Source organism: Achromobacter denitrificans NBRC 15125 (assembly GCF_001571365.1).
Taxonomy (GTDB): Bacteria; Pseudomonadota; Gammaproteobacteria; order Burkholderiales; family Burkholderiaceae_B; genus Achromobacter; species Achromobacter denitrificans.
In genome coordinates this window covers 1-55,680 of sequence record NZ_BCTQ01000030.1, presented here as the reverse complement: position 1 = coordinate 55,680, position 55,680 = coordinate 1, and the positions used below count along the sequence as shown (strand labels likewise).

At 67.6% G+C, this 55,680-nt stretch carries 54 protein-coding genes (1 of these 54 only partly in view); 25 read left to right on the top strand and 29 right to left on the bottom strand.

The window, feature by feature from the left end:
- The 9 genes from ADE01S_RS22410 to ADE01S_RS22370 all read left to right on the top strand — a co-directional run.
- Nucleotides 1-189, top strand: the final stretch of a protein-coding gene (locus ADE01S_RS22410; protein ID WP_255220870.1) for an SDR family NAD(P)-dependent oxidoreductase. It extends 684 nt beyond the left edge of the window; only the last 189 of its 873 coding nucleotides appear in the window; its start codon lies beyond the left edge, outside the window; the stop codon is at nucleotides 187-189.
- A 42-nt stretch (nucleotides 190-231) separates the two neighbouring features.
- The gene (locus tag ADE01S_RS22405; protein WP_062683952.1) at nucleotides 232-1,398 is read left to right on the top strand and encodes an acyl-CoA dehydrogenase family protein; all 1,167 of its coding nucleotides are present in this window, start codon (nucleotides 232-234) and stop codon (nucleotides 1,396-1,398) included.
- Nucleotides 1,398-1,922: a MaoC family dehydratase gene (locus ADE01S_RS22400; protein WP_062683982.1), complete on the top strand. Its 525-nt coding sequence runs from the start codon at nucleotides 1,398-1,400 to the stop codon at nucleotides 1,920-1,922. The genes ADE01S_RS22405 and ADE01S_RS22400 overlap by 1 nt, the downstream gene beginning before the upstream one ends.
- Entirely contained in the window at nucleotides 1,923-2,699 is a 777-nt protein-coding gene (locus ADE01S_RS22395; RefSeq protein ID WP_062683951.1) for a citryl-CoA lyase, read from the top strand. It abuts the gene before it with no gap.
- 159 nt (nucleotides 2,700-2,858) lie between these two features.
- The gene (locus ADE01S_RS22390; RefSeq protein ID WP_062683950.1) at nucleotides 2,859-3,599 is read left to right on the top strand and encodes an IclR family transcriptional regulator; all 741 of its coding nucleotides are present in this window, start codon (nucleotides 2,859-2,861) and stop codon (nucleotides 3,597-3,599) included.
- Between the two features lie 30 nt (nucleotides 3,600-3,629).
- Entirely contained in the window at nucleotides 3,630-4,538 is a 909-nt protein-coding gene (locus tag ADE01S_RS22385; RefSeq protein ID WP_062683949.1) for a LysR family transcriptional regulator, read from the top strand.
- Between the two features lie 92 nt (nucleotides 4,539-4,630).
- Complete coding sequence (locus ADE01S_RS22380; protein ID WP_062683981.1) at nucleotides 4,631-5,644, top strand: cyclase family protein; 1,014 nt, start codon at nucleotides 4,631-4,633, stop codon at nucleotides 5,642-5,644.
- A gap of 253 nt (nucleotides 5,645-5,897) precedes the next feature.
- Nucleotides 5,898-7,121, top strand: coding sequence for a hypothetical protein (locus tag ADE01S_RS22375; RefSeq protein WP_062683948.1), 1,224 nt, complete (start codon nucleotides 5,898-5,900; stop codon nucleotides 7,119-7,121).
- A 125-nt stretch (nucleotides 7,122-7,246) separates the two neighbouring features.
- A complete protein-coding gene (locus ADE01S_RS22370) occupies nucleotides 7,247-8,035 on the top strand; it encodes a PhzF family phenazine biosynthesis protein (RefSeq protein WP_062683947.1) in 789 nt (262 codons plus the stop codon).
- 139 nt (nucleotides 8,036-8,174) lie between these two features.
- On the opposite strand, the gene ADE01S_RS22365 is transcribed toward ADE01S_RS22370, so the two are convergent.
- Nucleotides 8,175-9,386 (bottom strand): aminotransferase class V-fold PLP-dependent enzyme, encoded by a 1,212-nt coding sequence (locus ADE01S_RS22365; RefSeq protein WP_062683946.1) that lies wholly within the window; start codon nucleotides 9,384-9,386, stop codon nucleotides 8,175-8,177.
- Nucleotides 9,383-10,363 carry a tripartite tricarboxylate transporter substrate-binding protein gene (locus tag ADE01S_RS22360; protein ID WP_062683945.1) on the bottom strand — a complete coding sequence of 327 codons (981 nt, stop codon included), beginning with the start codon at nucleotides 10,361-10,363 and terminating at the stop codon, nucleotides 9,383-9,385. Before ADE01S_RS22360 ends, ADE01S_RS22365 begins: the two co-directional genes overlap by 4 nt.
- Before the next feature lie 159 nt (nucleotides 10,364-10,522).
- Between ADE01S_RS22360 and ADE01S_RS22355 the strand changes: the two genes are divergently transcribed.
- A complete protein-coding gene (locus ADE01S_RS22355) occupies nucleotides 10,523-11,455 on the top strand; it encodes a LysR substrate-binding domain-containing protein (RefSeq protein ID WP_062683944.1) in 933 nt (310 codons plus the stop codon).
- Here ADE01S_RS22355 and ADE01S_RS22350 read toward each other — a convergent pair.
- Nucleotides 11,443-13,782, bottom strand: coding sequence for a TonB-dependent siderophore receptor (locus tag ADE01S_RS22350; protein ID WP_242663421.1), 2,340 nt, complete (start codon nucleotides 13,780-13,782; stop codon nucleotides 11,443-11,445). The two genes, ADE01S_RS22355 and ADE01S_RS22350, sit on opposite strands and share 13 nt — an antisense overlap.
- Before the next feature lie 181 nt (nucleotides 13,783-13,963).
- Nucleotides 13,964-14,956: a FecR family protein gene (locus ADE01S_RS22345; protein WP_062683942.1), complete on the bottom strand. Its 993-nt coding sequence runs from the start codon at nucleotides 14,954-14,956 to the stop codon at nucleotides 13,964-13,966.
- A 138-nt stretch (nucleotides 14,957-15,094) separates the two neighbouring features.
- Here ADE01S_RS22345 and ADE01S_RS22340 point away from each other — a divergent pair, with 138 nt between their 5' ends.
- Entirely contained in the window at nucleotides 15,095-15,610 is a 516-nt protein-coding gene (locus ADE01S_RS22340) for a sigma-70 family RNA polymerase sigma factor (RefSeq protein ID WP_062683941.1), read from the top strand.
- A gap of 15 nt (nucleotides 15,611-15,625) precedes the next feature.
- Here the strand turns inward: ADE01S_RS22340 and ADE01S_RS22335 are convergent, their stop codons facing one another.
- From ADE01S_RS22335 to ADE01S_RS22320, 4 genes are all read right to left on the bottom strand, one after another.
- Entirely contained in the window at nucleotides 15,626-16,381 is a 756-nt protein-coding gene (locus tag ADE01S_RS22335) for a sulfite exporter TauE/SafE family protein (RefSeq protein WP_062683940.1), read from the bottom strand.
- Nucleotides 16,382-16,402: 21 nt separating this feature from the next.
- Entirely contained in the window at nucleotides 16,403-17,383 is a 981-nt protein-coding gene (locus ADE01S_RS22330; RefSeq protein WP_062683939.1) for a Bug family tripartite tricarboxylate transporter substrate binding protein, read from the bottom strand.
- 107 nt (nucleotides 17,384-17,490) lie between these two features.
- Entirely contained in the window at nucleotides 17,491-18,210 is a 720-nt protein-coding gene (locus ADE01S_RS22325; protein WP_062683938.1) for a fumarylacetoacetate hydrolase family protein, read from the bottom strand.
- Nucleotides 18,211-18,343: 133 nt separating this feature from the next.
- A complete protein-coding gene (locus tag ADE01S_RS22320; RefSeq protein WP_062683937.1) occupies nucleotides 18,344-19,291 on the bottom strand; it encodes an AraC family transcriptional regulator in 948 nt (315 codons plus the stop codon).
- Between the two features lie 191 nt (nucleotides 19,292-19,482).
- On the opposite strand from ADE01S_RS22320, the gene ADE01S_RS22315 reads away from it, so the two are divergent.
- From ADE01S_RS22315 to ADE01S_RS22275, 9 genes are all read left to right on the top strand, one after another.
- Nucleotides 19,483-20,859, top strand: a complete 1,377-nt coding sequence (locus ADE01S_RS22315) for an acyclic terpene utilization AtuA family protein (RefSeq protein WP_062683936.1) — start codon at nucleotides 19,483-19,485, stop codon at nucleotides 20,857-20,859.
- Nucleotides 20,860-20,870: 11 nt separating this feature from the next.
- Nucleotides 20,871-21,188, top strand: coding sequence for an AtuA-related protein (locus ADE01S_RS22310; RefSeq protein ID WP_062683935.1), 318 nt, complete (start codon nucleotides 20,871-20,873; stop codon nucleotides 21,186-21,188).
- 35 nt (nucleotides 21,189-21,223) lie between these two features.
- Nucleotides 21,224-22,828: a carboxyl transferase domain-containing protein gene (locus tag ADE01S_RS22305; protein ID WP_062683934.1), complete on the top strand. Its 1,605-nt coding sequence runs from the start codon at nucleotides 21,224-21,226 to the stop codon at nucleotides 22,826-22,828.
- Nucleotides 22,829-22,830: 2 nt separating this feature from the next.
- Nucleotides 22,831-24,846, top strand: a complete 2,016-nt coding sequence (locus tag ADE01S_RS22300; protein WP_062683933.1) for an acetyl/propionyl/methylcrotonyl-CoA carboxylase subunit alpha — start codon at nucleotides 22,831-22,833, stop codon at nucleotides 24,844-24,846.
- 13 nt (nucleotides 24,847-24,859) lie between these two features.
- Entirely contained in the window at nucleotides 24,860-26,080 is a 1,221-nt protein-coding gene (locus tag ADE01S_RS22295; RefSeq protein ID WP_062683932.1) for a CaiB/BaiF CoA transferase family protein, read from the top strand.
- A gap of 38 nt (nucleotides 26,081-26,118) precedes the next feature.
- A complete protein-coding gene (locus ADE01S_RS22290) occupies nucleotides 26,119-26,613 on the top strand; it encodes an FAS1-like dehydratase domain-containing protein (protein WP_087881408.1) in 495 nt (164 codons plus the stop codon).
- A gap of 58 nt (nucleotides 26,614-26,671) precedes the next feature.
- Entirely contained in the window at nucleotides 26,672-27,637 is a 966-nt protein-coding gene (locus ADE01S_RS22285) for a Bug family tripartite tricarboxylate transporter substrate binding protein (RefSeq protein WP_062683931.1), read from the top strand.
- An 83-nt stretch (nucleotides 27,638-27,720) separates the two neighbouring features.
- Nucleotides 27,721-28,509 (top strand): enoyl-CoA hydratase/isomerase family protein, encoded by a 789-nt coding sequence (locus ADE01S_RS22280; RefSeq protein WP_062683930.1) that lies wholly within the window; start codon nucleotides 27,721-27,723, stop codon nucleotides 28,507-28,509.
- A gap of 2 nt (nucleotides 28,510-28,511) precedes the next feature.
- On the top strand, nucleotides 28,512-29,312 hold the full coding sequence (locus ADE01S_RS22275; protein ID WP_062683929.1) for an enoyl-CoA hydratase-related protein: 801 nt from the start codon (nucleotides 28,512-28,514) through the stop codon (nucleotides 29,310-29,312).
- Here ADE01S_RS22275 and ADE01S_RS22270 read toward each other — a convergent pair.
- From ADE01S_RS22270 to ADE01S_RS22220, 11 genes are all read right to left on the bottom strand, one after another.
- Nucleotides 29,309-30,097 (bottom strand): IclR family transcriptional regulator, encoded by a 789-nt coding sequence (locus ADE01S_RS22270; RefSeq protein ID WP_062683928.1) that lies wholly within the window; start codon nucleotides 30,095-30,097, stop codon nucleotides 29,309-29,311. The genes ADE01S_RS22275 and ADE01S_RS22270 overlap by 4 nt on opposite strands.
- A 2-nt stretch (nucleotides 30,098-30,099) precedes the next feature.
- Entirely contained in the window at nucleotides 30,100-30,906 is an 807-nt protein-coding gene (locus tag ADE01S_RS22265; protein ID WP_062683927.1) for an IclR family transcriptional regulator, read from the bottom strand.
- Nucleotides 30,907-31,043: 137 nt separating this feature from the next.
- Nucleotides 31,044-31,334, bottom strand: a complete 291-nt coding sequence (locus tag ADE01S_RS22260; RefSeq protein WP_062683926.1) for a Dabb family protein — start codon at nucleotides 31,332-31,334, stop codon at nucleotides 31,044-31,046.
- 37 nt (nucleotides 31,335-31,371) lie between these two features.
- The gene (locus ADE01S_RS22255; protein ID WP_062683925.1) at nucleotides 31,372-32,133 is read right to left on the bottom strand and encodes an SDR family NAD(P)-dependent oxidoreductase; all 762 of its coding nucleotides are present in this window, start codon (nucleotides 32,131-32,133) and stop codon (nucleotides 31,372-31,374) included.
- A 51-nt stretch (nucleotides 32,134-32,184) separates the two neighbouring features.
- Nucleotides 32,185-32,907 (bottom strand): ABC transporter ATP-binding protein, encoded by a 723-nt coding sequence (locus tag ADE01S_RS22250; protein ID WP_062683924.1) that lies wholly within the window; start codon nucleotides 32,905-32,907, stop codon nucleotides 32,185-32,187.
- A complete protein-coding gene (locus ADE01S_RS22245) occupies nucleotides 32,897-33,631 on the bottom strand; it encodes an ABC transporter ATP-binding protein (protein ID WP_062683923.1) in 735 nt (244 codons plus the stop codon). The genes ADE01S_RS22250 and ADE01S_RS22245 overlap by 11 nt, the downstream gene beginning before the upstream one ends.
- A gap of 7 nt (nucleotides 33,632-33,638) precedes the next feature.
- Nucleotides 33,639-34,583, bottom strand: a complete 945-nt coding sequence (locus tag ADE01S_RS22240; RefSeq protein ID WP_062683922.1) for a branched-chain amino acid ABC transporter permease — start codon at nucleotides 34,581-34,583, stop codon at nucleotides 33,639-33,641.
- Entirely contained in the window at nucleotides 34,576-35,439 is an 864-nt protein-coding gene (locus ADE01S_RS22235) for a branched-chain amino acid ABC transporter permease (RefSeq protein ID WP_062683979.1), read from the bottom strand. The genes ADE01S_RS22240 and ADE01S_RS22235 overlap by 8 nt, the downstream gene beginning before the upstream one ends.
- Nucleotides 35,440-35,489: 50 nt before the next feature.
- A complete protein-coding gene (locus tag ADE01S_RS22230) occupies nucleotides 35,490-36,698 on the bottom strand; it encodes an ABC transporter substrate-binding protein (RefSeq protein ID WP_062683921.1) in 1,209 nt (402 codons plus the stop codon).
- 74 nt (nucleotides 36,699-36,772) lie between these two features.
- Nucleotides 36,773-37,663, bottom strand: a complete 891-nt coding sequence (locus ADE01S_RS22225) for an NAD(P)-dependent oxidoreductase (RefSeq protein ID WP_062683920.1) — start codon at nucleotides 37,661-37,663, stop codon at nucleotides 36,773-36,775.
- Nucleotides 37,664-37,677: 14 nt separating this feature from the next.
- Complete coding sequence (locus tag ADE01S_RS22220; RefSeq protein WP_062683919.1) at nucleotides 37,678-38,493, bottom strand: enoyl-CoA hydratase/isomerase family protein; 816 nt, start codon at nucleotides 38,491-38,493, stop codon at nucleotides 37,678-37,680.
- Between the two features lie 174 nt (nucleotides 38,494-38,667).
- On the opposite strand from ADE01S_RS22220, the gene ADE01S_RS22215 reads away from it, so the two are divergent.
- The 3 genes from ADE01S_RS22215 (at nucleotide 38,668) to ADE01S_RS22205 (ending at nucleotide 41,045) form a co-directional block, all read left to right on the top strand.
- Nucleotides 38,668-39,576, top strand: coding sequence for a LysR family transcriptional regulator (locus tag ADE01S_RS22215; protein ID WP_062683918.1), 909 nt, complete (start codon nucleotides 38,668-38,670; stop codon nucleotides 39,574-39,576).
- A 113-nt stretch (nucleotides 39,577-39,689) separates the two neighbouring features.
- Nucleotides 39,690-40,394, top strand: coding sequence for a CoA transferase subunit A (locus tag ADE01S_RS22210; protein ID WP_062683917.1), 705 nt, complete (start codon nucleotides 39,690-39,692; stop codon nucleotides 40,392-40,394).
- 12 nt (nucleotides 40,395-40,406) lie between these two features.
- Nucleotides 40,407-41,045 carry a CoA transferase subunit B gene (locus tag ADE01S_RS22205; protein ID WP_062683916.1) on the top strand — a complete coding sequence of 213 codons (639 nt, stop codon included), beginning with the start codon at nucleotides 40,407-40,409 and terminating at the stop codon, nucleotides 41,043-41,045.
- A 58-nt stretch (nucleotides 41,046-41,103) separates the two neighbouring features.
- On the opposite strand, the gene ADE01S_RS22200 is transcribed toward ADE01S_RS22205, so the two are convergent.
- From ADE01S_RS22200 to ADE01S_RS22160, 9 genes are all read right to left on the bottom strand, one after another.
- Complete coding sequence (locus ADE01S_RS22200; protein WP_062683915.1) at nucleotides 41,104-41,370, bottom strand: hypothetical protein; 267 nt, start codon at nucleotides 41,368-41,370, stop codon at nucleotides 41,104-41,106.
- 108 nt (nucleotides 41,371-41,478) lie between these two features.
- Nucleotides 41,479-43,608 (bottom strand): LamG-like jellyroll fold domain-containing protein, encoded by a 2,130-nt coding sequence (locus ADE01S_RS22195; protein WP_062683978.1) that lies wholly within the window; start codon nucleotides 43,606-43,608, stop codon nucleotides 41,479-41,481.
- A gap of 90 nt (nucleotides 43,609-43,698) precedes the next feature.
- The gene (locus ADE01S_RS22190; protein WP_062683914.1) at nucleotides 43,699-45,216 is read right to left on the bottom strand and encodes a thymidine phosphorylase family protein; all 1,518 of its coding nucleotides are present in this window, start codon (nucleotides 45,214-45,216) and stop codon (nucleotides 43,699-43,701) included.
- Nucleotides 45,213-46,571 carry an MBL fold metallo-hydrolase RNA specificity domain-containing protein gene (locus tag ADE01S_RS22185; protein WP_062683977.1) on the bottom strand — a complete coding sequence of 453 codons (1,359 nt, stop codon included), beginning with the start codon at nucleotides 46,569-46,571 and terminating at the stop codon, nucleotides 45,213-45,215. Before ADE01S_RS22185 ends, ADE01S_RS22190 begins: the two co-directional genes overlap by 4 nt.
- A gap of 14 nt (nucleotides 46,572-46,585) precedes the next feature.
- Nucleotides 46,586-48,952: a phosphoketolase family protein gene (locus tag ADE01S_RS22180; RefSeq protein ID WP_062683913.1), complete on the bottom strand. Its 2,367-nt coding sequence runs from the start codon at nucleotides 48,950-48,952 to the stop codon at nucleotides 46,586-46,588.
- Between the two features lie 25 nt (nucleotides 48,953-48,977).
- A complete protein-coding gene (locus ADE01S_RS22175) occupies nucleotides 48,978-49,859 on the bottom strand; it encodes a ribose-phosphate pyrophosphokinase (RefSeq protein WP_062683912.1) in 882 nt (293 codons plus the stop codon).
- Nucleotides 49,860-50,024: 165 nt separating this feature from the next.
- A complete protein-coding gene (locus ADE01S_RS22170) occupies nucleotides 50,025-50,801 on the bottom strand; it encodes an SDR family oxidoreductase (protein WP_062683911.1) in 777 nt (258 codons plus the stop codon).
- Nucleotides 50,802-50,818: 17 nt separating this feature from the next.
- On the bottom strand, nucleotides 50,819-51,733 hold the full coding sequence (locus ADE01S_RS22165) for a beta-keto acid cleavage family enzyme (RefSeq protein ID WP_062683910.1): 915 nt from the start codon (nucleotides 51,731-51,733) through the stop codon (nucleotides 50,819-50,821).
- Between the two features lie 38 nt (nucleotides 51,734-51,771).
- Nucleotides 51,772-52,980 carry an ABC transporter substrate-binding protein gene (locus ADE01S_RS22160; protein ID WP_062683976.1) on the bottom strand — a complete coding sequence of 403 codons (1,209 nt, stop codon included), beginning with the start codon at nucleotides 52,978-52,980 and terminating at the stop codon, nucleotides 51,772-51,774.
- A gap of 153 nt (nucleotides 52,981-53,133) precedes the next feature.
- On the opposite strand from ADE01S_RS22160, the gene ADE01S_RS22155 reads away from it, so the two are divergent.
- Both ADE01S_RS22155 and ADE01S_RS22150 read left to right on the top strand, forming a co-directional pair.
- Nucleotides 53,134-53,901, top strand: a complete 768-nt coding sequence (locus tag ADE01S_RS22155; RefSeq protein ID WP_075873339.1) for a Crp/Fnr family transcriptional regulator — start codon at nucleotides 53,134-53,136, stop codon at nucleotides 53,899-53,901.
- Nucleotides 53,902-54,020: 119 nt separating this feature from the next.
- Complete coding sequence (locus ADE01S_RS22150) at nucleotides 54,021-55,082, top strand: BamA/TamA family outer membrane protein (RefSeq protein ID WP_242663423.1); 1,062 nt, start codon at nucleotides 54,021-54,023, stop codon at nucleotides 55,080-55,082.
- Nucleotides 55,083-55,245: 163 nt separating this feature from the next.
- On the opposite strand, the gene ADE01S_RS22145 is transcribed toward ADE01S_RS22150, so the two are convergent.
- Nucleotides 55,246-55,680 (bottom strand): MFS transporter (locus tag ADE01S_RS22145; RefSeq protein ID WP_156494259.1); only part of this gene is annotated, 435 nt, incomplete at its 5' end.

Sequence of the window (55,680 nt, the reverse complement as noted above, 5' to 3'; positions counted from 1 at the left end):
GAGACGGAACTGATGCAGTCCCTGCCTTCCTACCCCATGCTGCGCGACGCGGCGCTGGCCAGGAATCCGGTCGGGTTCCTGGGGCAGCCGGACGACATCGCTTCGTCGGTCGCGTTCATCGCTTCGGAACATGCACGCTATATCACCGGCGTCACCCTGTACGTGACGGGCGGTCGCTACTCGTCGTGAAAACCACAACCTTGATCATGAAATGGCCGCATAGAGGACAACATGGATTTTGATTTCGATTCGAACCAGCTGGCATTGCGCGACAGTATCAAGCGCTACATGAAGGCCGAGATCGGCCCGCGCATCGCCGCCTGCGAGGCCGACCGGCGCATCCCGCTGGACGTGCTGCAAGGGCTGGCCCAGTTCGGTTATATCGGCGGGCTGTTGCCCGAGGACGATGGCGGGTTCGACCTGGACTTCGTCACCTGGGCGATGATGATAGAGGAGGCGGGATACTGCTGGGGCTCGTTGCGCACCATCCTCAACATCACCAACATCTTCCTGCGCCTGGTCAACGCCTACGGAACGCCGGCGCAGAAAGCGGCCTTCCTGCAGCCGGTGCTGGCATCGACCCGCAACGTCTGCGTCGCGATCAGCGAGCCCAATCACGGCTCGAACGTGGCGGGCATCGAGTTCAAGGCCGAGGACCGCGGCGACCACTACCTGCTGACCGGCAACAAGCTGTGGATAACGAACGGCGTGAACGCCGACTACGCCATCGTGCTGGCGCGCACGTTCAGCCCGGCCTGCGAAGGCAAGCTGTCGCTGTTCCTGGTGGACCGCGAGCAATCGCCGTACGAAGCCCGTCTGGTGGACAAGATGGTCCTGAAGGCATCCGGCACCGCCGAACTCGGCTTCGACGGCGTGCGCGTGCCCAAGGAGAACCTGCTCGGAACCGAGGGCGGGGCCTTGAAAACCATGTTGACCGGCCTGAACTACGGACGCCTGAACATCGCGATGGGCGCGGTGGGCGCGGCGCAGGCGGCGCTGGACCTGTCCATTGAATATGCCAAGACGCGCCGCCAGTTCGGCCGCCCCATCGGCGAGTTCCAGCTCATCCAGAAACACATCGTGGACATGATGGTCCGGACGGAAGCGGCGCGCGCCTTGGGCTACAAGGCCGCCGTGGCCGTTCAGAAGGGGTTGCCCGCGCGGGTCGAATGCTCGATCGCGAAACTGTACGGCGCCGAAGCCGCCCATGAAGTCGCCAAGATCGCGCTGAGCGTGCATGGCGGGCTGGGCTACTCGACGGAGTATCCGCTGGAGCGCATTTTCCGCGACACCAGCGGCGGCACGATCCCCGAGGGCACGGCGGAGGTCCAGACGCTTATCGTCGGCCGCGAAGTGCTGGGGCTGTCCGCCATCAACGCCGCGGGGGCCGCGCAATGATGTCCGCGCATACCGATACGCCGACGCCCGCCGCGCTGGAAGCTCTGCGGTACTACTGGGACGACCTGCCGCCGGGCCTGTCGGTCGACACGGCGGCGCGCACCATCACGGAAGCCGACGTGGCGGCGTTCGCGGGGCTGAGCGGGGACTACAACCGCCTGCACACGGATGCGGTTTACGCGGCCGGGACCAAGTTCGGCCAGCGCATCGCGCACGGCATGCTGGTCGGTTCGATCATGTCCGGATTGAACACGCGCACGGTGCTGAACCAGTGCCTGGAGCCTTCGATCCTGGGCTTGCTGGAAATGTCGTACCGCTTCGCCAAACCGGCGTTCGTGGGCGACACGATCAAGGTCCGCGTCACCGTCACGGATCGGCGCGCGACCAGCGACCCCGCCCGGGGTGTCGTGGAATTCGACCGCGAAGGCATCAATCAGGACGGCGTGACGGTCTGCATCTGCAAGGTCAAGATGCTGGTCGCCCGCCGCGCGCAACAGTCCGTCGACAACATAGTGGAGGCATGAATGATAAAGACCGAGATCGGATACACCACACCGGAAACCATCACGGTGCGCGGCAAGAACCTGGCGACGGAACTGCTGGGCAAAGTCGATTTCATCGACATGATGCTGCTGACCATTTTCAATCGCGTGCCCAGCGCCGCCGAGAAAGCCATGGTCAACCATATCCTGGTCACCGCGTGCGACCACGGCCTGACGCCCAGCGCCATGAGCGCCCGCCTGACCTTCCTGGGCGCGCCGGAGGCCATGCAGGCGGCGGTGGCGGCGGGCTTGCTGGGCGCCGGCAGCGTCTTCCTGGGCACCACGCAGAACTGTGCGGAGATGCTGGCCGCGGGCGCGCAGGGCTTGTCCGAAGCGCCGGACGATGCCGAGTGCGACGCGGCCGCGCGCGCCATGATCGGCGCCAGCCGCGAAAAGAAACAGCCCATCTACGGGATCGGCCATCCCATACACGTCAACGGCGATCCGCGGGTGCCGACGCTGCGCGAGCTGGCGCAGGAACTCGGCTACTACGGCAAGCACTGGCGGCTCATGAACGCGGTGCCGCGCGTGTTCCTGCAGGACCGCAACCGGAACCTGCCCATGAACGTGGTGGGCGCGATCGGCGCGATCATCTGCGACATGGGGCTGGATCCGATGATCGCGCGCGGCCTCATGCTGGTCGGGCGCGCGGGCGGCCTGGTGGCGCATTTGTACGAAGAGCGCGAGCACCCCATCGGCCAGGAAATCTGGGACCTGGTGCTGGCTCAGGACGAGCGCAATGTTGCCCCTGCTCGTTGACATCGGCTACACTTCCGACGCCGAATAAAGGGATGCGTGGCGGCTGCCCGCCACGCGGAATCACGGCGTCTCATCGCTCCAGTTCAAAGAAAACACCGCCTCTTAACTTGCCGCGCTCGCGCCGCGGGCCGATGGCAACTCCAGGTAATCGAGCGTTATATGCCGACCTTCGTTAGCGCCGCCGCCCGCGCCATGGCGGTATTTGAAGTCTTTGCCCGAGAAAAAAGAGAGCTCTCCAATTCCGATCTGGCCCGGCTGCTGGATCTCGCCGACAGCAGTTGCCTGGACCTGCTGTATACGCTGCACAAGCTGGGTTACCTCTTGCGCACCCAATCGCGGCGCTATTACCCGACCGGGAAGCTGGCCCTCGCGGTCCAGCAGATAAGCACGGTCGATCCCATCATCCACGCCACCCGCGAAGTGCTGGAACAGCTGGCCGAGCAGACCGGCGAAACCGCCTACATCGGACGCATCGACGGCGCCGCCGTCAAGGTCGTCGCCGTGCGCGACGGCAAGTATCCGCTGCGGTACATCCTGGCCCTGGGAGAACGCATCGCGCTGCATGCGTCCGCCATGGGCAAGGCGCTGCTCGGCGGCCTGCCCGAAGAGGCCGCGCGCAAGCTCCTTACCGCCAAGCCGTTGCGCAAAGTGACGTCCGCCACCGTCGTCGAACCCGATGCGCTGCTGGCCGAGATCGGCGCGAGCCGCGAGCGCGGCTGGTATCACACGCATGGCGAAGGCGGCGACGGCGCGGATGCGCTCGCGGTGTCGGGCTGGCTCGGGGAAGAGTGCATCGCCATCGCCATTTCCGGCCCGTCGGATCGCTTCGAAAGCAAGCGCGAAGAATACGTGGCCGTCCTGCGCGACGTCGCCGAGAAGGTTTTCGCACCCGACGCTTGACGCCAGCCGTCACGGCCGCCTGGCTTTCCGATGGACACTTTCAACTACATGCGCGCCTTCCGGCGCATCGTGGAACTGGGCAGCCTCGCCAAGGCGGCGGAGGACCTGGACCTGTCGTCCGCCGGCCTGAGCAAACAGCTTCGCGCGCTGGAAGCCCACCTGGGCGCGGTGCTGATCCAGCGCACCACCCGCAAGATGAGCCTGACCGACACGGGCGCGGCCTACTATGCCGAGTGCTGCCGGTTGCTCGACGAACTGGATGCCCTGGAGAAGTTCGTCAAGCAGCAGTCCCGGCGCGTATCGGGCCGGCTGCGCGTGAACGCGCCGGTGTCCTTCGCCTTGAGCGTGCTGTCGCCGCTGCTGGCGCGTTTCCTGCGCCAGTATCCCGACCTGAAGCTGGACCTGGCCATGGAAGACCGCCTGGTCGACGCCGTGGGCCAGGGCTTCGACGTGTCCATCCGGCTGCGGGCGCAGCTGGACGACTCCACGCTGATCGCGCGCCGGCTGGCATCGCTGACGCAGGTGCTGTGCGCCGCGCCGTCCTACCTGGAGCGGCGCGGCCGCCCGGACGGCGTGGAGGCGCTGCGCGAACACGACATCCTGAGCTATACCCTGGCCGACGGGCCCGGCGCGCTGCCGGACGACGAGGCCGGCCAGGCGACGGATCCGCTGGCCGGCCCCGCGCACATCCAGGCCAACAACAGCCTGATGCTGCGCGACCTGCTGGAAGCGGGGCTGGGGATCGGCGCGCTGCCGTCCTTCCTGGCCGCGCCCGCCATCGCCGACGGCAGGCTCGCGCGCGTGCTGCCGGAACTGCCCTGCGCGCCGCGCCACGTCTACGCCGTCTACCCGACCAGCCGCCACCTGCAACCCAAGGTCAAGGCGTTCGTGGACTTCCTGGCCGCGCATCTGCCCGCCGCCATGCGCGGCGATTGTTGACCGCCAGCGAATAATGTCCTGCCGGCGAGCGCCTTACTCACGCGCCGCGCCGTACGTAAGCTGGCGTCCGTTGAAACCAGATGGACGCCATCATGACCATTCGCTACACCCGCAAACTGCTCGGCCTCGCGCTGGGCGCCGCCCTCAGTCTCAATGCGTTCGCGCATGGCGCGCCGTCGCGCGCGCCCGCGTCCGGCCAGGAAGTGGGCGTCAGCCCCTGGGGGCCCGACGACGAAATCGGCCGCCTCAATCTCATCACGCCCGAATCGCGCGCGGCCGTCATGTCGCGCGTGGCCGGGGACAAGGTCTACGACCTGGCCACCGAATACTACGTGGGCATGCCGAGCTGGCAGGACGCGGGCGATCCCCACTACCAGTTCTGGATGACGCACACGCCGCGCGGCACCGAAGTCGACGACCCCATGGGCGTGGGCAAGGACATGAACGCGATGCGCAGCTACACCGGCACGGCGTTCTCCATGTACAGCCACACCGGCACCCACATCGACGCGCTCAATCATTTCGGCATCCACGGCAGGATCTGGAACGGCTTTCGCGCCGACGAGCATCTGGGCGACCGCGGCTGGAAGCGCACCGGCATCGAGAAATTCCCGCCGCTGGTGGCCCGCGGCGTGCTGATCGACGTGGCCGCGCTCAAGGGCGTGGACATGCTGCCGGACCAGTACCGCATCACCCGCCAGGACCTGAAGGCCGCGCTGGCGCGCCAGAAGACCGAACTGCGCCAGGGCGACATCGTGCTGATCCGCACCGGCCGCATGAAGCTGTACAACGATCCCGCCGCCTACATTGCCAAGCCGCCGGGCATGGGCCTGGACGCGGCGCGCTACCTGGTCGAGGAAGGCGGCGCCATGATCCTGGGCGCCGACAACCTCAGCTTCGAGACCTTCCCGTCCGAGGTGTCCGACGACTATGTGCCGCTGCATACCTACCTGCTGGCGCAGCAGGGCGTGCCCATCATCGAACTGGCGGCGCTGGACGAGCTGTCGCGCGACAAGGTCTATGAATTCGCCTTTATCGGCGGGCCGCTGAAGATCCGCGGCGGCGACGCGGCGCCCCTGCGACCGGTGGCGATGCCGTTGCGTTGAAAGGGGGGCGGCGGTCCTCGAACCGGGAGGATCGATCGGGGAGTGTCATCGGCCGCGGGGGCCGCTTTGCGATCCGTCCCCGAGCCAGTACCATGCCTGTTCGACGATCCGATTCCGCTTCGTCCCAAGGACCGCCCCATGACGCTGCCGCGCCCGTGCTTTGCCTGGTCTGCCTTGACGCTCGCGCCGGCCCTGCCGGAACGCGCAAGCGACCCGTCTTCCCTGGGGCGGGCCGCCGCGCAAGGACAATGACTTGAAGAAGACCCGGGATTATTGGTTCGGCATCGCTATTTCCTGCCTGTTGGCGGGCCTGCTGGCCTTCCTGGGCGGCTGGGCCGTGATCACCCCCGATATGGGGTGGGGCGCGGCGGCCTTGCTGGCCTACGGGGTGATGTTCGGCGGACCGCTGGCGATCGTGCTGGCGCTGACCTGGCTGGTGTATATGGTGCGCGACCGCGGCCGGCTGCCCGGACGCGCCCATGCCCTGATGTTCATTCCGCCATTGCTGGCCGCGATGATCGTTCCGGTGCACGAGTCCATCCTGACGGCCCGGCGGGACCGCTTCCGCGAGTCGCATCCCGCCATCGCCGAGACCCATGTGAACCTGAGCGGCCGCACGATCTGGCTGGACACCCGCAAGGCGTCGGGGGCTTCGGGCGTTTTCCCCACCATGGAGCCGGCGTCGGCCGAGGATCGTCGTTACGCCCAGTTCCGCCGCTATCCGGGTCCAGGTTCCGAGACCGACGACAGGTTTCCCTATGCCGGCGCGCGCCTGAAGGAAGGCGTCGAGCGCTATGTCTATCTCGACGAGGGGGGAGCGCCGGGGGCGTCCCTGCCGTTGCGCCGCCAGCCTTATCCCGATCTGGGGAAGCTGCCGTCCGCGTATGCGTTTGGCGCGGCGGGGCTGCTGGTGCATCAGTATTTCCATTACGCCGACCATGTCGAGGTGGCGCCCAGCATCGCGCGCTTCTCGCTCATGACCGAGCAGAGCATGGAGTCGGCCCGCATTCCGGGGCTTGCGATCTTCGGGATGAATAACTACACGTCCGAGACGATAGCCAGGGTGGAGATCAACGGCCAGACCTACGACATGGGTGGATATGCCGCGCAAAGCCTGGTGGGTCGTCCTTGCGATTTCAACCACGGCGGCAGTCCGGTGTTGCTCTCGCTGGACCAGCCGGCGCGCGTGCGCTGGCAGACCGTGGAGAACCCCGGCGCCTGGCATGAGGCAACGGTGTCCGTGCCGGCGTTCAGCCCGGCCAGCAAGGCCGATCCCGCCAAGGCGCTGACGCGCGTGCGCCTGTATTTCCTGCCCGACGGCTCGGTGGCCGCGGAGCGCTTCCGGGAAATCCGATCCCGCGGCGATAAGCTCGCGATCCGCAGCACGGGGCTGCCGCCTTCGGCCCAGCCCTACGCGTCCTGCGGCGGCGCGTATGCCGGCTACAACTCGCGGACCGTGGAGCTGCTGGCAAACTGAGCGGGCGCCGGGCAAGCGGGCGCCGTGCAAGCGGGCGCCGGGCGAGCGGACGCCGCGCCGGGCGCGGATGGCACAATGCCGTCATGCGCCTCGCGCGTACCCCCCGTTTCCTTCCGGATCCCGCCATGTCCCAATTCGATCTCTATCAGGTAGACGCCTTCACTTCCGCGCCGTTCGGCGGCAATCCGGCGGCAGTCATTCCTCTGGAGGCCTGGCTACCCGACGAAACGCTGCAACGCATCGCCGAGGAAAACAACCTCTCCGAAACCGCCTATTTCGTGCGCCGGGGCGACGTCCACGAATTGCGCTGGTTCACGCCCGCGGTCGAAGTCGATCTCTGCGGGCATGCGACGCTGGCGTCGGCCTACGTGCTGTTCGAGCAATTGGGCGTGAAGGACGAAGTGCTACGGTTCGCCACGCGCAGCGGCGAATTGCAGGTTCGCCGGGCCGGCGACAGCCTGGCGATGGACTTCCCGGCGAAGCAGCCCGAGGCCATGGAGATCCCGCCCGGCCTGCTGGCGGCGTTGGGCCTGGCGCGCGCCCAGGCGCTGTACCGCACGGATGACTATCTGGTGGTGATCGAGGACGAGGCGCTCATCGACGGCCTGACGCCGGACTTCGCGGCGCTGGCGGCGTTCGACGCCCGCGGCATCGCCGTGACCGCGCCCTCGGCGAAGTTCGATTTCGTGTCGCGCTGGTTCGGGCCGAGGGTCGGCGTGAACGAAGACCCGGTGACGGGTTCCGCGCATACCTCGCTGGCGCCGTATTGGGCGCAGCGGCTGGGCAAGCGCGCGCTCACCGCGCAGCAGGGTGGGGCGCGCAAGGGGCAGTTGCAATGTGAAGTGCTCGACAACGGCCGGGTGGTCATCAGCGGGCAGGCGGCGCTGTACCTGCGGGGGGTGATTTATCTTTGACGCGGGGAATCTCGGTTCCGCCCGAACGCCGCATTGGCCAACGGCCTTGGGCGTTCCCAAGGCGAGGAAAGCGCATGGGCAGGGGAGCTTAGCGGACCTGCCACGAACCGCGGCGGGCAGGCCCCGAGGCGCCGCAGCCTCAGCCCAGGCTGGCGCCGTTCCGGCGCATCCACCCTTCGGTCGCTTCCAGCGCCGCGGCCACGTCGGTCGGGTCGTTGTAGAGATGGAAGGAAAAGCGCACGGTGTTGCGCCGTAGCGCCGCCTGCACGTTGCAGGCCTTCAGGTGCGCCTGCAGAGCGGCCGCGGCGGGCGGCCCGCTGCGCGCCTGCACGCACACGATGTTGGAGCGGCGCCCGGTTCGCGGCTGGTGCACCGGCGCGCCCATGGCCTCCAGGCCCGTGGCCAGCGTGCCGGCCAGTTGCGTGACATGGCTGTCGATGGCCGCCGTGCCGATGCCATTCAGTACGTCCAGGCTGTCCTTCACCAGGGTCGCGCCCAGGAAGTTGTAGTTGCCCAGGTCGAAGCGGCGCGCGCCTTGCTGGAACACGATGGGGCCGGTGTCGTAGTCGGCTTCATGCGTGGCGGGGATGTCTACGCCGAAACGCGCCAGGCTTTGCGGCCGCAGGGTCTGCGCCAGCGATTTCCTGACGTACAGAAAGCCCATGCCGTACACCGAGCACAGCCCTTTCTGGGTGCTCATCGCCATTGCGTCCACGGGCGTGCGCGCCAGGTCGATATGCGTGATGCCGACGGTCTGCGCGCCGTCGACCACCAGCTGCACGCCGTGGGCGCGGCAGAGTTCGCCCAGGCCGTCCAGGTCGATCCGCGAGCCGGGGATGAAGGAGGTGCCCGAAACGGTCAGCACGCGCGCCCGGTGCGGGCCTTGCAGCACTTCGCGCACGGCATCGATCGACAGTTCGCCGTGCTGCGCGGCGATCTCGCGCACCGACACGCCGCGGGCCTCCAGGTTGCGCCAGGCATAGAGGTTGTTGGGGTGTTCGATGCCCGGGCAGACCAGGACTTCGTCGCCGGCCCGCCAGTCGATCGCGCTGGCGATGATGTTCAGGCCGTCCGAGACGTTCTTGGTGATGGCGATCTCATCGGGCTGGCAATTGAGCAGGCGGGCGATGCCTGCGCGCGCCGCTTCCACCACGGCGAAGTAGGCGGCCTTGTCGGCCCGGCCCAATACGCGTTGCTGCAGGTGGTCGCTGGCCGCTTGCGGCGCGCTCGCCAGCATCAGGCCGCGGCTGGCGACGTCGATGTAGGCCTGGGTGCTGGCGCCGGGGAAGAGGGCGCGGGCGGCGGCCAGGGCGTCGGCGGCATCGCCGCCGGGTTGGAGGAGGGTGTTCATTGCAATTGCATTCCGTTTTCTTTGACCACATTGGCCCAGGTTTCGCGGTCTTCCGCGATGAAGCCCTGGAGTTGTTCGGGCGTCATGGCGACCTGCGTGATGCCCAGCTCGGCCAGGCGGCGCTTGACCTCCGGATGGGCCAGGGTCGCGGCCAGGGCCGCATGCCATTTGTTGCTGACGTCGGCGGGCAGGCCCGCGGGGGCCAGCACGGCGAACCAGTACTTCACGTTCTCCAGGCCCTTGACGCCCTGTTCCTGGAAGGTGGCGACGTTGGGCAGCGAGGGCAGGCGCTCGGTGCCGGTCATGCCGATGGCGTTCATCCGGCCCGATTGCAGGTATTGCGCGGCCGAGGCCGGGTTGGTGAAGATGAGGTCGATCTGCCCGCCCAGCACGTCGGTGGCGGCCTGTGAGGCGCCCTTGTAGGGCACCATCATCAGGTTGAGTTCGGAGCGCCGCTGGAAGAAGGCCGAGATCAGGTGGCTGGGGCTGCCGGATCCGACGCCGATGGTGTAGCCCCTGCGGTTGCGTTCGACGTCGTCGCGCATGTCCTTGACGCTGCGCAGCCCCGAGGGCTGGTTCGACAGCAGCATGGCGGGCGCGATGCCGACCATGCCGAGGGCGGTGAAGCTCTTGACGGCGTCATAGGGCAGCCGCGGGTATAGCGAGGGGGCGGTGGTCTGGGCGTTGTCGGCCAGCAGCACGGTATAGCCGTCGGGCGCGGCCTTGGCGACCAGCGAGGTGCCCAGGGTGGCGCCGGCGCCCGGCTTGTTTTCCACGACGACCGATTGCTTCAGTTCCACGGCCAGTTGCTGGCCGAGCAGGCGCGCCACGACGTCGGAGCTGCCCCCCGGCGTATAGGGAACGATGATGGAGATGGGCCGGTCGGGAAAGCCGGCGGCATGCGCCGGCGCGGCCAGGCAGGCCAGCAGGCCGGCGCCCGCCAGCGTCCGGCCGAGAATGCGGTGGAGAACGGTCATGATGGCTCCAGGAGAATTGGGAAGGCGCTCAATATGCAGCGCCGGGCCGCGCGGAACAATGCACGGTCTTTCCCATGAGGTATGAGCTTATTGCATACCTCGGTACACTGGCGCCCTGGGATCCCGCCTGGGCGGGGCCGGTTTTCATGGAATTAAGCTATGACGAACTTGGATGCATTGGCGCAGGCGTCGCTGCTGCGCCGCCTGCCGTCCATGAAGGCGCTGCTCTTTTTCAATGTCGTGGGCCGGCACCTGAACCTGGTGCGCGCCGGCGAGGAGCTGCATCTGACGCAGGGCGCCCTGAGCCGGCAGATCAAGCTGCTCGAACAGCACCTGGGCGTCGCGCTGTTCCGCCGCCTGGCCCGCGGCCTGGCGTTTACGCAGGAAGGCGAGACGCTGTACGCGTATTCGCAGCAGGCGTTCGGCACCCTGGATGCCGGCCTGCGGCGGCTGTCGCTGGTGGCGGGCCGGCAGACGCTGGTGGTGTCGGTGGCGCGCAGCTTCGCGCTGCGCGTGCTGGCCGGCCGGCTGCCGCGCTTCGTGCGGGCGCACCCCTGGGTGGACCTGCAGATCGACACGCACCGCTACTTCGCCGATCTGGAAACCTCGGGCGCCGACGTCTCCATCCGGCTTACCGACAGCCATTTCGAAACCGGCCATCGCCATCGCCGGCTGACCGACGATATCAGCTGGCTGGTCGCCAGCCCGGCGGTGGCGCGGCGCATGACGGCCCGCAAGAAGGAGGGGGCGCCGTTCCGGCCGGTGCTGCTGAGCAATTCCGAGCGCGACGACTGGAGCCGCTGGCTGGCGGCCGGCAATCGCTGCGTGCAGCCGGAGGAGGCCGCGTTGCAGTTCAACGATTCGGCCACCATGCTGCAGGCCGTGGAGGCGGGCATGGGGTTCTGCGTGGCGCGCTCGGCGCTGGCGCGGGACGCGGTCGAGGCCGGAACCCTGGTCCGGGTGTGGAAGCAGGAAATGCGCGACGGCCTATGCTATCGCGCCATCAGCGCGGCGCGCGGCAAGCCGGCGCTGGAACCCTTCCTGCAATGGCTGGACGAGGAATTCCCGGCCGGCGCCCACTACCACTTGTAGGTCACCCGGCCCAGCACCGTCCGGCCTTCTCCGTAGAAGCAGGCGTACGTGCAAGAGGCCACGTAATCCTTGTCGAACAGGTTGCGGACCGTGAGGTCGGCGGTCCAGCCCTTGAGGGAGGGGGTGTGCGCGCCGAAGTCATAGCGGACCGCCGCGTCGAACAACGTGTAGTCCGCCACTTTGGCGGTATTGGCGCTGTTGAACGTCGAGCCCATGTAGCGCACGCCGCCGCCGAAGTTCAGGCCGGCCAGCAGGCCGGATTGCACCGTGTAGTCGGACCACAGCGACACCATGTTGCGCGGCACGGCTTCGGGCGTATTGCCGAGGGTATTGGTATTGCTCTTGGTCACTTCGGCGTCGGTGTAGGTGTAGGCGGCGATCAGGTTCCAGCCCGATGCGAGGTTCGCCGTCGCCGATAGTTCGACGCCGCGCGAACGCACTTCGCCTTCCTGCACGTTGTAGATCGGATTGGCGAGATCGGCCGTCGGCACGTTGGTTCGGGTCAGCTCGAATACGGATGCCGTGACGAAGGAGTTGGAGCCGCTGGGCTGGTACTTCAGGCCCGCTTCCCATTGCTTGCCCTTGGTGGGCTCGAACGGGGTCGTCCCGCGTTGCGGGGAGGTGGTGCCGGTCTGCGGCTGGAACGAGGTCGAGTAGCTGATGTAGGGAGCGAGGCCGTTGTCGGCAAGGTAGAGCAGGCCCGCGCGCCAGGTGAAGGCATTGTCGGCGCTGCGGGTGGCGCTGCCGTTGAGCTTGTTCAGCGTCTTGCCGTCGGCGTCGTCGTAGCGTCCGCCGAGCACCAGCACCAGCTTGTCGTCGAACTTGATCTGGTCCTGCAGGTACAGGCCAACCTGGCTGCGTTTTTCGTTGGTGTAGGTGTTGGGCTCCGAGGGCAGGACCACGCTGGAGCCGTACACCGGATGGAAGAAGTCGATGGGCGCGAGATTGTTGTAGCCGGCGTACTGCTTGCGAGTGAAGTAGGTCTCCGTGTAGTCCAGCCCGAAGAGCACGTTGTGCTTGAATCGTCCGAGCTCCCATTTGGCGTCGAACTGGTTGTCGACGCTTACGCCGTGCGCATCGTCGTCGCGGCGGTAGGCGCCGCGTTCGGCGGTGGAAAAGTTGCTGCCCGGAACCCAGGTGTTCCAGTAGACGTGATTCACGCGGTTGCGCGACTGGGCGTAGTTCAGGTTCTGCTTGAACTGCCAGGTTTCGTTGAAGCGGTGCGCGAATTGGTAGCCGAGGGTGCCCACCTCCTGGTCCCACTTGCTCCAGTCGGGTTCGCCGGTGAACCGGTGGCGCGAAATCCTGCCGTTCGGATTGGGCTTTACCGTGCCCTCCAGCGGATAGCCGGCGTTGTTGACCGTCTTGTTCTTCATGTAGCTCGCCAACAGGGTCAGCGAGGTATCGGCGCCGATGCGCCAGGTCAGGGCGGGGGCGAGGTAGTAGCGATCGTCCGGGATGTCGTCGATCATGGTGTCGGCGCCGCGCACCAGGCCGGTCAGGCGATACGTCAGCCGGCCTTCGTCGTCGATCCGGCCGCCGAAGTCGGCGGCAAGCTGCTTGTTGTCGTGCGAGCCCCCGCTGAGCTGGAGTTCTCGCAGCGGGGTATCGGTCGGGCGCTTGGAGACCACGTTGACGATCCCGCCCGGCGAGGCCTGTCCGTACAGCACCGAGGCCGGGCCCTTCACCACTTCGATGCGATCGAGCGCATACGGTTCGGACATGACGCTGTAGTGGGGCAGCGGCACCTTGAGGCCGTCGCGGAACATCACGCCCGGATTGGTGCGCACGTCGAAGCCGCGGATGATGAAGGGATCGTCGGTCCGATTGAAGCCTTCCTGCACCACGATGCCGGGCGTGTAGCGGACGGCGTCGCCCAGCGTCTGGGGGTTCTGCTCGCGGATCTGCGCGGCCGTGATTACCGAAATCGATTGCGGGACTTCGATCAGCGGGGTGTCGGTTTTCGTGCCGGCGGACGTCACCGTCGCCACGTAGGTTTCCGAATCGGGCAGCGAGCCCACGACGTTGACGGGCGACAGCATGGTCGTCTGCGGCATCGGCGTCAGCGTGATCGTGCCGTTCTGGATCGAATAGCGGATGCCGCGTCCGCCGAGCAGGCGTTCCAGCGCCTCGGCCGGCTCCATGCGGCCCTGCACGGCCGGGCTGCGCAGTCCTTCGACGAGATCGTGGCTGTAGAGCACTTGCAGATCGGCCTGGCGGCCGAGTTCATGCAGGGCCTGCGCCAGGCTTTGCGGCGGTATGTCGATGTTGACGGGCGCGGCCTGCACGGAGACGCTCAGCAGGGTCAGCGCGCCTAGCAGCGGCAAGAGGGGAAGGCGGGGGCGGAACGGTGAAATCGATGCGCGGGAGGCCGCGTTCTGTCTGGCTCGCATGGTCTCGTCTTGGGGAAAAGAGATTGAAAGTAATAACCACTATCAATATCTATGACGAAATCAGCGCTCGGTTCCGGAATGAAGAGTTGAAACAATAAGTAACGTCGCCCGCCGCCTACCTTGGCGGGGCCGGCACGAGGGCGAGGCTGCCGTCGGCCTTGCGCAGGGTACGAACGGGCAGGATGGCCGGCAGGGCGTTGGCCAGTTCGGCGACGTTGCGGACATCGTAGGTGCCGCCCAGCCGCAGCGCGGCAATCGCGGGATCCACCGAGGTGTAGCGCCCGTCGGCCGGCAAGTAGCGGTTGATCTGCATGATGGCGTCGCGCAGCGTGGTGTTGTCCAGCACTAGTTTCCCATGGCGCCATGCGGCCGAGTCCGCGGCGGTCACCGCGCGCGCCTGGGGATCGCTGCGTTCGCTGTAGCGTGCCTGCATCTGCGGCCGCAGGCTCAGTTTCCTGGTGCCGGCGCCGTCGTCTTCCGTTTGCACGTCGACGCTGCCTTCGACCAGGGTCACGATGACGGTCTCGCCCGATTTCCAGACATTGAAGGCGGTGCCCGTCACCGTGATCGTGCCGCGGCCCGCCTCGACCACGAAGGGATGGGCGGTGTCGTGCGTGACGCGGAAATAGGCTTCGCCATCGGCCAGGCGCAGGCGGCGGGTATCGCGGTACGCGCGATACACCATGGCCGTATCGATGTTCATGTCGACTTCGGTGCCGTCGCCCAACGTGACGGTGGTGGTTTGCGCGCCGCTGGCATAGCGCTGGTAGGTGCCGGGCAGCAGCGCGAACCACCATCCTGCGGCCCAGCACGCCAGCCCCAGCGCGCAGGCGCCGAGCGTCCAGCGGGCGATGGGCCGCGAACGGCGCGCCGCCGGGGGGGCGGCGAGGGGCGCGGGCGCGGCCGGCAGGTGGCGCGCCAGGCCCCAGAGGTCATGAACCGCGCGGTACTCGCGCTCGTGGCGCGGATCCGCTTGCAGCCAGGCCTGGAAGGCCGCGCGATCCTGGTCGGAACAGGATTCATCCTGGAGGCGGACGCACCATTCCACCGCCTGCTCGGTCAGGAGGTCATCCTGCGCGCCGGAAGAAGTCAGGGGAGGAATGGCCATGGCGGGTTAATATGAGAATGAGAGTTGTTACACTTTGAGGCGCCATCGGCGTCCGGGGTGAACGCAAACATCTAGGCGGCATTATGCAATATCCCGCCGTTCGCGCCTTATTCGGAATCATCGCGGGGGAGTCTCCGAATGGAGCAGTACTACAAAGAGCTGTTGCGATTCCTGGGACGCAAACTGGGCGATGCGCAGGATGCCGCCGACATCGCGCAGGAGGCCTACGTGCGCGTGCTCGACCGCAACGGCGACTGCGCCATTACCCAGCCGCGCGCGTTCCTGTTCCGCGCGGCGCTGAATCTCTGCATCGATCTGCATCGCAGCCGGCGCGGCGCGCAGGTGGCGCCGATCGATGCGGAAGCGGAAGGCGTCGCCTGCGCCGCGCCGTTGCAGGACGAACGACTCTATCGCCGCCAGCAGCTGGCGCGCCTGGAACGGGCCCTGCAGGAATTGCCGTCCGCCTGCCGCCAGGCGTTTCTGCTGCGGCAGGTGGAGGGCATGTCGTACGACGAAATCGCAAGCCGGCTGGGCATCTCGGCCGACATGGTCGGCAAGCACCTGGCGCGCGCCTTGCGCCACTGCCGGACGCGAATGCGGGCCTGGGAGAGCGAGGGGGGCTGCCCGCCAGGCGGCGCCGGCGGGCAGCGATAGGCGCGACGCCGGCGATCAGCGGAACAAGGCGGCCGTCATGGCCAGGCCCACCACGATCACGCCGCGGCGCACGACCGCCACGGGCAGGCGGTGCGCCAGGCGGCCGCCGGCCCAACCGCCCAGCGCGCCGGCAACCATCATGGGCATGGCGCGCGGCCAGTCCACGGCCCCGCCCGCCGAATAAACGCCGGCGGCCATCAGCGTGAGCACGGCCGAGGCCCAGTTCTTGGCCTGGTTCATGGCGAGCAGGTCGCGGTGTCCGGCCAGCGCGAACAGCGCCAGCAGCAGGATGCCCATGCCGCCATTGAAGTAGCCGCCGTAGATGCTGGCGGCGAATAGCCCGGCGCGCAAGCCGGCCTCCGATACCGAGACCTCGGCCGAGGCCGCGCCGCGGGCCCGGCGCGCGATCCAGGCGGGGCCGGCCATGAACATCAGGGTCGCCAGCAACATCATCCAGGGCACGATGCCGCGCAGGGCCGCGTCGCCGGTCTGCGTCAGCAGGTATGCGCCCAGCGCGCCGCCGGCGCAGGACAGGATCGCCAGCTGGCCCAAGGGCATCAGGCCGGGCCGGTCCGCGCGGCCGCGGCCCAGCGACAGGGCGCCGGCCAGATAGCCGGGCAGCAGCGCGACCGCCCCGGTGGCGTTGGCCGCGACGGCCGGCACGCCGGCGAACATCAGCGCGGGCAGCGTCAGGAAACTGCCGCCGCCCGCGATCGTATTGAGCGCGCCGCCCATGAAGGCGGCGGCGCACAGCAACAGGGTTTCCATCATGCCGTTCCTGTGCCGTCCTCCTCAATCGACCTGCAGGCCGATGCGCTTGACCACGTCTCCCCACTTGGCCACGTCCTCTCGGATCAGCTGGCGCAGGGCCTCCGGCGTGCCGGGATCGGGTTCGGCGCCCTGGGCCGAGAGCGTTTCGTGCGCGGCCGGGTCCTTGAGCGCCAGCGCCACTTCGGCGTTGAGCTTGTCGATGACCGCGGGCGGCGTGCCGGCGGGCGCGAACAAGGCGAACCACGATCCCGATTCGAAGCCCGTCACGCCTTGTTCGGCGATGGTGGGCACGTCGGGCAGGGCCTGGGAGCGGTGCGCGGACGTGACCGCGATCGCCCGCGCCTTGCCGGCCTTGATCTGCGGCAGCGCCGAGCTGATGTTGTCGGCCAGCAGCTGCACCTGTCCGCCGGTCAGCGCCACCAGCGCCGGATTGCCGCCCTGGAACGGCACGTGCACCATGTCCACGCCGGTCATCATCTTGAACAGCTCCATGCCCAGGTGGCCCGGCGTGCCATTGCCGGCCGAGCTGAAGTTCAGCTGCCCGGGGTTGCGCTTGGCGTAGTCGATCAGCCCCGGGATGTCCTTGACCGGCACCGACGGATGCACCATGACGACTTGCGGAACGCGCGCCACCAGCGAGATGGCGGCGAAGTCCTTCAGCGGGTCGTAGTTCAGGTTGCGGTGCGTGGTCGTCGCGATGGCGTGAGAGGCGTTCGTGCCCATGACCAGCGTGTAGCCGTCGGGCGAGGCGCGCGCCGCCAGCCGCGCGCCCACGGTGCCGCCGGCGCCGGCGCGGTTCTCGATGACGAAGGCCTGTCCCAGCTTGGTGGACAGCTGCTTGCCGAGCTGGCGGGCGAGCAGGTCGCTCGCTCCGCCCGCGGCGAAGGGCACGATGGTGGTGACCGGGCGCGACGGATAATCCTGCGCCTGGGCGCCGCCGGACAGGCCGGCGGCCAGCGCGAGGGACGCGGCCAGATGCTGCAATACTCGATTCGTCTTCATTTGCCTCTCTCCATTATTGTTGTCGCCGGACCGGCCCGGGGCCTGCGAGGCCCCGCGGGCGGCGCTCCGGCGCGGGGCGCGAGCCCCGTTCCCGCAGTGGTTCGCGGCTAGCGCCCCGCGACGATGGTCACATCCAGCTCCGGCAGCGCCGCGACGCGCCCGCGCAGGCGGTCGCCGACCTGCACCGCGCCCACGCCCGCGGGCGTGCCGGTGTAGATCAGGTCGCCCGGCATCAGGCGGTACTGGCGCGAAAGCTGCACGATGATTTCCGGCACGTTCCAGATCATCTTGCCGAGTTCGGACTGCTGCGCGACCCGGCCGTTGACCTCCAGCGTCAAGGGCCCGGCCAGCACGTGTCCGCCGGCCTCCACCGGCAGGATGGGGCCGCAGGGCGCGGACGCGTCGAAGGACTTGCCCACTTCCCACGGACGCCCTTCGCGGAAGGCTTCGCGCTGGCGGTCGCGCCGGGTCATGTCCAGGCCCACCGCGTAGCCGAACACCGCGGACAGGGATTGGGTGGGATCGGGGTCGGGCGTGCGGCCGATGGCGATGACCAGTTCGAGCTCGAACTGGAAGTCCTCGGTCAGGACGGGATAGGGCACCTGGCCGTCGGTGACGATCGCGTCGGTGGGCTTCTGGAAAAAGAAGGGCGGATCGCGCTCGTCGCCTTCCTTCATCTCGCGGATGTGCTCGATGTAGTTGCGGCCGACGCAGTAGATGCGCCGCACCGCGAAGGCCTGGTCGCGTCCGGCGACGGGCACGGTCACGGGGGCGACGACGGGCAGGGGCAAGGCAACGGCGCCGTTGGCGGTGGCGGGGTGATTCATGAAACTCCTTTCGGCTGGCCCCGCGCCGTGAGGGCGCGGGCGATGCATGAATGTTGCGCGAAAGGCGAGGTCGGCCGTTAGACGGCGGACTGTCCTAAAGCCGGACAAACTTGCGCAGTCGGCGCCGGCCGGCTCAGCACGACCCGGGCTGGCGCAGCTGGCGGCGGAACGCCGTGGGGCTGGCCTGTTCGAGCAGCCGGAAGCGGCGCCCGAAATACGCTTCGTCGGAAAACCCGCAGCGAAACGCGATCTCCTTGACCGAGAGGCTGGTGTGCAGCAGCAGCTCGCGCGCCAGCGACATCCGCCGGGCGGTCAGGTATTCGACGAAGGTCTGGCCCGTCTCGCGCTTGAGCAGGTGGGCCAGGTAGGTGGGAGACAGGTGGATGGCGGCGGCCGCGTCGGTCAGGGACACGGGCTGGTCCAGGCGGTCTTTCAGGAAGGCCCGCAGCCGCGTCAGGGCAGGATTGCGGGCCTGGCCCGAGGCGGGCATGGCCGCCAGCGCGGCCAGCGCCTCGCCGTGCTCGCGCCAGACCAGGCCGATCAGCTGCAGCAGGTAGGCGCGGATCAGGATGGCCGAGCCGTTGGCCCGGCGCTGGTCTTCGGCCGCGATCTCGCGGCACAGTCCTTCCACCTGGGCCAGCGCCGCGCCGTTCAGCCGGAAGTCCAGCTGCTCCTGGAAGCGGAAGGGCGCGAGCTCGGGCGCGCGCTCGATGGGCAGGTCCTGCAGGTCGAGCGCGTCCACGTCCAGCGAGGGCAGCAGGTAGCCCAGGCTGGCGTTGAGGATGTAGTAGCGGCTGCCCGGCACGGTCGGGATGAAATGGGTCTTGTAGGGAAGGATGAAGCACACCGTGCCCGGCGTGACCGCGCGCCGCGCATCGCCGATGGCGTGCTGCGTTTCGCCGGCCAGCTGCACGTGGATCTGCAGGTATTCGTGGCGGTGCGCCGCGGGGTTGGGCAGCGCCGTGCGCTCGTCGCGGATGCCGAAATCGCCGTGCCGCGAACGCTCGGACATCTTGTAGTTGCTCAGCGGCAGATCGCGCGCGGGGCGGGCGGAAGGGGCAAGGGCGGTGGACGATGCCATGAAGGGATCCGAGGACGGAAGGACGCGTTCGGGAACGACAGGCCAGGCGCCATTTTGCGTGGCTCGCGCGGTGGGGGCAAGTTGCCGCGGCTCGCTGCATGAAACGCCGCTTGACGTTCCGCGCTGCTCGAAATTAAAATGAAATTCAACTAATCAAAATGAAATTAGAAAGAAAGGACAAGGAGACAGGAATGGCCAAAAGCGTGAGGCTGGGAGCCGGTTCCGGGTTCTGGGGAGATGCCCAGGATCCCGCCGAGGAATTGCTGGAGCGAGGGAATCTGGATTACCTCTGCTTCGACTATCTGGCTGAGCTGACGATGGCGCTGCTGCAGCGGCAAAAGCTCAAGCGGCCCGACACGGGCTACGTGCCGGACGCGGTGCAGACCATGATCAATCTGTTGCCGCGCGCGACCGCAGCGGGCACGAAGCTGATCTCCAACGGCGGTGGCGTGAACCCGCGCGCGGCCGCCCGGCGCATCGCCGAAGGCGCGCGCCAGGCCGGACTCGCCGGTGCGCGGATCGCCCTGGTCGAGGGCGACGACATGCTGGACAAGCTCGATGGCCTGATGGGGCAGGGGATCTCCCTGCGCAACATGGATACGGGCGACGACGATTTCGCGGCGATCCGTGACCGGGTCGTGTGCGCCAACGTCTACACCGATAGCTCCGGCATCGTCGAAGGCCTGGAGGGCGGCGCCGACGTAGTGATCGCCGGCCGGGTGTCGGACAACGCCCTGTACGTCGGGCCGCTGGCGCATGAGTTCGGTTGGCTCCGCGACGCGCAGCACACGGACCGTTTTGCCGCGGCTGTGACGCTGGGCCACATCGTCGAGTGCGCGGCGGGATGCTCGGGCGGCATGTCCTCGCGCTTTGCCGACATGCCGCACATGGGCCGCGCCGGTTTTCCCATCCTGGAGGTGGGAGAGGACGCCGAGGCCATCGTGACCAAGCTGCCAGGGACCGGCGGCCGCATCGACCAGTGGACGGTCAAAGAGCATCTGGTCTACGAGGTGGGCGATCCGCGCCGCTACCTCATGCCGGACGCCGTGGCCGACTTCACGTCCCTGCGGCTGGCGGACGACGGCATGGACCGCGTGCGCGTCAGCGGTGTGCGCGGAGAAGTCGCGCCGGACCTCTGGAAGCTGGTGGTCGGGTACCAGGACGGCTGGATAGGCGAAACCATGGCCTTCTTCCCTTGGCCCTATGCCTATGACCGCGCCGTCAAGGCGCGCGAGACCCTGCTCGAACGGTTCGAGCGCATGGGCCTGGCAGCGGACCAGATCCACTTCGATTTCATCGGCCTCAATACCTTGCATGGGCCAGCGGCCGCCTTTCCGGGCCGGGAACGGGCCAATGAACTGCCCGAAGTGGGTTTGCGCTGCGCGGTGCGGACCCGTAGCGCGGAAGAGGCCGAAAAGGTACGCCGGGCGGGCACGAACCTCTGGATCATGGGGCCGGGCGGCACGTCCTTCGGCACGCCGATGAAGCCGCGGCCCGTTATCTCCCTGTGGCCGACGCTGATTCCGCGCGACGCCGTCGTGCAGACGACCGAAATCCTGGTGGCCTGAGGAGAGCCCTGATGACCCTACAAGTGAAAGATATCGCCTATGTCCGCTCCGGCGACAAGGGAGACGTGTGCAGCGTCGGCCTGGTAGCCCGCGGCCCCGTCGAATACGCGCGCCTGCGGGCCAGCGTCACGCCCGCCGACGTCAAGGCACTGTATGGGGACTGGGTCCGGGGGGAGGTCGAGTGCCATCCCATGGACAACATCGGCGCCCTGGTCGTGATCATGCGCCATGCGCTGGGCGGCGGCGCGACCCGCACCTTGCGGCTGGACCAGACCGGGAAGTCGTTGGGGCATGCCCTGCTGCGCTTGCCGGTGCGCGAACCGCGCTGATCTTCCGCAACCCCTACCCTGGCGGTATCCCACACATGGCTATTCTTCCATCCCGTTCCTGGTCGGGCAGTCCGGAGTTCGTCGCGAACGTCCAGGCCTATGAGCAATTGCGCGCCCCGTTGATCGCGGCGCAAGAGCGCGTGGCGGCCGGCGGCGGCGAGCGCGCGCGCCAGGCTCACCTGGCGCGCGGCAAACTGCTGCCGCGCGAGCGAGTCAATACCTTGCTGGATCCCGGCACGCCATTCCTGGAAGTGGGCCAATACGTGGCCGAGGGCGCGTACGAGGGCCAATCGCCCGGCGCCGGAATCATCACGGGCGTGGGCGTGGTGGCCGGGCGGGCCTGCATGGTTATGGCCAACGATGCGACGGTCAAGGGCGGAACCTATTACCCGCTGACTATTAAGAAGCAGCTGCGCGCGCAGGCCATCGCCCGCGAGAACGGCCTGCCTTGCATCTATCTAGTGGATTCGGGCGGCGCCTATCTGCCTTTGCAGGGCGACATCTTTCCGGACGAACAGCACTTCGGCAAGATCTTCCGCAACATCGCCGAGATGTCCGCCCTGGGCCTGAAGCAGGTCGCGGCGGTGTTGGGCGCATGCACCGCGGGCGGCGCCTACATTCCCGCGATGTGCGACGAGACGGTGATCGTCGACCAGGCCGGCATGATCTACCTGGGCGGCCCTCAGCTGGTCCAGGCGGCCACGGGTGAAGTGGTCGACGCCCAGGCTCTCGGGGGCGCGGACGTGCACACCCGCCTGTCGGGCGTGGCAGATCATTTCGCGCACGACGAGCGGCATGCGCTCGAACTGGTGCGCGGCATTGTGGGCCGTTGCGAGGCGGCCGCCCTTGCGCCGCCCGTCCGCGAGTGTCGGCCCCCGCGCTACGATCCGGCCGAGTTGCCCGGCCTTGTCCCCGCCAATCCCAAACAGCCGATTCCGATGCGCGACGTGCTGGCGCGCTTGCTGGACGGCAGCGAACTGCTGCCGTACCGCGAGCGCTACGGCACTACCCTGATCTGCGGCACGGGCGCCATCGGCGGCTACCCCGTGGGCGTGCTCGCCAACGACGGCGTGCTGTTCGGCCAGAGCGCGCAGAAGGCCGCCAACTTCATCGAGTTGTGCTGCCAGGAAGACATCCCGCTGGTGTTCCTGCACAACATCAGCGGCTTCATGGTCGGCGTGCAGTATGAGCAGGGTGGGATCGCCAAGGACGGCGCCAAGATGGTCAATGCCGTGGCTACCGCCCGGGTTCCCAAGTTCAGCGTCATCGTCGGCGGCAGCTATGGAGCGGGCGCGTATGCGATGTGCGGCCGCGCGTTCGGCCCGCGGCTCATGGCCATGTGGCCCAACGCCAGGACTTCGGTCATGGGCGGAGAACAGGCCGCCACCGTGCTGGCGCTCGTGCGCGCCGAACAGCTTGCCCGCCAGGGCAAGCACTTCGGTCCGGAAGAGGCCGAAGCCTTCAAGGCGCCGGTCCGCGATACCTATGGCGCGGAAAGCACGGCCCTGCACGCGGCGTCCCGCCTGTGGGTGGACAGTGTGATCGAACCCGCCGACACGCGGGCCTGGCTGACGCTGGGCCTGGCCCTGGCGGCGGGCGGACCGAAAGAATCCACGCGCTTTGGCGTGTTCAGGATGTAGCCATGTTCAAAAGAATCCTCATTGCGAACCGGGGCGAGATCGCCTGCCGTATTGCGCGCACCTGCCGGCGCCTGGGCGTGGAGTACGTGGCGGTGTACTCGCTGGCGGATGCGGACGCTGCGCACCTGCGCGGGGCGGTCCGCGCGGTACTGCTGGGCGCGGGCGCCGCCGCCGACAGCTATCTGAATGTCGCGAAGCTGCTCCAGGCCGCCCGCGAAACGACATGCGAGGCGGTCCATCCGGGCTACGGCTTTCTCTCCGAAAACAGCGATTTCGCGGGGGCCGTGGAAGCGGCGGGCATGGCCTTCATCGGTCCGGCGCCCGCGACCATCGCGGCGCTGGGGGACAAGGCCCGGGCGAAGGCGTTGATGCGCGCGGCCGGGGTGCCGGTCGTGCCCGGAACCGACGACGCCAGCGACGATCCCGCCGACATCGCGGCCTTGGCGCGCGCCATTGAACTTCCTATCTTGCTCAAGCCGTCCGCCGGGGGCGGCGGCAAGGGTATGCAGATCATCACTCGGCATGATGATCTGCCGCGGATCATCGAGTCGGCCATCCGAGTGGCCCGCAACAGTTTCGGCGATGGGCGGATGATCGTGGAGCGGTACATCGAGGAACCTCGCCACATCGAGGTCCAGGTGTTCGGCGATGGTCGCGGCAATGTGGTGCACCTGTATGAGCGCGAATGCTCGCTGCAGCGCCGGCACCAGAAAGTCATCGAGGAAGCGCCGGCGCCGCGCCTGCCCGAGCAGGCACGCCAGCGGTTGCTGGAAGCGGCCGTACAAGGCGCCCGAAGCTTGAACTACCGCAACGCCGGAACCTTCGAGTTCATCGTGGACCGGGATTTCAACAGCTACTTCCTGGAGGTGAACACGCGCCTGCAGGTCGAGCATCCGGTCACCGAGGCGGTCACGGGGCTGGACCTGGTCGAGTGGCAACTGCGCGTGGCGGCAGGGCAGGATCTACCACTGGCGCAGTCCGACATTGCGTGCCGCGGGCATGCCGTCGAGGCCCGGATCTACGCCGAAGACCCAGCCAACGACTTCCGCCCCGCGCCCGGGACGGTGACGCGCGCACGCTGGCCCGTCGGCCTGCGGGTCGACGCCGGCCTGGACGGCTGTGGCGAAGTGCCGCCCTTCTACGATCCCATGGTGGCCAAGATCATCGCCAGCGCCGTCGACCGTCCTGCCGCGCTGGCCGCGTTGAAGGCGGGCCTGGGCCGGACGGCGCTGCTGGGCGTGACCAGCAACGTCGGCTACCTGTTGCGCCTGCTCGACGATCCGGCCGTGCAGGCGGGCGAAGTCCACACGCGCTATCTGGATGAGCGCAAGGCGCTGCAAATGCCATGCAGCCGCGGGGCGGCCACGGCGGTAGGGGCCGCGCTATCCCTCCCAGCGCGGGCGCACCGCGCTTCGCCCTGGCTCGCCGGCACGCCTTGGGGGGCGGCGGACCGGCGCTTCCTCGACCCGGGGGCGCCTTTCGGGGCCGTGCATTTCGTGCTGGATGCCGAGCCCGCCTGGGCTGCGCTGCGGGAAATCGAAAAGGGCAACGTCCGGGCGAATCACGAAGGGAAAAGCTGGAGCGTGTCGAGCGATGACGACGGCGCGGGCGGTAGCGTCGACGGGTGGCGCTGGGACGCCTGCCCGGCGGAGGATGGCTGGCATCTGCAGGTGGCGGGCGACCACTACACCGTGCGGCCGATTCCGCAGGGACGCGACGGCAGCGCCCTGGCGGCTGGCGCCGCGACGGCGCCGATGTCCGGCGTCATCGCGGCCGTGGCGGTGCGGCAGGGGGATCGCGTGCGGCCCGGAGACATTCTGGCCGTTATCGAAGCCATGAAGATGGAGTATTCGATCGTGGCCGATGTCGAGGGCTCCGTGGCGTTTCTGCGCTATGGGCCTGGCGACAGCGTGCGCGAGGGCGAGCTCATCGCCGATATCGTCCAGGATGACGCGGCGTTGGCCGATGTTCCTGAATCCATCGATGAACCGACCATTTCGTCCGGCATCAGCCGCTAGCACCGAGACCACTATGCAGAAACCGTTGAGCCATATCCGCGTCCTGGACCTCTCCCGCATTCTGGCCGGCCCTTGGGCCACGCAGAACCTGGCCGACCTGGGCGCCGAGGTCATCAAGGTGGAGAAGCCGGGAGTCGGCGACGATACGCGACAGATGGGGCCGCCCTTTCTCAAGGACAGCGGCACCGGCATGGATGGAGATGCCGCCTATTTCATGAGCTGCAACCGCGGCAAGAAATCCCTGGCCATCGATTTCTCCCATCCGCGGGGCCAGGAAATCGTGCGCGAGCTGGCGCGCAATGCGGACGTGTTCGTCGAGAACTACAAGGTTGGCGCATTGAAAAGATATGGCCTGGACTACGCGGCGCTGCGCGAGATCAATCCGCAGCTTGTTTATTGTTCGGTGACCGGCTTCGGACAGACGGGTCCCTACAAGGACCGCGCCGGCTACGACTACCTGATACAGGGAATGGGCGGCCTGATGAGCGTGACGGGTGAGCGCGACGAGCTGCCCGGCGGCGGCCCCCAACGCGCGGGCGTCGCGGTGGCCGATCTGTTGGCGGGCATGTACGCGACCACCGCTATCCTTGCCGCCTTGCAGCACCGCGATCGTGGCCGTGGCGGGCAGCACATCGACATCAGCCTGCTGGACTGCATGGTGGGTTCGCTGGTGAACCAATCGATGAACTTCCTGGTCAGCGGCCAGGTGCCCCGGCGCATGGGCAGCGGCCATCCCAATATCGCGCCGTACGCCGTCTATCCGGCTGCCGACGGCCATCTGGTTCTGGCCGTGGGCAACGACACTCAGTTCCGGCGTTTGTGCCAGGCGGTGGGGCAGCCGGAAGTCGGTACCGACCCGCGTTTCGCCACCATCTCCGCCCGCGTGCTCAACCGGGCGGAACTGGATGCCTGGCTGGTGCCGGTGACGCGTTCGCGCGCCCTGGCCGACTGGACCGCTCTGCTGGAGCGGGCCCAAGTCCCCGGCGGGCCCATCAACGGCATGGATCAGGTCTTCGCCGACGAGCAGGTGATCGCGCGCGGCATGCGGGCCGAACTGGAGCATCCGGTCTACGGCCCGGTGCCGACCGTGCGTAATCCAATCCGCTTTTCAGAAACCCCACTGGAGCCCGCCGGCGCGCCGCCCGCGTTGGGACAGCACAACGAAGAGGTCCTGCGGTCATTGGGAATCGAGCCGGACCACCTGGCCGAGCTGCGCCAGGCTGGCGTGATCTGACAGGAACGCCAAACCCCCTACAACCAGGAGAAGACAGTATGCGTAGATCGATCAATGTGGACGAGAACGGGCTGGAGGTGCTGGGCCTGGGCTTTTACTGGAACGACGTGGAGCCGGGCTACCGCTACCGCACCTTGGGTCGGACCATCACCGAGGCCGACATCACCTTATTCATCGGCACAGTGGGCATGGTGGAGGAAATGTTCACCAATCTGGACTACATCGCTTCGCAATCGGTCATCGGTTCTCGCCCCGCACCCGGATCGCTCGTGTTCTGCATCGCGGAAGGACTGCTGATGCAGAGCACCATGCAGCGAACGGGCATGGCGTTCATGGAGGCGGATGTCAAGGTTCTCCGGCCCACCAACGCCGGCGACACGGTCCACGTCGAGTGCGAAGTCGTCGAGGCCCGGGCCACCAGCAAGCCCGACCGCGGCTTGGTGCGCACCGCCAACCGGGTGGTGAACCAGCGCGGAGACGTCGTGTTGACCTACAACCCCTTGCGCATGGTCAAGACCAGGCCGCAGGAATGAACCGCGTTTTTTTGTCGAGGGACGCCCAGACGGCCCCGATCCACTCTAGGAGACGATGATGAGATTTTCCCTGTTTACGGGTTTGATGGCGCTGACAGTATGCGTACACGGCGCGCAGGCGGCCCCGGCTTCTGCCTATCCGGAAAAGCCGATTACGGTGGTCGTGCCCTTTGCCGCGGGCAGTCCGACCGACGCGGTGGCGCGGGTACTGTCCGATTCGCTGTCCAAGCGTTTGGGCCAACCGCTGATCGTGCAGAACCGACCCGGCGCCACCGGCATGATAGGCAGCGAATATGTGGCCCGCGCTCAAGCCGACGGCTACACCCTCCTGTTCGGGACCAACACCACCCAGGTCGCGAACAAGTACTTCTTCAAGAACATCTCCTATGACGGCTTGAAGGATTTCGCGCCGGTCGCCATCGTCGGCGGGGTTCCGCACGCGCTCGTGGTCAACCCTTCGGTGCCGGTGAATTCCGTGGCGGAGCTCATCGCCTACGCCAAGGCGAACCCGGGGAAACTCTCGTTTCCCTACGCCAACAGCACCACGCGCATCACGGGGAGCACCTTCCGTGTGATGACGCATACCGATATCTCGGAGATCCCGTACAAGGCCTATGGCCAGGCCGTGTCCGAGCTGCTCGGCGGCCAGACGCAGATGATGTTCATCGACTTTTCCACAGGCCTGGCCTACATGACTTCGGGCAAGCTCAAGCCCTTGGCCATCACGCCGGCGCGATCGGAAAAACTCCCCGGCGTGCCCGCCATGAAGGAGGCCCTGCCGGGATTCGAGATCGGGAATTGGAACGGGTTGTTCGCGCCCGCGGGAACGCCTCCCGACGTCGTAGAAAAGCTCAACCGGGAAATTACGGGCGCGCTCGCGCAGCCGGAGGTTCGCAAGCAGATCGATGGCGTAGGCTACGAGCTGCTGCCGCCCATGGCGCCCCAGGCCTTCGGCAAGTACATCGCCGAGGAGAGCGCGCACTATGGCAAGCTGACCCGGGAAGCGGGCATCAAGCCCGAATGAACACCGGGCCGCGCGCCGGCCCGGCGCGCGGCCCGCAGTCTGACCGTCCTGATTCCCATTGACTTGCGAGCCCGCCCAGCATCATGAAAAAAAACGACGCCCCAGTTCTGTATTCCGTGCGAGATGGCATCGCCACGATATGCATAGACCGCCCTGCCCAACGCAATGCGCTGTCCATCGCCATCTGCGAGCGCCTGTTGGACCTGTGGGACGAGGTTGAGCGCGACGACGCCGTGCGCGTGGTGATCCTGACCTCTGCCGACTGCGGGGTTTTCTCGGCCGGCATGGACCTGAAGGAGGCTGCCCAGGTGCGCGCCGATTCCGGCAAGGACATGCTGCAGATGCTCCGCGATCCGTTTCACCAGCGCATGCGCCGCGTGCCCAAGCCCATCATCGCCGCCATGACGGGGCATTTCACCGCCGGCGGCATGGTCCTGGCCGCCAACAGCGATATCCGGGTCGGGCTGCGGGACACGCTGGGCGGCATTTCCGAGGCCAAGGTGGGGAGAGGGTCTCCCTGGGGAGTGCCCATGTTGTGGATGTTGCCGCAGCCCTTCATGCTGGAGCTGATGCTCACCGGCGAAATGCACCCGATCGAGCGTTTTCACCAATTGGGCTTCGTTAACTACGTCGAAGCCACCGCCGACGCGGTGCGCGCCCGCGCGCAGTCGATCGCGCGCACGATCGCCGGCAATGCGCCGCTTACCGTGTGGGCCGCCAAGAAGAGTGTCGGGGCGGCCATGGACCTGGGATGCGAGCGCGGCCTGGAGGCGGCGTGCCGCTATCACGAGCGCGTGTACTCCAGCGCCGACGCGATCGAAGGGCCGCTGGCCTTTGCCGAGAAGCGCGCGCCGCGGTGGATAGGAGCATAGCCATGGCCTCCGAGCCGGATTTCGTGCGGCGCGACGATGACGATGGCGTCGTCACGCTCAGTCTCTGCCATCCCGACACCTTGAACCGCTTCTCCGACGGTTCACAGTTTCAGGAACTGGCAAGCCACGTGAGGCGAGTCAATGCCGATCCCTCGGCCCGTGTGCTGATCGTCACCGGCGTAGGCAAGGCCTTCTGCGCCGGCGGAGACCTGCGCCAGATGGCGCAACGAGAGGGATTTTCGGCCGGCGACGTCGCCCAGGTGCAGGCGCGCTACCGCGAGACCGTGCACCAATTGCCCGCCGCGCTGGCGGAAATCGAGATTCCGACCATCGCCGCCGTGAATGGTCCGGCCTACGGGGCGGGCTGCGATCTGGCCTGTTTCTGCGATATCCGCATCGCCGCGCGCAGTGCGCGCTTCTCGGTGAGTTTTGCCCGGCTGGGTATCGTGGCGGGCGACGGCGGGGCCTGGATGTTGCCGCGGCTGGTTGGTCGCTCCAAGGCCATGGAGCTGGCTTTTACGGCCGAGCCCATCGATGCCCAGGAAGCCTGGCGCATCGGGCTGGTCTCGGAGGTGGTATGCGATGAGTCGTTGGCCGGCCGCGCCGGCGACTTGGCGCGCCGCATCGCGCGTCATCCCGCCCAGGCGTTGCGCATGCACAAGCGCCTGCTGCGAGATGCGGAGCAGCACACCCTGGCGACGCACCTGGACGTCGTGGCCGCGTTCCAGGCCATCGCCCACGCGTCGGACGAGCATTTGCGGGCGGTGCGTGACGCGGTAGAAGCCCTGGACCGGGCCCGCTAGGTGTCCTCTTCGGCCGCAAGCGCGACGCGCTGCGCCACGGCAAGCAAGGCGGGCGCTACCTGGTCACGCAGAATGGCTTCCGTGACATCGCCGCCGACGGCCATTGCGGCCAGCACGAACTCCGAGCCCGGCTTCACCGGCGTGGCGATCGACGCGGTCTGGGTGGCGACGGGCGCGGCGACATGGCACCAGCCCGTCGCGTCGAGCTCGCGAAAAGCGGCCTGGACGTCGGCGAGCTGGCGAGAGGTGCCTGGGGGCATCTCGCCTTCGATCTGGCTGAGCAACTCCTGGCGCTGGTCCTGCGGCCGTCCCCAGAGATAGGCGCGTCCGGAGGCCGAGCTGGCCATGGGAAATCGCGCGCCGCTGGTCAGCCCCAGCTGCACGCGGCCGGCGGGTACGCAATGCTCGACCACCAGCATGTGCAGCCGGTCACGCGTGCTCAGGGTGACGTGGACGCCGAAGCGCTGCGACAACTCTCGCATGAGCGGGCGCGCAGCCTGGCTCGCGGCCAGGCCTTTCCTGGCCGCGCGTCCCAGCGCCAGGCAGGCGGCGTGGGGCTCGTAGCTGTCGTTGCCCGTGGCTTGCAGGAAATGATGGGACAACAGCGTCTGGACCAGTTTTTCGGTAGTCGGGCGAGACAGGTCGAGCTTACGGGCGATGTCCGCCAGCGACAGCTTGCGGTGGCGCAGGTCGAACAGGCGCAGCACTTCCAGGCCGCGCCGCAGCGAATCCACTTGCGCATCGTCGCGGGGCGCGCCGGGTGTAAGTTGGCGAGTCCGTACCATGATCATTCCGCCTGCATGTTGCTGAGTTCGGCTTCGAGCCTGGCCTTGAGGGCCAGCAGGTCCGGGATCACCGCCTGTTTGAGCCGCGGCAGTTCCAGGGAGTTCGACGGCGCAGCGCAGCCCAACGCATAGGTATGCGGCCCTTCCGGCGTGTCGACGACCACCGCGGCGCCGTTGGTTCCGGCCTCCAGGGTGCCGGCCGCGATGCAATAGCCGTCGCTCGCCATTTGGGATACCGCGGCAGGGACTTCGCGGTCGAGCAACTCCCAGGCTTGAGGGTCGGCGGCGCTGAGTTTGTCCATGAAGGCGGCGCGCTCGGCGTCGCTCATGGCGCCGATCAAAGCCCGGCCCAGGGCCGAACGGTCCATGCGCAGGCGCGAGCCGGCCCGCACGCGCAACGTGAACAGCATGTCCCGGCTATGCGCGACTTCGTTGCAGACCATGCTGCTGGCGTCGGGCGACGCTAGCACGACCGAGACCTGGTGCTGGTCCGCGAACTGCTGCATCAGCGGGCGTGCGAGCATGACGAAGTCGCGATTCGAGGCCGCGATGAAACCGAGGGCGAGCACGGCCGTGCCCAGACGGTAGGCGGCCCGGCGGGCCGAATACTGCAGGTACTCCGCCTCCAGCAGGTTGGCGGTAAGACGCGACACAGTCGGCTTGGGCAGGCCGGTGAGCGCGGCGATCTCGGAATTGCTCAACCAATCGTTGTTCGGCTCGAACGCCGAAAGAATGGTCAGCCCGCGCGACAGCACCCGCACTTCGCGAATGCCCGGCTTTACGGAGGACGGATCAACGGACGTGTTCATCGAGTCTCAAAATGAAATTAGACTCGATTCTACAGGCAAGCCCGCAGGAAATGAGGCGCGCCCGATCCGTGTCCGGGCGCGCCCGCCCGACGCCGCGAGGCGCCGCTGCCGCTAGTCCTGGAAGACCTTGCCGGCGGTCAGGTTTCGTAGTCCAACACGATGAGCTGTTGGCCGAGCGCCATGACCTTCTGCTTCAGCGGCGCGTGGACCGGCGATTGCTGGTAGCGACCATGGGCGGCGGCGTCGATGAAGTCTGCCACGAAAGCATGGGAGTAGGAGCGGGCGCGGTCCGACGCGTTGGCGACGAAGCGCAGGTCGATTATGCCGGGAAGCGCCTCCTTGATGGCCCGGCATTGGTCGACGATATCCTTATGGTCTCGCGCGGAAAGCGGGGCCTTGAAGCTGAGCATCACGATATGGCGAAACATGGCGGCTCCGTTGGGGCGCGCCGGCCGTCGGCCGGATTCAAGAAATGGTCAAGCCGCCGTCGACGGCAAGAATGTGACCGGTGGTGGACCGGGACTCGTCGCTGGCCAGGTACAGCGCCGCGTGGGCGATGTCCTCGGGCTGCACCAGGCCGAACAGCTGGCCTTCCAAGGATTTGCTCGTGACGCCATCATCCTTCAGCAGTTTGAGCACGCGCTCGGTAGCGGTCGCGCCCGGCGCGACTGCGTTGACGCGGATCCGGTGGCGGGCATACTCCACCGCCATGGAGCGGGTCAGCGCGCTGACCGCGCCCTTGGCGGCCGTGTAAGCGTCCTTGCCGTGGGTGCCGATCAGGGCGAATATCGATGTGCTATTGATGACCGAGCCGCCATGGCCCGCGTCCATCATCGCCTGGATGCCGTAACGGCATCCCAGCCAGGTGCCGAACAGGTCCAGCTTCATCTTGGACCAGAACTCCTCGAACGGCGCGTCGGTCACGCGGCTGTCTCGGACGGTGGAGCCTCCGGCATTGTTGTAGAGCACGTCGAAACGCCCGAATTCCGCAACGGTCTGGCTGACCGCTTTTTCCATGCTGTCGGGTTCGGTGACGTCGGTCTGCAGGAGGCGGGCGCGGCTGCCGGTGTGCGCGTGCACCAGGGCGACCGTTTCCTCGCCCGCGGCGGCGTCGCGCTCGGCGATGACGACTTGCGCGCCTTCCTGGGCGAATAGCAATGCGCTGGCGCGGCCGATGCCGGCGCCGCCGCCCGTGATAAAGGCGACCTTTCCTTCGAGTCTGTGCATGGTTTCCTCGGGAACAACGGAAAAAGGGATGGCGCGTCGCGCCGCCGGCAATCAAATACCCAGGTAGGCCTTGCGCACCGCCTCGCTGCGGGCGAGTTCAGAGGCCAGGCCCTGAAGCTGGATCTCGCCGCGTTCCAGAATGAAGGCGTGGGTGGCGATCTCCAACGCCATTTCGGCATTCTGTTCGACCAGCATCACGTCCACGCCTTCCGCCGCGATGTCCTGGATGATCTGCGCGATGGTGTCGACGATGGCCGGGGCAAGCCCGATCGTGGGTTCGTCGAGCAGCAGTAGCCGTGGTCGGGCCATCAGGGCGCGTCCGACCGCGACCATCTGCTGCTGGCCGCCGCTGAGGCTGCCCGCTGGAGACTTGAGCCGGCTCTTCAGGGCGGGGAAGCGTTCCAGCACGCCGGCCATTCCCTCCTGGATGGCGTGCCGGCTCTTTTCCCGATAGGCCCCAAGCTCCAGGTTTTCGCCCACGGTCATCGCCTTGAACAGGCGCCGTCCTTCCGGCACCAGGACCAGGCCGCGCGCCACGAGCGCGTCCGGCGCCATCCCGGTGACGTCTTCGCCAAGGAAGCGGACGCGGCCGCAAGAGGGGGCGACCAGGCCGGTCAAGGCCTTCATGATGGTCGATTTGCCGGCGCCGTTGGAGCCGACGATGGTGGAGATGGAACCTCGCCGCACCGTGAAGCTTGCCGCGCTGACCGCGGGCACGATGCCGTACATCACCGAGAGGTCCTCGACTTCGAGCACATTGCCGTCAATGTTCATGCCGTTTCCCCAAATAGGCCGAAATCACGCGCGGATCCCGTTGTATCTCGGCGGGACTGCCGGTGGCCAGAAACACGCCGTAATCCAGCACCACGATGCGGTCGCAAATGTCCATGACGGCCTTCATGTTGTGCTCGACCAGCAGTATCGAAACGCCGTGGTCCTCGCGCATCCTGCGGAAGATGGCCAGCACCGAGGCGGCTTCGGTCTGATTGAGGCCGGTCAGGGGTTCGTCCAGGCAGAGCAGCTTGGGCCGGGCGGCGAACGCGATCGCAATGCTGACCAGCCGCTGCAGTCCGTGGGAAAGGTTGCCGGCGATCTCGTCGAGCACGTCGCCCAGCCCCATCAACGCCGCCGTTTCACGCACCCGTGCGTCGCGTTCGGCCTTGCTGCGGATCATCGCGAAAGTGCCCACGACGATGTTGTCGTAGACGCTCATGTCGCGCAGCATGCTGTCGTGCTGGAAGGTCCGGACCAGGCCCTGGCGGGAGATCCGGGCAGCGCTCTGGCCGGTGATGTCCCGGCCCAGGAAGCTCAACCTGCCGCCTGACGGCTTGTAATAACCGCTGACCACGTTGAAGGTGGTGCTTTTGCCGGCGCCATTGGGGCCGATGAGGCCCAGGATTTCGCCCTGGCGCACTTCGAAGCTCAATTCCTTGATCGCCACCAGCCCGCCGAAACGGCGGCTCATCCCGTCGACTTTGAGTAGTACTTGGTTTTCCATGGGGGCCTCAGGCTTGGGATTTCGCCGCGCCCGCCAGCCTGGGCGCGCGCTTGTCGAGGTAGCGGCCCAGCCCGATCAGTCCGCCCGGCAGCAACAGCACCGAGATGACGATGGCCGCGCCGTAGAAGATGTGCTCGTAGGGGCCGAAGCTCAAGGCAAACTGTCCCAGCAAGGTCAGCACGATGGCGCCGACCACCGCGCCCAGGATGTGTGATTCGCCGCCGACCTTCAGATAGGCCAGGGCGTACACGGCGAGCAGGAAGCCGAAGTCGCCGGGGCTGATCACGTTGTTCGAGAAGGCCAGCAGGGCGCCGGCGATGCCGGCCACGAACGAAGAAACCGCCAGGCAAAGCACCTTGGCCAAATGCACGTTGATGCCCACGGTTTCGACGATGGCGTCGTTGTTGCGTATGGCCACCAGCACTTTGCCGAAATCGGACTTCTCGATGAACCAGAGCGTCCACAGCAGCAGCACTACCACCCCGACGACGACGGCAGGGAGGTAGCCGTCGAGGTAGGCGGGCGGAAAGATCCCGACCATGCCGGAGCTTCCGCCGATCGCCTCGGTCTTGGTGTAGATCATGCGTATCACTTCCGTGAAAGCGAAGCTGATGAGCATGAAGTAGGGGCCCTTGGCGCGCAGGGTGATATAGCCGAAGACCAGGCTGATCAGTCCTGCGAAGACGGCGCTGGCGGCCAGCGCGAGCAGGAAGGGCCAATGCAGCGATACGGTTCCGATGCCCGCCATATAGGCGCCGAGGCCGACGAAGCCGGCCACGGCGAAGTTGAGCTCGCCGATCAAGGTGACGAAGCGGAAGCTGGCCGTGATCAATACGTTGATGGCCAGCCACAGGACCAGGCTGGCGGTGAGGCCGCCGCCCTGGAGCAGGATGCCGGCCAGCAGCACCAGGCCGGCCGACGCGATTGCGGGAGCGAGTAGCGGTTTAGCCATTTCCGAGAATTCCCTTCGGGCGAACGAGTAGTACAAACATGGTCAGGGCGAACATCGTGATCGTGGCCCAGGTGGGATCTAAGTAATAGCCGCCCAGGCTCTCGATCACGGCAATCAGCAGGCTGCCGAGGATCGCACCCGGAATGCTGCCCAGCCCGCCGATCACGATCGCGATGAAGCCGCGGATGAGATAGTCGCTGCCGATGATGGGGCTGGAAACGGTTACGGGTGAGAGCAGCACGGCCGCGATCGCGGCGAGCGCGGTGGCGATGAAAAAGCCGGCAAGGGCGATCCGGCGGTAGGGAATGCCCTGCAGCATCGCCGCTTCGTGGTCTTCCGAAACCGCGCGCAAGGCCTTGCCCAGGCGGCTGGAAACAATGGTCCAGCACATAAGCGCGGCCACCAGCAGCGCGCAGCACGTGATGATCAACCGCTGAATGGTGATGTAGGCGCCCATGATGTTCACGGTGCCTTCGACCAGCGCGGGCAGCTTGTTCGGAACGCCGCCGAAGGCTTCCAGGAAAATGCCCTGAAGCAGGAGCGAGAGGCCGACCGACACCACGAAGGATCCGGTCATGTCGCGCTGGAACCGCTGCAGGGCGAACTTGTAGATCAGTCCTCCCAGCAGCAGCGTCACGGCGATTCCCAGCGCGCCGCCCAGCGCATAAGACACGACCAGCGGCAATTGGGCGCTCGCGAGCAGCGGAACCGTCACGCCCATGACCAGCAAGGGCAGCGTGAAGAACTCCCCGTGCGCGAAGTTGACGATCCGCATGACGCCGAAGATCAGCGTCAGGCCCAGCGAGAACAGTATGTATGCCGCGGCGATCTGCATACTGTTCGTGATCAATTGCATGTAGACGTCCAACTTGTCTCCCCCCGACTCGTAACCGTCCGGTGTGTTGTTTACTTGCCTGCGGCCAGGCGTTGCTGGAGCTCTTGCGGAACCACGCGCTCCACTTCGACCAGCTTGCCGTCCTGGATCTGCGTGATCATGACCGGGACGAGCAGCTGCTGGGGCGAGCCGTAAGTGGCTTCGCCGCCGAACGCGGTCTTGCCGTAGGAGGTGTCGAAAACGATCTTGGGCAGGACTTTCAGGATCTCGGCGGGCTCGATGCTCTGCGCCGCCTCCATGCCCGCCTTTAGGGCGTAGACGGAGTCGTAGGGCGCCAGCTGCAGCGGATTGAGTGATTCGCCGACAGCCTTCTTCATCCCCTCGTTGAGTTCGCGCTGCTTGCTGGTTGCCTGGGCGCCGGCATAATCGCCCGAGAAGCCCATGTAGACGCCATCGGCCGCCTTGCCGCCGATGTCCACGAGTTGCGCCGCGCCGGTGCCGACCGGCTGCACCTTTACGCCGTCCCAACCCAGCACAGCCAGCTCCCGGAACAGGACGCCCGCATCCGCGGGAGGGGAGACGCCCAGGTCGATGACGTCCGGCTTGGCCGCCGCCAGCTTTTGCGCGATGGGCTGGAACTGGGTGGTGCCGCGTTCGTACCAGTTGACGGAGACTACCTTGACGCCCAGTTTCTCCCAGGCCTGCTGCGCGACCGGCTCGGTTTCCTTGCCGGTGGCATCGTTGGGGTTGAGCATGGCGACGGTCTTGATCGAGGCGTGCTTGCCCTTGACGTAGGCGTACAGCGGCTCCAGGATCTCGAACGGCGTCGCGGACTGGGTCAGGGTGTAGGGCTTGGTCGGCCCCTTGACGGTCTTGCCCCAGGCCGACGTGAACAGAATGACGTGGTTGCGCTCGGTCAGCGATTGCAGCGCCAGGATGGGCGCGGTGCCGATGCTGCCGACGACGTAGCGCGACTTGTCGCGGTTTACGATGTTCTGCGCGACCTTGGTGCCTTCGGCGGCGTTGTACTTGTTATCGTACGCGCGGACCTCGAATTTGTAGGTGGTGCCGCCGATCTTCACGCCGCCCGCGTCGTTGATTTCCCGGGCGGCCTGCTTGGCGGTCCATTCCTGTCCCAGCCCCCAGGTCGCTGCGGCGCCCGACATCGGCGCCGACACGCCGAGTATCAAGGTTTTGGATTCCTGCGCGTGGGCGCTGCCCGACAGCAGGGAGGCCGCCGTCAACGATGCCGCGGCGAGAACGCTGTTGAGGTTCTTCATCCTGTTATCTCCGTATTTATAGGTGTAGTGGTTTGCCGGCGTGGGCCGGCTGGTACCGGAAGTCCGGTATGTCGTTATGCCGGGCCGGATACCAGCCCGGCGCGGGTCCAGCGGGTGGCGGCGGCGCCGCCGCCTTCGTCCACATAGCGCGAGACTTGCTTAAGCAGCCCGAGGTCGAGGCTGGCCAGTTCGCCCAGCGCCTGGGCCAGGTGCAGGTCCTTGCCGACAATGCGGTGGATGGCTGCAAAGGCCTCTTCGGTCGGGGCCCAGGCGCGGTACTGCGCCCGTCCCACGGCCGCGTCCGCCGTCAGGAAGTTCTTCCCGGTGCTGACATCCAGGATGGGCGCAAGGGTTTCGAAGGGCAGTCCATGCGCCTGCGCCAGTTCGATGGCCTCGGCGGTCAGGAACATATTGGCCACGCACAGCATGTTGTTAATGATCTTGGCGACCGCGGCCGAGCCCAGCGCGCCGCAATGGAAAATGCGCGTTCCCATTGCGCGCATCAGCGTCTGCGTCTGTTGGAGGTCGACGGGGTTGCCGCCCAGCATGATGGTGAGCGTGCCTTCCCGCGCGCCGATGATGCCGCCGCTGACGGGCGCGTCGAGCAGGCGCGCGCCCGCCGCGGCCAGCGGCGCCTCCAGCGCGCGCAGCGTTGCTGGCAGGGTAGTGCTCATCATGCATATGATGGGACGCCGGCCGGCAGGAATGGCGCCGGCCAGCCCGCGCTCGCCGAGCAGCGCGCCCGTGATCTGCGCGTCATTGGCGAGCAGCACGATGATCGCGTCCGCCGCGGCGCAGTCCGTCACATCGGCGGTGGCGGGGATGCCGATGCGCGAAAAGCCCTCGCGCACCGCGGGATCGAGATCGCAGACCATGACGTCGAAACCGGCGCGCGCCACGCAGAGCGCCATTGGGCCGCCCATGTTTCCAGCGCCGACGAAGGCCACCGTTTTGATTGGTTCCATGCGCGCCGCTCCGCCTAGATGGCGATGTCCAGATCGAACTTCGGCGCGCGCCGCTCCTGCAGCGCGCTCACGCCCTCGCGCGCCTCGGGGCTGCCGAAACCCATGAATTCCAGGGCCAGGGAAGTGTCGAAGATGGGGCCGGCCTGGCGCAGCCAGTTGTTCAGCGCGTACTTGGTCCACCGTAGCGCGGCCGGCGCGCCCGCCGCGAGTTTCCCCGCGATCTCCAGCGCCTTGTCCTGGAGCGCGTCGTCGTCGACGCACAAGGAGACGAGGCCCAGGGCTTCGGCCTGCTCGCCGTTCACCGGTTCGCACAACATCAGGTGGTATTTGGCCTTGGCCATGCCGCAGAGCAAGGGCCAGATGATGGCAGCATGGTCGCCCGCGGCCACGCCCAGCTTGGTGTGTCCATCCACGATGCGAGCGGACCTGGCCGCGATCGAGATGTCGGCCAGCAAGGCCGCTACCAGGCCCGCGCCGACCGCCGGGCCGTGAATCGCGGAAACGATGGGTTTGGAACAGTTGATGAGGTTGTAGACGAGGTCGCGGGCTTCGCGCCAGACGCGGGCCCTGGCCTTGAAATCGTCATTGATCTCTTCCAGCATGCGGAAGTCGCCGCCGGCCGAGAAAGCCCGTCCTGCGCCGCGTATGATCACCGCGCTGACGTCCGGATCGGTGTCGATCTCGCGCCAGACCTCCGCCAGTTCGGCGTGGCCCCGCGAATCCAGCGAATTCATGCGCTCGGGATTGTTCAGCGTCAGGCGCAGGACGCGTTCCAGGGGACGGTCGAATTCGATCGCCGTGTAATGCTTATAACGGTGGCTTTCAGTCATTCTCGACTCCAACTCCATACACGTGATTTGGCGGGCGTTTTCGGCGGCACGAGCGCTGCTGCTCGGTGCGGGAACGCGTGCTTGTGTGCAACTGCTGGCGCAATTGTGCGATCCGCATTCGCTTTATCAAAGGTCACCGTTGCACCCTTACTGTGCGCTGATGCACAATGAGCCATGGATAAGCACCCTGAATGGAACGACCTGAGAGTTTTCCTTGCCGTGGCCCGGCTCGGAACCATCTCCGATGCAGGAGAGAAGCTCGGCATCGAGCACTCCACGGTGTCGCGGCGCATCGACAGACTGGAGGCCACCTTGCGGGTGGTGCTGTTCGACCGTCGCCGTAGCGGCTACTCCCTGACGGACGCCGGCCATGCATTGATCCCCCACGCCGAGAGGATGGAAAGCGCGCTGCTGGCTGCCGTCGAGGAGAGCCTGGAGGTCGCGGACTTCATCAAGGGCAATGTGCGAGTGGGCACGCCGGAGGCATTCGGCATACACGTGCTTGCGCCGGGCATGGCCCAGCTGCGCCAGAAGCATCCGGGGCTGCGCATCGAGTTGATGGCCCAGCCCCAGTTTCCCAGCCTCGTGACGCGCGAGGTCGAAATCCTGGTCACGCTCGATCCGCCGGAGATGGGTCGGTACAAGGTCGCCAGGCTCGCGCAGATCGACTACTTCCTGTACTGCTCGCCCGGCTACCGGAAGAGCCATCCTCCGATCCGCGAACTCGGCGACCTCGCCGAGCACGATTTCGTGGACTACATCCATGATGGCTCGGTCAGCGAGCGCTATCGCGTGCTGGAAGAACTGGTCGCCGAACCCAAGCGCTGCTTCACCTCAAACAGCGTGCTGGCACAGCGCTCGGCCGCCGCCGCCGGACTCGGGCTGGTGCTGCTCACACCCTATGTCGCCAATATCCGGAGCGGCGACCTGATCAGTGTTTTTCCCGACAAGCCGCTCATCACGCGCAGCCTGTGGATCGCGGCGCCCGAAGACCTGCTGAGAATCAAGCGCTACCAGTTCGCCTGGCGCTTCATCCGCGAGCAAGTCGAATCACAACCGGCGCTTTTCCACCCGCCCGCTTGAGTGCTGTGCAGAATTGCACAATAAGGTTGCGCCGAATCCATTGTTCCGGCTTGCTCGAATCCCTAGTATCTGAGGCGTTGGTACGCACTCAACCCCCTTACTTCGGTTAGAGAATGAGAAAGATATACGGAGATGTGGCCGGCGCCCTGGACGGGGTGATCACGGACGGCCAAACCATAGCCGTGGGAGGCTTCGGCCTTTGCGGCATACCCTCGGCGTTGATAGCCGGGATGCGCGCAAGCGGCGTCGGCGATCTCACCTGCATCAGCAACAACGCCGGCGTCGATGACTTTGGATTGGGGCTGCTGCTGCAGTCGCGCCAGATCAAGCGCATGATCGCCTCGTACGTGGGCGAGAACAAGGAGTTCGAAAGACAGTACCTGAGCGGTGAGTTGGAGCTGGAATTCAACCCGCAAGGGACGCTGGCCGAGCGCCTGCGGGCGGGCGGGGCGGGAATCCCGGCATTTTTTACAAGAACGGGTGTGGGCACCGTGGTCGAGGAAGGCAAGGAGACCCGGCAGTTCGGCGGCCAGACTTACATCATGGAGCTGGCGCTGCGCGCGGACGTCTCGCTGGTGAAGGCCAAACGCGCAGACCGGTCCGGCAATCTCGTCTTCGCGCGAACCGCGCGCAATTTCAATCCCGACGTGGCGATGGCAGGCGCGGTAACGATAGCCGAGGTGGAGGAGCTGGTGGACGAGGGAGATATCGATCCCGATGACGTGCACCTGCCGGGCATCTTCGTCGATCGCATCGTCGTCGTTCCCAACCCGGAGAAGCGGGTCGAGCGCAAGAGTTTCCGTTCACGGCCCCAGTAAGGAGAATGCGCGATGGCTTGGACACATGAACAGATGGCGGCGCGCGCGGCGCGGGAACTGCGCGACGGCGACTACGTGAACCTGGGCATAGGGCTGCCCACCAAAGTGGTGCAGTATGTGCCCGCCGATATGCAGGTCTGGCTTCAATCGGAGAACGGGCTGATCGGCATCGGACCGCCTCCGTACGAGGATGAAATCGACCCCGATCTTATCGACGCCGCCAAGCAGACGGTGACGATGGCGCCCGGCGCATCGATCTGTTCCTCGTCCATGTCGTTCGCCATGATCCGGGGCGGGCACATGGATCTCACCATCCTGGGAGCGATGCAGGTCAGCGCGCAGGGCGATCTGGCGAACTGGATGATTCCGGGGAAGATGGTCAAGGGCATGGGAGGCGCCATGGATCTGGTCGGGGGCGCTCGCCGGGTGATCGTGCTTATGGAGCACAGCACGCGCGATGGCGGCATGAAGATCATGGAACAGTGCTCGCTGCCGCTGACCGGCAGGGGCGTGGTGCACCGGATCATCTCCGACCTCGCGGTAATGGACGTCACGGGCGAAGGCCTGGTCGTGCAGGAGTTGGCGCCCGGCGTCTCGCGGGAAGCGTTGCGGGAGAAGACGGCGGCGCCGCTCGCTTTTGCCGCCGCGTGACGGCCCTGGCCGACTCCGGCCCCGGATAGCAGCCGGGCAGCCGGGGCCGCGCGCCGCGCTAGAAGCGCGGATTCTTGCCGAACGGGACTTCGTCCTCGGTCGGCGGTTCGAAGGTGGCGGTGTCGCCGTTCAGGTCCGCGACGTGGATCTGCGCGAGGCGGGTCGCTTCGTCGATCGCGTCCTGCGCGGAAGGAAAGCGCTCATCGATGGCGATCCGCTCTTCTGGCGCGCCTTCGATCGGGGAAATGAGCGTGTACCCAATGCGCCAGGCGTCGTTGTCGTGGATCGGATGCTCGATCTGGAAATCCCATTTAGCCTTTTCCATGATGCCTCCTGTCGGGTCTGATCCATCCTACCGCGCCCGATGCGGCCCCGAAAAACCGGGAGGGCTCCGACGCCCGGAGCGCGGAGCCGCCGGTTTGTTCTTGGCGGCTTAGCCGCGGCGCGCCGACAGCCACTGGCCGGGCTGCAGGGGCTCGGCGGCGATGCGGATTTCACCGATGTTGCCGAAGAAGCCATCGGTGCGTTCGCCGTCCCAGGAGCCGGCGCCCACCACCCAGGGCATGGCCGCCGACACCGGCGCCAGGCCGGTCGCGTTGCCGGAATTGCGCAGCACGGGCGCGCCCTCGATGTACATGATGCTCTCCTGCGCCGCCGGGTCGGCCACCACGGCGATGTGCACCCAGCTGTCGGCCATGATTTCGCCGGACCAGCTGGCCTGGGGCGAACGGGTGCCCGCCTGGGGCGTGACCACTTCCCACTGGATCTCCCGCAGGCTGGAGACCGCGAACAGCAGCGGAGGCGATTCGCCGTCCCCGCCCGAGTAGCCCGGGATGGTGTCGCGCCGGCCGTCGCGGGTCATGATGTTCATCCAGGCATGCAGGTTGGAGGCCCAGTCCCGGTCGATCTTGACGAAGGCTTCCACGGTGTAGCCGGTGCCCGCGAAGTCCATCGCGTTCAGCGGCGCCGCGGCGTCGGTCAGGAAGTAGCTCAGGCGCTTGGCGTTCTTGTCGGTATTGGCGAAGCGCACCGAGCCGGCGGCGGCCGACAGGTAGTGCTTGTCGGTGCTCCATTGCAGGTCGCCCAGCTGCGCGGTCAGCACGCCGGTCTCGGAGTTCAGGGCGGCGCGATGCAGCGGGTTCAGGCCGGCGCGGTCTTCAATGACGTGGCCGGCGGCCACCGGCTGTCCGGCCGCGCCGCCGATGAAGCGCCAGTGCGCCACGGTGCTGGCGACCTTGGGATAGTCTTCCGCGTCCGCGGGGGCGCGGGACGTCGCCACTTCGGGTTCCGTGTAGCCGGCGAGGATCATCGCGCTGGCGGCATCGACCAGCGAGGCGCGCAGGTTCTCGCCCGGCTTGAACTGCTTGTTGAATCCCGAGAAGCGGGCGGCGAAGTCCATGTCGATGGTGAACTGCTCGTTCTCCGTTTTCAGCACGGCCTGGTCGAACTGCGTGAGCGTGTCGCGCGGCTTCTGCACCACCCAGGGCGAGAAGGACAGGACATGGATCTTGTTGTGGGTCAGGTCGAATTCGTAGAGGCGCATCAGGCCGTTGCCGCCCTGGTAGGCCATCTGGTAATCGACCACCATGAGCTCGACCTTGTTGCCGAAGTCGTTGACGCGCGTCTGGCGCGCGGCGCCGTGGTGATGGCCGTTGAGCGTCATGAAGATCTGGTCGTTGTCGCGGATCAGACGTTCCCACAGCATGTTGCCGTAGGCGGTCTCCAGCGGGCTGACGCCATCGCGGCCGATGTTCAGGAGCTGGTGGTTGACCAGGACGACGGGCAGGGTGGGATGCTCGCCGATGACGCGGCGCGCCCAGGCGATTCCGTCGTCCGAGATGCGCCACGAGAGCGACAGGACCATGAATTTCTGCCCTTCGGCTTCGAAGACATGGTACTCATGGAAGCCGCTGGGATCGCGGCCGCCGAAGGTCGTCATGCGCTTGGCGCGCGAGGCGCCGAACCACTGCAGATAGGGTTCGTTGGCCAGGGTGCGCTGGGCATCGGTGCCGCTGGCCTGGCTGGAGGGGTCCACGTATTCCAGCGATTGGAGCACGTCGTGGTTGCCGGCCAGCACCGAGTACGGCACTTTGGCCGTTTCCAGCACCCGCATGGCCTGGTCGGCCACCTTCCACTGGTCGGGCTTGCCGACCTGGTCCACCACGTCGCCCAGGTGCGCGACGAACGGGATGTTCAGCGCGGCGGCGTTGGCGGCGACCCAGAACGTCTGGGCCATGAAAGGCTCGCTGCCGAACTTGCGGCTGTACTGGCTGTTCTCGGCCTGCGTGGCGTAGCGGGCGTAAAACTGGGTGTCGGGCAGCACGGCCAGGGCGAAGCGCGAGCCCTTGGTCGTATCGGCGCCGGGGCCGGGAGCGGGCTGCGGCGTTTCGCCTTCGACGGGGTGGCCGGTGTCATCGTCGTCGTCTCCGCCGCCGCATGCGGTCAGCAGGCCGGCGCCGGGAATCAGGGCGACGGCCAGGCCGCCGCGCAAGAAACTGCGGCGCGTGGGAGCGCTGGGGGAAACGGCGGCCGGCAAGCCCTTTTCATCATCGAACTTCGACATCACGGAAAACATCCTGAGTGGACAAGAGGGGCCTGCTTTATATTCCGCGCCAGTGACGCGGCAATGACAGTCCCTCGCCGGCGAGCGGCCTCAGGCTTCGATGGTCAGGATGTCGCCGGCATGGCGCGCATACTCCAGGGCATAGGCCATTTCGCTGCGCGTCTGCGCGTGCAGGAAGACCCAGGGTTGTCCGCGCGCCACCTCGTCGCCGAGGCGGGCATGCAGCGACACGCCGGCGGCGGGCCGTTCCGGCGCGCCGGCCAGCTTGGCCAGCCGCGACAGCTTGCGGTTGTCGATGTGCGTCACGCGGCCCGCCTGCAACGCGACGAGCGGCTCGACGTGCGCGGCCCGCGGGGGCTCGCGCAGGCCGCCCTGGGCCGCGCAGATGCGCGCGAATTTTTCCCAGGCCTGCCCGCTGTCCAGGGTCTTCAAGGCGAGGTCGATGCCTTGCCCCGGCAGCGCCACGCCGCCCACTTCCAGCACGGCGCCGGCGACCAGCGCGGCGCGGTCGCGCAGGTCCTGCGGCTGGTCGGCCTCGTTGCGCAGGACGGCCAGCACGTCGCGGGCTTCCAGCGCCGGGCCGATGCCCCGGCCCACCGGCTGGCTGCCGTCGGTGTACAGGCAGCGCAGGGTCAGGCCGAAGCGGGAGGCGGTCTCGACGAGATGGCCGGCCAGGCGCTCGGCGGCTTCGCGGCTGCGGATCTTCGCGGTGGGGCCGACCGGAATGTCGATCACCACGTGCGTGGCGCCGGCGGCGATTTTCTTGGAGAGCACCGAGGCGATCAACTGGCCTTCGGTATCGATGTCGAGCTCGCGCTCCACGCGCACGAAGACGTCGTCGGCCGGGCTCAGGTGCATGGAGCCGCCCCAGGCGACGCAGCCGCCTTCGGCCTCCACGACTTCGCGCAGCTTGTCGATGCCGAGGTTCACCGGCGCCAGCATCTCCATGGTGTCGGCGGTGCCGGCCGGCGAGGTGATCGCGCGCGATGACGTCTTGGGCATGACCAGGCCGTTGGCCGCGGCGATGGCCACCACCAGCGGCGTGGTGCGGTTGCCGGGCAGGCCGCCGACGCAGTGTTTGTCCACCACGATGGGAGCGTTCCAGCGCAGGCGGTCGCCGACGTCGACCATGGCCCGCGTCAGGTAGATGGTTTCGTCCAGGCTCAGCGGCAGCGTGGCCGTGGCGGTGAGGAAGGCGGAAAGATGCACGTCGGTGTAGCGGCCGCGGACCACGTCGCGCACGATGGCCGCGAATTCCTCCTCGCCCAGGCGGCGGCCGTAGATGCGCTGGCGCACGCCGGCCAGCGATTCGAGCACCGGCGGGTGCCTGACCCGCACGTGGTCGCCGTCGCGTATGCCGAGCGCGTCCCAGGCGTCTTCCGACAGCGCGACTTCGTCGAGCGCGAGCAGGTCGCTGTCGATCTGGTAGAGCTGGGCCTGGACGTCGTGGCCGTTCGAGGTGATCAGCACTTGCGAACGGGAAGACAGGCCTTCGGAACGGCAGACGTGGCAGTCGGCGCGCATCAGCGCGATGGGCTGGTGCTGCGCATGCAGCCGCATGCGGGTGGCGCGCAGGGCGGGCGGCTTCAGCTCGGGGATGCTGCTCAAAGTTCGTACCTCTGGTCCTGCAGCGGCACGGTGGCATGCCAGTTGAGCTCGCGCTGGATGCGCTCGCGCAGCGCCTCGGACGCTTCGGGTTCGCCGTGGACGATGAAAACGCGCCGCGGCGCTTCCTGGAAACCCGAGAGCCAGCGCATGAGTTCGTCGCTGTCGGCGTGCGCCGACAGCATGGGCAGTTCGTTGACTTCCGCGTTGATCGGCGTCCACTGGCCGTAGATCTTGGTTTCGGTGGCGCCGTTGAGCAGCTTGCGTCCGCGCGTGCCGGCCGCCTGGAAGCCCGAGAAGAGCAGGGTGTTGCGATGGTCGGTGCCGAAGGCCGCGATATGGTGCAGCACGCGGCCGCCGGTCGCCATGCCGCTGGCCGAGATGATGACCTTGGGGTAGCGGTTGGCCGACAGGGCCTTGGATTCCTCCACGTCGCGCACGTAGGTCACGGCCGAGCAGGCGGCTTCGCATTCGCTCGACGACAGCTTGTGATCGCTGGCGTGCCGCTCCAGCAGTTCGGTGGCGCTGGTTGCCATCGGGCTGTCGAGGTAGACGGGCACGTTGCGCAGTCGGCCGGCCTGGCGCAGCTTCCACAGCGCGTGGATGAGGGTCTGCGCGCGACCCACGGCAAACGCCGGGATCACGACGGTGCCGCCGCGCTGCACGGTGCGCTCGATGATGGCGCCCAGGGCTTCGATGGGGTCCGCGGTGTCGTGGCGCCGGTTGCCGTAGGTGGATTCGATGACGATGTAATCGGCCTCGCGCACGGGCTCGGGGTCGTGCATCACGGGATCGCCGTAGCGGCCGAGGTCGCCGGAGAAGACCACCCGCATGCCGCCGATGTCGATCTGCGCGGTCGCCGCGCCCAGGATGTGCCCGGCGCGGCGCAGCGTCAGCGTGGCGCCGCCCGGCAGGGCCGCGGGCTGATGCAGCGCGACGTCGGAAAAGCGCGCCAGCGCGCGTTCGGCGTCGACGACGCGGTAGAGCGGCAGCGCCGGCGCGTGCCGGGAGTAGCCCTTGCGGTTGGCGAAGTCGGCGTCCTTCTCCTGCAGGGTGGCGCTGTCGAGCAGGATGAGCCTGGCCACGTCGCGGGTGGCGGCCGTGGCGTGGATCTTGCCCTTGAAGCCCTCGACCACCAGGCGCGGCAGGTAGCCGCAGTGATCGAGGTGGGCGTGGGTCAGCACCACCGCGTCGATGTCGGCCGGCGCGACGGGCAGGCTCTGCCAGTTCAGTTCGCGCAGGTTCTTCAGGCCCTGGAACAGGCCGCAGTCGATCAGCAGCCGGGTGTCTCCATGGCTCAGGAGGTGCTTGGATCCGGTGACGGTGCCGGCGCCGCCTAGGCAGGTCAGTGAGAGCATGATGTCCTTGTGCGTCAAGAGTGGGAGTCGAGCAGGTCGGCGGGGTTGCCCCGGCCGTCGATGGCCTGAAGCCGGGGCGCGTCCAGCACGTCTTCGCGGCGCCAGCCGGCCACGGCGGCGGCGGCATCGACCGCGTGCGCCCAGGTGCAGCGGTTGGCGAAGAGCATGCCGGGCACGTCCAGGGTGCCGCCCCGGCTGATGTAGCCCAGGGCTCGTGTGCGGGCCGGGCCGTCGTCCAGGCGGCGCAGGACGCCCAGCATGGGCTCGGGGCGCGTGTGGCACAGCAGGACGCGGGGCAGGCCGGCCGGGAACAGCGCGCGCAAGGCGGCGTCGGGCAGGACGAACGCGGATTCGAGTTCGTCGCGCGGGATGCGCAGGCGGCCCGGTTCCAGCACCACGGACACGCAGCATTCGTGGCCCAGCCGGGCCAGGTGGGCGCGGGCCTTCAAGGCTTCTTCCAGCTGGTAGGCGCCGATGGCGACGAATTGCAGCGCGCTGGCCGACGGATCGCCCGCGATGTGCGCCGCGCCCTGTTCGACCAGCGCCTGAGCGGCCCGCGCCTCGAAACGCTGCGGGCCGTCGCGCTTGGACACGACGACGCAGGCCACCTGGGCGCGGCGCGCATAGACGGCGCGCAATGCCGCCGCCGCGCTGTTTCCGTCCACGGGGAACAGCACCCGCGACGTGTCGGACATTTCGCCCAGCAGGGCTTCGCCGATGGTGGGATCCTGGTGGGACTGCTCGTTCTTGGCGTTCTCCCAGGTATGCGAGGTGACCACCAGCGGCACCGACAGCCAGCCCGGCGACTGGCCGAGCTCCTTCTGGCGGCGCGCGAAAATGATCTCCTGGCGCAGCAGGCCCAGCATCTTCACCGCGAAGGCTTCGTAGCTGACGATGAGGTTCAGGCCGGCCTTGTTGGCGAGCGCCGCGGCGGCCACGGCTTCTTCGTTCAGCGCGGTGACGACGGCGCCGTGCAGGTCTTCCGGCACGCCGGGTTCGGGGCGGTTGACGCGGTGCTTGAGCAGGGCCAGCGCGCCGCCCATTTTGTTGCTGGCCAGTTCGTCCGGGTTGCCGACGCGCACGCGCAGCGCCGGATTGGCGCGCGCCAGTTCCACGAACCAGCGGTCCAGCGCGGCCATGGCGCTGCCCTGGGTGCCGGTGGCCTCCCAGGCGGGCTCGGGCAGGACGGGATCGTCCGGATGGCGGCGCGCCATGGCATGCCCGCTTTCGAGCGGACGCCGCTGGGCGCGGTGGTTGGCCAGGAGGGCGATGGCGGCGTCCAGTTCCGGCCCGGGGACGTAGAGCTTGCGCGCGCTGTCGTTGAAGGCGTCGCGGGCGGCTTGGTCGACGCTAGGATTGCCGCCCAGCGGCAGGTTGTGCGCGGCGTTGGTGCCGGCGCCCGGAAAGCCGTAGCCCTTTTCGGTCTCGGCGATCACATAGGGCAGCGAGGCGGGATACTGGAAGTCCGGCGCGGACAGGCCGGCGGCCAGCCGTTCCTCGGCCGCGATGATGGCCCAGGCGATGGCGGAGGGGTCGCGGCCGTCGACGATGAGCGGATCGAAGCCGTTGTGCCGGAGGTCTTCGGCCAGCCACTGCGCGCCGCCTTCCTGGACGATCTGCGTGCGCTGCTCGATGCGCCGGCCATTCAGGACCATGACGGGCACGGCCTGGCCGCAGTCTTCGGCGCGCCACCAGCGCGTGGCCCAGTCGGACCCGCGCTGCTCTTCGAAGGCGCCGTCGCTCAGGAAGGCCACCAAGCCTTCGCCGGGCAGCGGCATGTGCACGTATTGCAGGCCGGCGAACCCGAGGTAGCCGCCTTCGGACACGGCGCCCGCCGTGTTGGGGCCGGCGTGGCTGCCCAGCGGAACGGCGGGCAGGCCGCGGGCGTCGATGGCGTAGGAATAGAAATCCGTGATGAGGCGCCGCAGCCCGGCTTCGCTGCGGTCGTAGCGGCCGCGCTGCGCCTCGGAGACATCGCCGGTGAGGGCGTTGACGGCTTCGATGGCGGCCACGCAATGGCCCTGGCCCATGAGCCAGCCGCGGGTCTGGCCGGTCAGCGCATTGGCCAGCAGATAGGCGACGAAGGCGGGCACCATGTTGAGCGATCCGCCCGTGTGGCCTTCGGGATTGGACTTGAAATCCTCGGCCGCCAGCGGCTGGCCGGCCAGGTCGATGCGCCGCGCATAGGTCATGTGCGCGACCACGTTCATGGCCGCGCAGCCCAGGCGGTCGGCCGCGGCCAGCATGGCGTAGGCGTCGTCGGGGCTGGCGATGCGGCCGCTGGCCGTCAGTCGGGCCACCAGGGCGTCGACGCGGGCGACGGTGTCGGCACGGTGCTGGATGGGGCCATGGCCGGATAGCCAATGCTCACGAAGCTTCATCGCGGTATTCCTTTGGAATCGGGGATCAATCGCGCAGGCCGCGCAGGAGCGCGTCGGCCAGCAGCGGGGCGAGTTCGATGCGATTGCTGGGATGCGGCACCGTGTCGGTGGACACGACGCGTTCAAAGCAGCCGGATACCTGGGCCCAGGCATCGTCGGCGAACAGGGCATGCACGACCACGCATTGCGGCGGCTTCATGCCGGCGAGTTTTCCGGCCGCCACCACCAGGGTGCGGCCGGACGAAGCGATATCGTCCACCAGCACCGGCGTGCGGTCGCGCCAGGGCGAGAGATCGGGCACCTCGATGTCGACCTGGCGATCGCCGCGGCGGGTCTTGCGCAGCACGACTGCCGGCGCGCCGATGCGGGCGGCGATGGAGCCGGCCCATTGCTGGCTTTCCTCGTCCGGCCCGACGATCAGCGGCGCCGGCACGTTGGCGGCGATCCAGTCGGCCAGGCGCGGCGCGGCATGCAGCGTGGCGGTGGGAATGGCGTAGAGCGACCCGAGCGAGGGGTGGCGGTGCAGGTGGGGATCGACGGTCAGCAGCCGGTCGAAGGTCGACGACACCAGGCGCGCGAACGACAGCGAACTGATGCTTTCGCCGGGATGGAAGCGCTTGTCCTGGCGCATGTAGGCCAGATAGGGCGCCACCAGGTTGACCTCGGTGGCGCCGAGCTCGCGCGCGGCGTCGGCCGCGAAAACCAGGCTCAGGAAGGCGGAGTCCGGATGGGCGAGCGTGCACACGATGTCCACGGGGCGTCCTTGCGGATCGCCGTGCAGGCGCACGTAGCTTTCGCCGTCCGGGAAGCGGCGGGTCTCCACGGCGCCGAGTTCGCCCTCGCACAGGGCGGCGAGCCGGGCCGCGAATCCTTCATTGCCGGGAAGAGGGAGGATCAGTCTTTGCATGAATGCCGGGTCCGCCTGTTCCGGGTGGAGGGAAACCGAAGAGGCCGCCAGCGGCCCCGCGCGACGCCTCAGGGTGTCGCGGCATTCTGATTATGGCGCAAGGGGACGGGTCCGGGGAGGCCGGACCCGAGGTTAACCTTGATGTAACTCAAAGGTTTGGCGCGGCTAGCCGAGGTGCTCCACGTTGCCGCAGACCGAGATGCTCTGGCCGCTGATCATGGCGCCGTCGTCCGAGCACAGGAAGGCGACCTGGGCGGCCACGTCTTCCGGGCGCGTCATGCGGCGCAGCGAAACGCCGGACAGCAATTGCGCGCGCATCTCGTCGTTGCCGACGCCGGCCGCGTCGGCGCGCGCGGCGATGATGCGCTCGACCCGCTCGCCGGCCACCACGCCCGGCAGCACGGAATTGACGCGGATGTTGGACGGGCCCAGCTCCATGGCCCAGGTCTGCGTCAGGCCGGCCAGGCCGAACTTGCTGGCGCTGTAGGGCGTGCGCAGCGAGAAGCCCAGGCGCCCCGCCACCGAAGAGATGTTGACGATGGCGCCGCCGCCGGCCGCCCGCAGCAGCGGCACCGCGCTGCGCGCGCACAGGAAGGTGCCGGTCAGGTTGACTTCCAGCGTGTGGTGCCAGGCCTCCAGCGTGGTGTCTTCGAGCCGGCTGGTCGGGCCGGACACGCCGGCATTGTTGATCAGCGCGTCAAGCCTGCCCCATTTCGCGGACAGCTCGCGGAACAGGCCCTGCACCTGCGCTTCGGACGAGACGTCCGCCACGCTTACGCTCAGGCGCGGATGGCTGCCCTCGACGGCGCGGCAGGCGGCCGCGTCCACGTCGCAGGCGTGGACCTCGGCGCCGGATTCGAGGAACCTGCGCGCGATCGCCAGCCCGATGCCGTTGGCGCCCGCGGTGACGAGGACGCGCTTGCCTTTCAGTGATTCGCTCATGATGTCCGCCGCCTCCCTTACACGGCGAATTCTGGCCGCGGGCCGTCGGTCCGGGGCAGGCCCAGGATTTCCCGGGCTTCGGCGGGCGTGGCCGGCTCCATGTCCAGTTCGCGGATGATGCGCACGATGCGCTCGGTGAGCTGCACGTTGGTGGCGAGTTCGCCGTGGCGGTAGTAAAGATTGTCTTCCAGGCCGACGCGGGCGTGGCCGCCCAGCAGCAGCGCGCTGAGGTTCGCCTCCAGTTGCGAGGGGCCGATGCCGCTGACGCAGAACACGCTGTTCTTCGGCAGCAGGTCCACCATCATCTGCAGGTGGCGCGGCGAGAACGGCATGGCGTTCTGGAAGTTCCGGTGCACGTTCATGACCAGGTTGATGAAAGGCGGGCCGTCGTCCAGGCCTTCGTCGATGAGCGTGGTGGCGTCCTGGAGGATGTGCGTGGGGCTGAAGACTTCCCACTCGGGCTTGATGCCGCGCGCCTTCATGCCGGCGGCCAGTTCGCGGGCCCGGCTCAGGGGCGTGTTCATGAGGTATTCGCGCTCGCCGAAGGCCAGGTTCAGCGTGGTGGCGTCCAGCGTGCACATCTCGGCGCCCGCATCCATGCCCTTGAGCCGTTCCTCCCACAGGATTTCCCAGGTGCCGGGCGATGTTTCCTTGACCATGTCGCCGTGCACGCCGCCGCCCGTGGAATTGTTCAGGACGATGTCGCAGCGGTCGCGGATGCGGCGGTTCATGTCGCGATAGATCGACGCGTCGCAGGTGGCCTGGTCGTCGGGGCGGCGCGCGTGCAGGGCCACCACGCTGGCGCCCGCGTTGTAGCAGCGGTAGACGTCCTCGGCGATTTCGTCGGGCTGGGTCGGAAGGTGGGGATTCTGGCTCTTGAACGCCATGCCCCCGGTGGGGGCGATGGTCACGATCACTTTGCGTTTGGACATTCGATTCTCTTTCGGGTGTCGGTGGGGCCGGGCGCGGCTCAGTTCCACAGCGCGCAGCGGCTCTCCGCCTTCTTGGTGAAGGCCTCGTTGCCGTCGATGGTCTGCACGACGTTGAAGTAGTCCCAGGGTTCCTTGGACTGTTCGGGCGTCTTGACCTGCAGCAGGTACATGTCGTGCACGACGCGGCCGTCGGGGCGAACCACGCCGTCCTTGATGTACATGTCGTTCAGCTTGTTGGCGCGCAGGTGGGCGAGCACGCGGTCGGGGTCGTCCGTGCCGGTGGCCTTGACCGCCCGCAGGTATTGCAGCGCGGCCGAGTAGTCGGCGGCCTGCAGCGACGAGGGCATGGCCTGCCGCCGCTTGTAGAACTCGCGGCCCCAGGCGCGGGCCGCGTCCGAGCCGTTCCAGTACCAGCTGTCCGTGAGGTACATGCCTTGCGTCGGGCCCAGCCCCATGGCGTGGATGTCGTTGATGAACATGATCATGCCGGCCAGCTTCATGGTCTGGGTGATGCCGAATTCGTTGGCCGCCTTGATGGCGTTGGTGGCATCGGCGCCGGCGTTGGCCAGGGCCAGGATCTCCGCCTTGCTGCTTTGCGCCTGCAGCAGGAACGAGGAGAAGTCGCTGGAGGACAGCGGATGCTTGACCGAGCCCAGGACCTTGCCCCCGGCGGCCTGCACCACGTTGGTGGTGTCGGCTTGCAGCGCCGTGCCGAAGGCGTAGTCCGCCGTCAGGAAGTACCAGGTCTTGCCGCCCGTCTTGACCACGGCGCCGCCGGTGCCGCGCGCCTGCGCGACGGTGTCGTACGCGTAGTTGAGGGTATAGGGCGTGCACTGTTCGTTGGTCAGCGCCGGCGCGCCCGCGCCGACCACGATGATGGGCTTTTTCTTGTCCGAGGCCACCTTGGACATGGCCAGGGCGGTGCTGGAATTCGTGCCGCCGATCAACATGTCCAGCCCGCGCTGGTCGAACCATTCCCGGGCCTTGGCCGAGGCGATGTCGGCCTTGTTCTGGTGGTCGGCGACCAGGAGTTCGATCTTCTTGCCGTCGATCGCGCCGCCCATCTCTTCGATCGCCATCTTGATGGCCTCGGCGCCGCCGGGGCCGTCGGGGCCGGAATACACGCCGGAGAGGTCGGTAATGAAGCCGATCCGTATGACGTCGTCCGAGAACTGCGCATGGGCGCCGCCCGGCCCCGCCAACAGGATGGCACCGCAGGTTGCGGCGGCGGACATGGCGCGCGACATTGACAACATTGCTGTCTCCTCTTATGTTTTTTGGCCCGACGGGCTCCCTTATTCTGTGACCGGGCCAGTCGCGCGGACAGTCACCATGGTGACAAAGCACCCTAGGGTTTACCTGGGCGGGACCACACAGCCGGCGATGAGGAAGCGATGGACATGGCGTCTGCGGAGACGGGAGACCAGGCATTGAGCGCGCGCCGGCGGAAGGCGCAGGGCGCGGTGGACAGGATGCTGGGCGTCGTGCCCTGGTACAACGGCCTGCCGGACGCCGAGCGCGAGGAGATCCGCGCCAGCCTGCGCCTGGTATCGCTGCGGACGGGCGAATACCTGTTCCGCGTCGGGGAGCGCTCGCCCGGCTGGTACGGGGTGGTCGACGGCCTGGTGAAATGGTCGTCGGGCGGCGCCGACGGCAAGACCCTGTCGCTGGCCGGCTTCAGCACGGGAAGCTGGTTCGGCGAAGCCACCATGATCCGCGGCGCGCGGTTCGACTACGATCTGGTGGCCTTGCGGCCCAGCCGCGTGGTGATCCTGCCGCGCGACACGTGCGAATGGCTGTGGAACCACAATATCGAGTTCACCAAGGCCTTGATGGAGCACCTGGCGGAGCGGGTGGACTGGCTGATGGCGAGCTATACCGGCAATGTGCTGCTCGACGTCGACACCATGGTGGCGCGCGCCGTCGCGGCCCAGCTGGCGGCCGAGTCGCATTCGGGAACGGACGGGCGCCTGAAGATCTCGCAGGAGGAGATCGCCAGTCTTTGCGGGGTGTCGCGCCAGCGCTGCAATGCCGCGTTGACGCGGCTGGCGCGCGCCGGCGTGTTGCAGACGCGCTATGGCGGCCTGACCATCCTGGACCGCGAGGCGCTGGACCGGTACGCCAAGACCGATCGCAAATTCGGCCCGGCCCCCGCGAGGACGGCCTAGAGCGGGATTTGGTGCTATGTTGTTCCTGAGTCGTCGGCTGTCGACAAGAATCGCTTGCGCCACAAAACCCTATGCGGATATGGATTCGTTTCGCTTTCGGCCTGCTCGGCGTCTTGTCGATGCATGCGCCTGCCTTGAGCGAAGGCGCGGCGGACGGCGGCGGGGGCGAGGGCCTCGACCTCAGCCACTTCCTGCTGCGCAACAGCGGCGTGTTTCCCGTGCCGGTCATCATCACAGAGCCGGCGGTCGGGTACGGCGGCGGCGTGATGCTCCTGCATTTTTCGGAAGGGGAGTCCGGCGCCGGCCAGGACGGCAAGGTCTCGACGCCGAACATTACCGGCGTTGGAGGGTTTGCCACCGAGAACGGCAGCCGCGGCGGCGGCCTGTTCCATTTCCATAGCTGGGACGGGGATCGCTACCGCTACCTGGGCGGGCTGGCCAATGGGCGGTTCAACCTGGAGTACTACGGCGCCTCCAGCCATGGCCGCAGCTGCGAGATCAAAGGCACGGCCCTGGTGCAGCAGGTGCTGGCCAGGCTGGGCGACACCCCCTGGTACGCCGGCCCGCGCTATACCTATTTTCATTCGGACACCCGGTTCACCGGCGAACCCGCGCACGAACTGTCCCAGGCGGAATTCGGCAACGACGTGGGCAAGCTCGGGCTGGTCGTGGACTACGACACCCGCGACAACCTGCTGTATCCCAGCCGCGGCACCTACGCGGAGTTCGAGGCGCAGTTCGCGCGCGGATGGGTGGGCAGCGATTCCACCTTCGAAGACTACCGGGCGCGCGGCTATACCTGGTTTCCGGTCGCGCCGAAATGGACGCTGGGCCTGCGCGGCGATGGCCAATTCACCCGCGGCGCCGTGCCGTTCTACGCGCAGCCCTACGTGGACCTGCGGGGCGTCTCGCGCGGCCGCTACCAGGACTGCGACGCGCTGACCGGCGAAGTCGAACTGCGCTGGAACGTCACGCCGCGCTGGTCGCTGCTGGGATTCTCGGGCGTGGGCAAGGCCTACGGCCGATGGAACACCTTCTCCGAGGCCTCCACCGTGGTCAGCGTGGGCGCCGGATTCCGCTACCTGATCGCCAGCAAGCTCGGACTGGCGGTGGGCGTGGACATCGCGCACAGCCGCGACCAGAACGCCTTCTACATTCAGGTGGGCAGCCCCTGGCGTTGAGGGCGGATGCGCTTGCGGAAGAACACCACGCGCTCGGTTTCTTCGAAGCCCAGGCCCTGGTGGAACGCGTGGCTCCGCCGGTTATCCAAGTTCCCGCTGGCCGAGGCCGGGCGGCGGCCGTGGCCGGCCCGATCAGGCGCCCCGGCCATGGCCCGCGGAGATGTCAGGCCTCGCATTGCAGGGCGGCCGCGGGTCGCCGGCGCGAGGCGCGCAGCGCCAGGGCGGCGATGGCCGTCGCGGCGGCCAGCGCCGTCACGCCGGTCCAGCCCCAGCGGGCCAGCGCCATGCTGCCCAGCGCGCCGCCGGCCGCCATGCCGACGAACACGCCGGTCATGAGCACCGCGTTCAGGCGGCTGCGCGCCGCGGGATCCAGGCCGTACACGATGCTCTGGTGGGCGATCAGCGACATCTGGATGCCCAGGTCGAAGCCGACGGCGCTGGCGGCGATCAGCCACAGCGCGGCCGCGGGCGGCAGCAGGGGCAGCAGCGCCATGGCGGCGAAGGACAGGGCGGTCAGCGCGGCGCCCAGGCGGGCCAGGCGGGCGGGGCCGCGGCGGTCGGCGACGCGGCCGGCCAGGGGCGCCGCCAGCGCGCCCGC

Coding starts and splice junctions, on each gene's coding strand:
- ADE01S_RS22405 (WP_062683952.1), top strand. CDS start 232: ATGGATTTTGATTTCGATTCGAACCAGCTGGCATTGCGCGACAGTATC.
- ADE01S_RS22400 (WP_062683982.1), top strand. CDS start 1,398: ATGTCCGCGCATACCGATACGCCGACGCCCGCCGCGCTGGAAGCTCTG.
- ADE01S_RS22395 (WP_062683951.1), top strand. CDS start 1,923: ATGATAAAGACCGAGATCGGATACACCACACCGGAAACCATCACGGTG.
- ADE01S_RS22390 (WP_062683950.1), top strand. CDS start 2,859: ATGCCGACCTTCGTTAGCGCCGCCGCCCGCGCCATGGCGGTATTTGAA.
- ADE01S_RS22385 (WP_062683949.1), top strand. CDS start 3,630: ATGGACACTTTCAACTACATGCGCGCCTTCCGGCGCATCGTGGAACTG.
- ADE01S_RS22380 (WP_062683981.1), top strand. CDS start 4,631: ATGACCATTCGCTACACCCGCAAACTGCTCGGCCTCGCGCTGGGCGCC.
- ADE01S_RS22370 (WP_062683947.1), top strand. CDS start 7,247: ATGTCCCAATTCGATCTCTATCAGGTAGACGCCTTCACTTCCGCGCCG.
- ADE01S_RS22365 (WP_062683946.1), bottom strand. CDS start 9,386: ATGAACACCCTCCTCCAACCCGGCGGCGATGCCGCCGACGCCCTGGCC.
- ADE01S_RS22360 (WP_062683945.1), bottom strand. CDS start 10,363: ATGACCGTTCTCCACCGCATTCTCGGCCGGACGCTGGCGGGCGCCGGC.
- ADE01S_RS22355 (WP_062683944.1), top strand. CDS start 10,523: ATGACGAACTTGGATGCATTGGCGCAGGCGTCGCTGCTGCGCCGCCTG.
- ADE01S_RS22345 (WP_062683942.1), bottom strand. CDS start 14,956: ATGGCCATTCCTCCCCTGACTTCTTCCGGCGCGCAGGATGACCTCCTG.
- ADE01S_RS22340 (WP_062683941.1), top strand. CDS start 15,095: ATGGAGCAGTACTACAAAGAGCTGTTGCGATTCCTGGGACGCAAACTG.
- ADE01S_RS22335 (WP_062683940.1), bottom strand. CDS start 16,381: ATGATGGAAACCCTGTTGCTGTGCGCCGCCGCCTTCATGGGCGGCGCG.
- ADE01S_RS22330 (WP_062683939.1), bottom strand. CDS start 17,383: ATGAAGACGAATCGAGTATTGCAGCATCTGGCCGCGTCCCTCGCGCTG.
- ADE01S_RS22325 (WP_062683938.1), bottom strand. CDS start 18,210: ATGAATCACCCCGCCACCGCCAACGGCGCCGTTGCCTTGCCCCTGCCC.
- ADE01S_RS22320 (WP_062683937.1), bottom strand. CDS start 19,291: ATGGCATCGTCCACCGCCCTTGCCCCTTCCGCCCGCCCCGCGCGCGAT.
- ADE01S_RS22315 (WP_062683936.1), top strand. CDS start 19,483: ATGGCCAAAAGCGTGAGGCTGGGAGCCGGTTCCGGGTTCTGGGGAGAT.
- ADE01S_RS22310 (WP_062683935.1), top strand. CDS start 20,871: ATGACCCTACAAGTGAAAGATATCGCCTATGTCCGCTCCGGCGACAAG.
- ADE01S_RS22305 (WP_062683934.1), top strand. CDS start 21,224: ATGGCTATTCTTCCATCCCGTTCCTGGTCGGGCAGTCCGGAGTTCGTC.
- ADE01S_RS22300 (WP_062683933.1), top strand. CDS start 22,831: ATGTTCAAAAGAATCCTCATTGCGAACCGGGGCGAGATCGCCTGCCGT.
- ADE01S_RS22295 (WP_062683932.1), top strand. CDS start 24,860: ATGCAGAAACCGTTGAGCCATATCCGCGTCCTGGACCTCTCCCGCATT.
- ADE01S_RS22290 (WP_087881408.1), top strand. CDS start 26,119: ATGCGTAGATCGATCAATGTGGACGAGAACGGGCTGGAGGTGCTGGGC.
- ADE01S_RS22285 (WP_062683931.1), top strand. CDS start 26,672: ATGAGATTTTCCCTGTTTACGGGTTTGATGGCGCTGACAGTATGCGTA.
- ADE01S_RS22280 (WP_062683930.1), top strand. CDS start 27,721: ATGAAAAAAAACGACGCCCCAGTTCTGTATTCCGTGCGAGATGGCATC.
- ADE01S_RS22275 (WP_062683929.1), top strand. CDS start 28,512: ATGGCCTCCGAGCCGGATTTCGTGCGGCGCGACGATGACGATGGCGTC.
- ADE01S_RS22270 (WP_062683928.1), bottom strand. CDS start 30,097: ATGGTACGGACTCGCCAACTTACACCCGGCGCGCCCCGCGACGATGCG.
- ADE01S_RS22265 (WP_062683927.1), bottom strand. CDS start 30,906: ATGAACACGTCCGTTGATCCGTCCTCCGTAAAGCCGGGCATTCGCGAA.
- ADE01S_RS22260 (WP_062683926.1), bottom strand. CDS start 31,334: ATGTTTCGCCATATCGTGATGCTCAGCTTCAAGGCCCCGCTTTCCGCG.
- ADE01S_RS22255 (WP_062683925.1), bottom strand. CDS start 32,133: ATGCACAGACTCGAAGGAAAGGTCGCCTTTATCACGGGCGGCGGCGCC.
- ADE01S_RS22250 (WP_062683924.1), bottom strand. CDS start 32,907: ATGAACATTGACGGCAATGTGCTCGAAGTCGAGGACCTCTCGGTGATG.
- ADE01S_RS22245 (WP_062683923.1), bottom strand. CDS start 33,631: ATGGAAAACCAAGTACTACTCAAAGTCGACGGGATGAGCCGCCGTTTC.
- ADE01S_RS22240 (WP_062683922.1), bottom strand. CDS start 34,583: ATGGCTAAACCGCTACTCGCTCCCGCAATCGCGTCGGCCGGCCTGGTG.
- ADE01S_RS22235 (WP_062683979.1), bottom strand. CDS start 35,439: ATGCAATTGATCACGAACAGTATGCAGATCGCCGCGGCATACATACTG.
- ADE01S_RS22230 (WP_062683921.1), bottom strand. CDS start 36,698: ATGAAGAACCTCAACAGCGTTCTCGCCGCGGCATCGTTGACGGCGGCC.
- ADE01S_RS22225 (WP_062683920.1), bottom strand. CDS start 37,663: ATGGAACCAATCAAAACGGTGGCCTTCGTCGGCGCTGGAAACATGGGC.
- ADE01S_RS22220 (WP_062683919.1), bottom strand. CDS start 38,493: ATGACTGAAAGCCACCGTTATAAGCATTACACGGCGATCGAATTCGAC.
- ADE01S_RS22215 (WP_062683918.1), top strand. CDS start 38,668: ATGGATAAGCACCCTGAATGGAACGACCTGAGAGTTTTCCTTGCCGTG.
- ADE01S_RS22210 (WP_062683917.1), top strand. CDS start 39,690: ATGAGAAAGATATACGGAGATGTGGCCGGCGCCCTGGACGGGGTGATC.
- ADE01S_RS22205 (WP_062683916.1), top strand. CDS start 40,407: ATGGCTTGGACACATGAACAGATGGCGGCGCGCGCGGCGCGGGAACTG.
- ADE01S_RS22200 (WP_062683915.1), bottom strand. CDS start 41,370: ATGGAAAAGGCTAAATGGGATTTCCAGATCGAGCATCCGATCCACGAC.
- ADE01S_RS22195 (WP_062683978.1), bottom strand. CDS start 43,608: ATGTCGAAGTTCGATGATGAAAAGGGCTTGCCGGCCGCCGTTTCCCCC.
- ADE01S_RS22185 (WP_062683977.1), bottom strand. CDS start 46,571: ATGCTCTCACTGACCTGCCTAGGCGGCGCCGGCACCGTCACCGGATCC.
- ADE01S_RS22180 (WP_062683913.1), bottom strand. CDS start 48,952: ATGAAGCTTCGTGAGCATTGGCTATCCGGCCATGGCCCCATCCAGCAC.
- ADE01S_RS22175 (WP_062683912.1), bottom strand. CDS start 49,859: ATGCAAAGACTGATCCTCCCTCTTCCCGGCAATGAAGGATTCGCGGCC.
- ADE01S_RS22170 (WP_062683911.1), bottom strand. CDS start 50,801: ATGAGCGAATCACTGAAAGGCAAGCGCGTCCTCGTCACCGCGGGCGCC.
- ADE01S_RS22165 (WP_062683910.1), bottom strand. CDS start 51,733: ATGTCCAAACGCAAAGTGATCGTGACCATCGCCCCCACCGGGGGCATG.
- ADE01S_RS22160 (WP_062683976.1), bottom strand. CDS start 52,980: ATGTCGCGCGCCATGTCCGCCGCCGCAACCTGCGGTGCCATCCTGTTG.
- ADE01S_RS22155 (WP_075873339.1), top strand. CDS start 53,134: ATGGCGTCTGCGGAGACGGGAGACCAGGCATTGAGCGCGCGCCGGCGG.
- ADE01S_RS22150 (WP_242663423.1), top strand. CDS start 54,021: ATGCATGCGCCTGCCTTGAGCGAAGGCGCGGCGGACGGCGGCGGGGGC.